We start from the raw sequence: 57,671 nt of genomic DNA, 5'->3' as shown, positions 1-57,671 counted from the left end.
GCGTCGAAAAAGGGCGGTACGGGGATTCCCGTGCCGCCCTCGTTCGTGTCGCTCAGAGCACGTTGATGACCTGACCGAACGCGTCCATCCACGATTCGTTCACCGTGGTGTAGCTGATGCCGTACACCTCACGCGTGTGGTGCAGCTTCTCCGCGATCTGACGCGGCGTGCCGACGCCGACCACCGGAATGTCCAGCAGCTGCTCGTCGGTCAGGTCGGGCCCGAACCGGCGCAGCTGCTCCGCCGCCGAGGCCGGGTGGTCGGTGATGATCGTGGCCTTGGACAGCAGGTTGAACTCCAGCTGGTCCAGGCGCGGGCCGGCGGCCCGGCGGACGAACTCCACCCGCTCCCGCATCTGCTCGGCGGTGGCCACCACCATCCGCCCGTGCCGGGCCTCGAACTGGGCCCCGACGAAGCTGACGATCTCCGCCTGTCGGGCGGCCAGCCGCAGCACCCGGTCCCCGTGCCCGCCGACCAGCAGCGGCGGCCGCGGCGACTGCGCCGGCTTGGGATGGTCGGGGTCGGTCAGCAGCTGGTCGAGCCGGGTGACGGTCTCGGCCAGCCGGTCCACCCGGTCGCCCGGGCGGCCGAACGGCAGGCCGGCGCGGGTGTGCTCCCACTCCACGTACCCGGTGCCCAGGCCGACCTCCAGCCGGCCGTCCACGAACTGGTCCAGCGTGGCGATGTCCCGGGCCAGCAGGGCGCTGTTGTGGAAGGCGGCGTTGAGCACGTAGGTGCCGACCCGGGGCCGCTGGGTGGCCTCGGCGGCCAGCACCACCGACGGGAACGGCGAGGTCAGGTTGAGGTGGTCGGGGGCCAGGATGACGTCGTAGCCCAGGTCCTCGGCCCGGCGGCACTTGTCCACCCATTCCGAGCGCGAACACCCCTCCGAGATCAGCACTACCCCGAATCGAAACGGCCGCTGTGCCGTCATTGCTCCGACCTCCCGGAATTGCCCATGAGTGATTCCACGAAATCGGCGGCGCGGCGCACGCCGCCGGCCGCGGCGATGGCGTCCCGCATGGCCTGCGCGGCCCGCCGGAACGCCGGGTCCCCGGCGACCCGGCTGACCTGGTCGACCAGCTCCGTGCCGTCGGCGGTCTCGCGGTCGACCACCACCCCCAGCCCGAGCTCGGCCGCGCGGGCCGCGTTCACGTTCTGCTCGGCGTGGTGCGGCACGCACACCAGCGGCACGCCGATGCTCAGCGCCTCCATGACGCTGCCCATGCCCGAGTGCGTGACGAAGACGTCGGCGTGCCGCAGCACCGCCGGGTGCTTGACCCATTGCCGCGCCTCGACATTGGGCGGCAGCGGGCCGAGCTCGTCGGGGTGCAGGGAGCCGCCCAGCGTCATCACGACGTGCCACGGCGTGTCGGCGAAAGCCTTGGCGCAGTTGGTGAAGAACTCGACCCGGCCCGGGCTGGGGGAGGTGCCCAGGGAGATCAGCACGAGCGGGGCGCCGGTGGCCGGCGGCCGCCAGCTGTCGTCGTCGCCCTGGTCGGCCAGCATCGGGCCGACGAAGCAGAACTGCGGCCCGAACGTCTCGCCCCGCACCTGGAACTCGCGGGGCAGGTAGACCACGTTCGGCCCGGCGTCGCCGCCGAAGCCGGTGATGTCCACATCGGACAGTCCGAGGCTCGCGAGCATCTCGTCCTGCTGCTGGGCGAACTTCTCCAGCGCCGCCATGTCGCCCATCGGGAGCTGGTTCTCGCCCCGCCCGGCGTCCTGCGCGTCGTTGAGCGAGAACGCCTCGTTGGACACGAACACCGCGCTGCTCTGCACGCAGGGGCGGCCCCAGTGCCGGGCCAGGATCCGGGCGGCCTCGGTGGCGGCCGAGTCGTGCACCAGCAGATCGGGCACGTCGTCGGCGAACCGGTCGAGCGCGGCCGGCAGCGGGGAGAGCGCCTCGTCGATGAAGGCGATGGCCTGGCCGGCGACGTTCTCCGGAATCCCCTCCTGCCAAGGGAAGGTCGAGTCGTAGCGCAGCAGTTCGGCCCCGGCCGCCCGGACCTGGTCGGCGAACCGGTCGGCGGCCGCGTAGGTCACGCGGCGCCCCCGCCGCACCAGCTCCTCGACGACGGGCAGGGTCGGCGCCAGGTGCGCGTACGCCGGGAAGCTGAAGAACGCGACGTGTCCAGTCATCCGTCCTCATCGGGTCGGTCCGTGCGGTGGCCTCGCCCGTGATGGTGGGTGAGGCGTCGGGCCCGGCCATGCCGGTTACCAGGGGGGAACTGGCAAAACCCTCACACTCGGCCGTGCTCGGGCCGGGACCGGGCGCCGGCCTGGCTACCGTCCGCGCCATGAAGGCACGCAAACTCGCGATCGACGGCGCCATCGAGTTCACGCCGACGGTCTTTCCCGACAAACGGGGTCTGTTCGCATCGCCGTTGCAGGAGCCGGCCTTCTCCGAGGCCGTGGGGGCGCCCTTCCAGCTGGCCCGGACGATCCACAGCACCTCGCACCGCGGCGTGATGCGGGGCATCCACTTCACCACCACCCCGCCCGGCTGCGCCAAGTACATCCACTGCGCCCGCGGCCGGGCGCTGGACTTCGTGGTCGACACCCGGGCCGGCTCGCCGACCTTCGGCCGGTGGGACGTCGTCGAGCTGGACGAGGTCTCGGTGCGCGCGGTGTACCTGGCCCCGGGCCTGGGCCACGCGTTCATCTCGATGGCCGACGACACCATCATGTCCTACCTGTGCTCGGCGATCTACGTGCCGGCCGAGGAGCTGTCGGTCAACCCGCTGGACCCGGCGGTCGGCCTGCCGGTGCCCGAGGACATCCAGCCGCTGCGCTCCGAGCGCGACACCGTGGCGCCGACCCTGGCCGAGGCGCTTGCCCAGGGTCTGCTGCCGGATTACGAGTACTGCCAACGGCATTTCCCCATGCCCTGACCGATGTTCTGGTGGTACCACCAGAACCGGCCGGCCGATCCGCTGTGGACACCGCGGCGCTGCCTACCGTGGCCGCGATCAGATCCCACCGCAAGAGGAGTCTCCCATGACGGATGGCGCCATGGCTCCAGGGTTGAGCGGATCGGCGAGCGATCCTGAGATGCACGTCCGAACCGTCGAGTCGGCGCAGTCGGTCGGGGGGCTCGCCGAGTTCGACCAGTGGTACGACGAGTGCGGCAAGCAGAACTACACCGACGTCGCCCGGGTGCCGCTGGAGGACCTGGCCGGCTGGCGGACCGACCCGGCCACCGGCAACATCGGCCACCACAGCGGCAAGTTCTTCACCGTGCAGGGCCTTCAGGTGCGGCTGCCCGGCGCGGCGGTGCCGGCCTGGACCCAGCCGATCATCAACCAGCCCGAGGTCGGCATCCTGGGCATCCTGGTCACGGAGTTCGACGGGGTGCTGCACTGCCTGATGCAGGCCAAGGTCGAGCCGGGCAACGCCAACGGGGTGCAGCTCTCGCCGACCGTGCAGGCCACCCGCAGCAACTACACCGGGGTGCACAAGGGCAAGACCGTGCCCTACATCGAGTACTTCCGGGACCGCGACCGTCCACATCGGATGATCGCCGACGTTCGGCAGTCCGAGCAGGGCGCGTGGTTCCACCGCAAGCGCAACCGCAACATGATCATCGAGGTGTTCGAGCCGGTCGAGGTGCTCGAGGGCTTCGTGTGGCTGACCATCGGCCAGGTGCACGAGCTGCTCCAGGTCGAGGACCTGATCAACATGGACGCCCGGACCGTGTTGGCCTGCCTGCCTTTCGCCGGCGCGCAGCCGACCGGGGCCGCCGCCGGCGCCGACGACTTCCGGGCCGCGCTGATCCGCTCCTGCGCGGGCGGCCGGGGCAGCCGGCACAGCATGGGCGACATCCTGGCCTGGATCACCGACGTGCGCACCCAGTACGACGACGTGCAGGCGGCCATGATCCCGCTGGACCAGGTCCGCAACTGGCGGCGCAACCAGGAGGCCATCTGGCACGAGACCGGCGCGTTCTTCCGGGTCATCGGGGTGGACGTGCGGGCCGGCGGCCGCGAGGTCGGGCAGTGGATGCAGCCGATGATCGAGCCGCTGGGCGTCGGGCTGGTCGCCGTGCTGGTCAAGCGGATCGACGGCGTGCTGCACGTCCTCATGCACGCCCGGGTCGAGGCCGGCTACCTGGACGTGATCGAGCTGGGCCCGACGGTGCAGTGCACCCCGGAGAACTACGACCACCTCACGCCGGCCGCCCGGCCGCCGTTCCTGGACGAGGTGCAGGCCGCCGGCCCGGACCAGATCCGTTACGACACGGTGCTGTCCGAGGAGGGGGGCCGGTTCTACCACGCCCGCAACCGGTACCTGGTCGTCGAGACCGACCGCGACGTGCCGGTCCAGCAGTACCCCGACTACCGGTGGATGACGCTGTCGCAGCTGGGAGAGCTGTTGCGGCACAGCCACTACGTCAACATCCAGGCCCGCAGCCTGATCGCCTGCCTGCACAGCCTGTTGAGCAAGCAGGCCGTCTTCGCCTGAGTCTCCCCACGACAAAGGTGCCGCCCCCATGCCGGGGCGGCACCTTTGTGTTGTGGCTCAGCGGTGTTGCTCGGCCAGCCGCAGCAGCGTGAGCACGGAGTCGTTGGGGCTGGGCGTGTCCAGCATCTCCTGCCGCAGCCGACCCGCGCCGTCGGCGAAGGCCGGCTCGGTCAGCAGCCGGTGCACGCCGTCCCGGATCTGCTCGGCGGTCGCGGTGGTGGAGTGGGTGTAGAGCCCGGCCTTGACGCTCTCCATCGCCTCCGCGAACGCGAACAGGTCGCTGTCCTTGTTGGGCAGCATGTACTGCGGCACGCCGTGCAGCGCCGAGGTCATCCGGGTGCCGGTGCCGACGTGGTGGATGACCGCCGAACACTCGGGCAGCACGGCGTTGAGCGGCACGAAGCCGACCAGCCTGGTGTTCGAGGGCACGCTCGACGGGTCGACCTCGTTCGGGTCCAGCGTGGCGATGATCTCCGCGTCGAGATCGCCAAGGGCGGCCATGATGTCCCGCACCGGCAGGTACAGCGAGTCGCCGCGGTAGGACAGGCCGGTGGTGAGCAGCACCCGGGGCCGCTCGGGCCGGCGCGCCGCCCAGGCCGGGGCGATCGACGGGCCGTGGAAGGGCGTGAACCGCACCGCTTCCCGGTGCGAGGCCAGGGGAAGTTGCAGGCTGGCCGGCACCAGGTCGGTGCTCCACTGCCCGGTGACCAGCTCCTCGTGGTACTCGCGCCCGTAGCGGCCGACGGCCTGGGCCAGCCAGTCCCGCAGCGGGTCGATGTCGGCCCGGTCCGGGCTTTCCCCTTGCAGCGTCAGGAAAGTGGTCCGCATGGTGTCGTAGACGTCAACCGCCCACACCAGCCGGGTGTGCGGGATGCCCAGCACGTGGCCGGCGATCGCGCCGGCGATGCTCAGCTGGTCCCAGACGATCAGGTCCGGCCGCCAGTCGCGGCAGTAGTCGACCAGGTCGGCGACGAAGCCCTCGCTGGAGTAGATGTCCCACGCCATCCGCATGGCGTCCCATTTGGACAGTGCCTCGTCCCAGTCGGTCTGGTGCGGCAGCGCCCGCGACCAGTTGGACATCTCGGTGTCGAACACGCCTTCGCGCTGCAGCCGGCGCACCGTGTCGGCCAGGTCGTGGTCCTGGCCGACGCCGACCGCGGTCAGCCCGGTCCGGCTGATCGCCGTCCCCATGCCGGGGTTGCTGGCGACCCGGACCTCGTGTCCCGCCGTGGTCATCGCCCACGCCAGCGGGACCTGCACGTACAGGTGGGAGTTCTCCGACAGCACGACGAACAGAACCCGCACGCCGTTCCTCCTTACACGAGAAAGAGGTCGGCCCGACACACCGGTCGGGCCGACCTCGGCGGGGTCGACCGGTCAGAGGGTGCGCAGGACCTCGCGCAGGGCGCTGATGACCTTGTCCTGGGTGCCCTCGTCCAGCGAGGCGTACATCGGCAGCGAGAAGATCTCGTCGGCCAGCTTCTCGGTGACCGGCAGCGAGCCCTTCTCGTAGCCCAGCTTGGCGAAGCCGGTCATGGTGTGGCACGGCCAGCGGTAGCTGACGTTGAGCTGGATGTCGTAGCCCAGCAGGCGCTCCAGGATCTGCTCGCGCTTGGGGTGGCGGACCACGTAGAGGTAGTAGACGTGGTCGTTGCCCTCGGTGATCTTCGGCAGCACCAGGTCGGTGTCGGCCAGCCCCTCGTAGTAGCGGTCGGCCACCGCGCGGCGGGCGGCCAGGTAGCCGTCGAAGCGGGTCAGCTTGCGGCGCAGGATCTCCGCGTGCACCGCGTCGAGCCGGCTGTTGTGGCCGGGGGTCTCGACGACGTAGTACTGCTTCTCCATGCCGTAGTAGCGGATCCGGCGCAGGCTGGCGGCGACCTCGTCGTCGTTGGTGATGGTCGCGCCGCCGTCGCCGTAGGCGCCCAGCACCTTGGTGGGATAGAAGGAGAACGCCGCCGCCTTGCCGGTGGTGCCGGCCAGCACGCCGTTCTGCCTGGCGCCGTGCGACTGGGCGCAGTCCTCGAAGATCGTCAGGTTGTGCTTGGCCGCCAACGCCTTCAGCGGCTCCAGGTTCACGCACTGGCCGTACAGGTGCACCGGCACGATGCAGGTGGTGCGCTCGGTGATGGCCGCCTCGACGAGGTCGGTGTTCATCAGGTAGTCGTCGGGGTTGATGTCGACGAACACCGGGATCGCGCCGATCTGGTCGATGGCGATCACGGTGGGGGCCGCGGTGTTGGACACCGTGATCACCTCGTCGCCCGGCTTGACGCCGATGGCGCGCAGGCCGAGCACGATGGCGTTGGTGCCGTTGTCGTTGCTGACGCAGTGCTTCACGCCGTGGTAGGCGGCGTACTCCTCCTCGAAGCCCTGCACGCTGGGGCCGAACACGAGCTGGCCGGAGCGGAAGACGGTGTCCACCGCGTCCAGGATGTCGTCACGCTCGTTCTCGTACTCCTGCTTGTAATCCCAGACGAGGGTGGTCATCGCCGTGCTACCTCCTGTTGGTTGATCAGTGCTTCCATGCGGTCGGCGGCCTCGACGGCTCCCGGCAGACGCACGTGCTCGCTCATCGCGCGCGCGTTCGCCGCGATCGAGGAGTCCGCCAGCACGGCAAGTGCCTCGTCCCGCACCGCTTCCGCCGTCAGATCCCGGTCCAGGATCTGGCGGCCCACCCCGAGCCCGACCACCTGGTGGCCGGCGATCTCGGTGTCGTCTTCTCCGGTCACCACGAGCAGCGGCACGCCCCAGTGCAGGCTCTGCATGATGCTGCCCACGCCGCCCTGGTTGATGAACAGGCTGGCGTGGCGCAGCACCGAGTGCTGGTCCAGCCAGCGGTGAACCTCCACAGTGGACGGAAGAGGCTCGAGCGCGCTCGGGTCGCCGTCCCGGCCGATGGTCATCACCACCCGCCACGGCAGGTCGCCGACCGCCTTGATCAGCAGCCGTAGCACCTCCGGCCGCTTGTTCGTGGTGGTGCCCAACGAGATCAGCACCACCGGCCGGTCGTCGACCGGCGTCCAGGTCCCGGTGAACTCGCTGTCCCGGAAACAGGGGCCGGCGAACACGACCGAGTCGTCGAACTCCTCGGCCCGGAACTGGAAGGCCTTCGGCACGAAGGCGACGCTGAGCGCGCCGTCGCCCGGCGCCGGCGCGTCGTGCTCGACGACCAGGTCGGCCGCGCCGGCCTGCTCGATCAGCTCGTCGATGCGACGGCCAAGCGACAGGAAGTCGGCCATGTCCGGCTCGGCCTCGTCCGGCCGCGCCGCCTCGGTCAGCCGGTCGATCGGAACCGTGTCGCTGCCGGCGAAACCGGCGTAGAGCGGCACCAGCGGCACGCCGAACCGGCGGGCGCAGATCCGGGCGGTGTCGGAGACCAGCACGTCGTAGCCGATCAGGTCCGGCGGGTCCTGCGCCAGCAGCGCCATCGCGGCCGGCAGCGGGGTGAAGCTCTCCTCGGTCAGGGCCAGCACGGAGTCCCGGGCGCTCAGCGGCATCGGGTACTGGTCAAGGCCGGACTTGTGGGCGACCACCGTCGCGCCGGTCTCGGCCACCAGGTCGGCGTACTGCTCGCCCACGAAGTAGGTGACCCGGTGACCGCGCCGCACGAGCTCGGCGACCAGCCCCAGCGTGGGCTTGACGTGCCCGTACAGCGTGAGCCCGAACAGGGCCAGGTGTTTGGGGTTCATCGGGGCTTCGATCCCTCGGCAGCTCGGGCGGTCTTGTCGTTTCGGTGGCCCGATGCTGGCAGCGCGCGAACCACGAGCCGAGAGCCGTCGGCCGGTGACTGAGGAAATCGCTAGATGTGCCCCTGGCCGGGGCGAACCGGGCCCGCGGTGACTGTAGGGAGGTTCCTACATCAGTCCTGTTACCCCAGTGGGGTTCGGCAACGCGCGTGGCAACCATGTCGTCCGCGTTTACCCACATGCCAGGGAGCGGAGCGCGCATGAAGATTGTCGGTAACGGGTTTCTTGCACGCCATCTCTCGATGGCGTTCGGCGACAGGTTCCCGGATGTCACCGCCATCGCGGTCGGCGTCTCCAGCACCGTGAACGGCACGGTCGAGGAGTTCGACCGGGAGGCCGCCGCGGTGTACGAGGTGCTGCGGGACTGCCGGGAGACCGGCCGGACCGCGCTGTACTTCTCGACCGCGTCGGCCGGCATGTACGGTGCCCCGGACTCGCCGGGAACCGAGGAAGGCCCGGTTTTTCCGCAGACCATCTACGGCCGGCACAAGCTGGCCATCGAGGCGGCCATCGCGGTGTCCGGAGTGGACTGGCTGGTGCTGCGGCTGAGCCACCTGGTCGGGGACTGGCAGCCGCCGCACCAGCTGCTGCCGTTCCTGGTGTCGATGGTGAAGTCGGGCGAGGTGACGGTGTTCCGCAACTCGCACCGGGACCTGGTCGACGTCCGGCACGCCGTGGAGGTCATCGACACGCTGTTGACCAACAACGTCCGGCGCACGATCGTCAACATGGCCTCCGGCGTGCCGGAGCCGATCGAGCGCATCGTGCGCGGCATCGAGTCGCGGCTGGGCGTCGAGCCCAACTGGAAGGTGGTGGACCGGCCGTCGGACACCACCGTCGTCTCGACCGAGAAGATGCGGCAGCTGGTGCCGGCCGCGAACAACTTCGGCTTCGGGCCGCGCTATCTGGACGATCTGCTCGACCGCTACGTCGGCCCCTCGGCCGACAAGCGCATCGACGGCCCGACCCCGGAGGTCGTGCGGACCCGGTCGTGACGAGGGCGGCGGGCAGGCCGTGGCCGGTGATCGTTTCGCACCGGGCCGGCCGCACGCCGCTCTCTCGCGTCCGGCCCCGGCCCGCGTCGCGCCGGGCTGTCTTCACCGCGTTGAACTGTCTCCACCGTGCCGGCCCGCGTCGTCCCGCCTTCCCGCGGCGGCCCGGTCCCGGCGCTCGTGATCGCCTTACCGGCCCGCTGACCAGGTGAACACCGTCATGGGGACATCGCATCCTAAAAGTGGGACATTGATGTACCATTATGGCATCCGCGCCACTCGCTGAAGGAGAACCCGAGATGGCACAACCCAGTCCACCGGCCAGTCCACCGGCCCCGCGCTGGCAGAACCTGCACGACCTGCTGGCGTTCATCCGGCCACACCGCCGCAAGCTGTTGCTGGGCTTCCTGTTCGGCTTCGGCACGACGGTCACCTCGCTGGTCACCCCGATGGCGACCAAGTGGGTGATCGACGGGCTCGGCGACAACAGCGCGCTGGGCATGGCGGTGGCCCTGCTCGCGGTGCTGCTGGTGCTGGGCGCGGTGTTCGCGGTGTTCCAGTGGATCCTGCTCGGCACCATGGCCGAGCAGGTCGTCTACGAGGCCCGCACCAAGATGGTCCGCCAGCTGTTCCGGTCCAAGGTCGGCGAGCTGACCAAGCGGCCGAGCGGCGAGCTGGTGGCCAGTGTCACCTCGGACACCACCCTGTTGCGCCAGGCCGCATCCACCAGCGTGGTCGACCTGATCAACGGCATCATCGCCCTGATCGGCGGCCTGGTGCTGATGGCCACCCTGGACTGGGTGCTGCTGCTGATCACGGCCGGCGTCATCGCCGTCGTCGCGGTGGCCATCGCGGTGCTGTCGCCGCGGATGGCCCAGGCGCAGCAACAGGCCCAGGACGCCATCGGCCGGCTCGGCGGCTCGCTGGACGGCGCGCTGCGGGCGATCCGCACCGTCAAGTCCAGCCGGGCCGAGAACCGCGAGAGCAAGCGGATCCTGGCCGAGGCCGGCGAATCCCGCGACGAGGCGGTGCGCGCGGTCCGGATCGAGGCCACCACGATCACCGTGGCCAACGCCGGCATGCGGTTCGCCATCATGGTCGTGCTCGCGCTGGGCGCGCTGCGGGTCGGTGCCGGCGACCTCACCGTGAGCGCCCTGGTCGCCTTCCTGCTTTACGCCTTCCAGATCTCGGAGCCGGTCACCGCGGTGACCACCACGGTCAGCCAGCTCCAGTCCGGCTTCGCGGCCGCGGCCCGGATCCGCCAGGTGACCTCGCTGCCGGCCGAGATGCCCGATGAGACCCCCGCCGTCGACGCCCCGGTGTCCGCCGGCGCCAACGGCAGCCACGTGCTGGCCTTCCAGAACGTCACCGCCCGCTACGCCCCCGGCGCCGATCCGGTGTTGACCGGCGTGAGCCTGGACATCGCCCGCACCGGACACACCGCCATCGTGGGGCCCTCGGGCGCGGGCAAGACCACGATGTTCTCGCTGATGCTGAAGTTCTTACACCCCGACGGCGGCGACCTGACGCTCGACGGCGTGCCGTTCAGCCAACTGTCCATCGAGGACGTTCGCAAGCGGATCGTCTACGTGGAGCAGGACGCGCCGCTGCTGCCCGGCACCATGCGGGAGAACCTGCGCTACACCCACCCCGACGCCGACGAGGACGCCTTGTGGGCGGCGCTGCGCACCGTGCGGATGGACGAGCGGGTGCGCGCCATGCCGGAAGGCCTGGACTCCAAGGTGTCCGGCACCGCCGTCTCCGGCGGCGAGCGCCAGCGCATCGCGCTGGCCCGGGCCCTGGTCACCGACCCGGAGATCCTGCTGCTGGACGAGGCCACCGCGCAGCTGGACGGCCTGACCGAGTCCGCGGTGCAGGAGGCCATCTCCCGCATCGCGGCCAAGGGGGCCGTGGTCACCATCGCCCACCGACTGTCCACAGTGATCGATGCGGACCAGATCGTGTTGATGGACAAGGGAAGGTGCCGCGCGCGGGGCACCCACGCCGAGCTGTTCGACGCCGACGAGCTCTACCGCGAGCTGGTGCTGGCGCTGCGCATCCAGACCATCACCCCGAGCGCGGCCGACCTGGCCGACGAGCAGCAGCCCGAGATTGCGAGGTAGGAACGTGCGTAGAACAGCACTTGTCGTGCTGTCGGTGGCGCTGGCGGCCGGCCTGGCAGTGCCGGCCGCCGCCGCCCCGACCCCGCCCGCGCCGCCGATCCCGCTGGGGCAGGTGGTTCCCGCGCCGGTCAGCGTGCGCCCGAACGCCGCCGTCGGCTACAACCTGTCGCCCACCTCGGTGATCTCCTACGGCGTGGGCGATTCCGCCACCCGGCAGATCGCGCAGTCGCTGGCCGGGCAGTTGCGTCCGTCCACCGGCTACCCGTTGCCCGTCGTGCCGGCGGCGCCGTTCGTGTCGCTGCCCGGCATCAGCCTGACCGTCGGCGGCGGCGACGCGTCGTGGGGCAGCGAGGGCTACCAGTTGGCCGTCGACAACAACGGCGTGCACATCAAGGCCAACAGCGCCAACGGTGTCCACGACGGCGTGCAGACCCTGCTCCAGCTGCTGCCGGCCAAGTACGCGGCCAAGTCCTGGCAGCGCGGGCCGTGGCCGGTGGCCGGCGGCGAGATCACCGACTATCCGCGCTACTCCTACCGCGGCGCCCTGCTCGACGTGGCCCGGCACTTCTTCACCGTGGCCGAGGTCGAGCGCTACATCGACGAGATCGCCCGCTACAAGATCAACTATCTTCAGCTGCACCTGACCGACAGCCAGGGCTGGCGCCTGCAGATCAACGGCTGGCCCCGGCTCACCTCGATCGGCGGCAGCAGCGGCGTGTCGGCCGGCGGCGTCCGGGCCGGCTACTACACCCAGGCCGACTACGAGCGGATCGTCCGCTACGCCTCGTCCCGCTACATCACCGTCATCCCCGAAATCGAGGGTCCCGCGCATTTCAACGCGGCCCTGGCCTCCTACGCCGAACTCAACTGCGACGGCGTGGCCGCCCCGCTCTTCCAGGGCGTCGGCGCCAGCCCGCACGAGTACGCCTGCGTGACCAAGGACATCACCTACACGTTCGTCGACGACGTCATCCGCCAGGTCGCCGCGCTCACCCCTGGCCCCTACCTCAGCATCGGCGGTGACGAGGCCGCCGGCATCCCCGCCGCCGACTACGCCACCTACCTCCACCGCGTGCAGGCCATCGTCGCCAAGTACGGCAAGAAGCTCGTCGGCTGGCAGGAGACCGCCGCCGCCGTCGATCCCGCCGACACCCTCATCAACGTCTGGATCCCCGACCCCGACGACGCCGGCCTCAAGGCCGCCCCCGCCCGCGGCGGCAAGCTCATCATGACCCCGGCCTGGACCTCGTACATGGACATGCAGTACTCCGTGGACCAGCCCGCCCCCGGCGTCGGCAACAACTGGGCCGGCTACATCGAGGTGCAGGACGCCTACAACTGGGACCCCGACACCACCCAGGACGGCGTCTCCGGCCCCGGCGTCGCCGGCGTCAACATCCCCCTGTTCACCGAGTACGTCGCCACCCCGGCCGAGATCGACTCCCTGGTCTTCCCCCGCCTTCCCGCCATCGCCGAACTCGGCTGGTCGCCGCCCGCCACCCACGACTGGACCTCGTTGCGCACCCGCCTCGCCGCCCAGGCCCCGTTCTGGGACCAGACCGGCGTCCACTTCTACCGCTCCCCCCAGATCCCCTGGCCGGCCCGGTAGCCCGACCGGCCATGAACCGACTGTGCCGCAGCCCGCCGGGGCTGCGGCACAGTCGGTTCGCGGTGCGGAGTCAGCCGTTGACCGCGGACCACCGGAGCACGCCGTTGCCGACGGACATGCCGCCGCCGAAGGCGGAGAGCAGGACGATGTCGCCGTCCCGCACGCGGCCGGAGCGGACGGCGGCGTCGAGGGCGACGGGGACCGAGGCGCTGCCGACGTTTCCGTACTGCTCGACGGTCTTGGCGGTGTGGGCGCCGGTCAGGCCACAGAGGACGACGAGCTCGTCGAGCAGGACGCTGTTGGCCTGGTGCGGCACGAAGACGTCCACGCGGTCGGTGTCGAGACCGACGGTGGCGAGCAGCTTGTGCAGGGTGGGCGGCACGCTGTCGAAGACGAAGTCGCGCACGCCACGGCCCTGCATGGTGAAGAAGTGGCCGCCGTCGGCGAGGGTCCGGGCGGTGGGCGGGACGCGGCTGCCGCCGGCGGGGACCTTGATCAGATCCTGGTGTTCGCCGCTGGTGGCCAGTTCGATGTTGAGAATGCCGTAGTCCTCGGCGACCTCACCGACGACGGCGGCCCCGGCGCCGTCGCCGAACAGGGCGCAGGTGCGGCGGTCGGTGAAGTCGAGGATGCGGGAGTAGATGTCGGCGGCGATGACCAGCGCCCGAGTGCCGGGGTGGGTGGCGACCAGGCTGCGGCCCAGCTCCAGGGCGTAGACGAAACCGGCGCACACGACGTTGACGTCGAGGCAGGCGGCGCTCTGGGCGCCGAGCAGCTGCTGGACGACGCTGGCGGTGGGGGGCTGCGGGAAGTCGCCGGTGGAGGTGGACACGATCAGGTAGTCGACCCGGTCGGCCGACAGGCCGGCGTGCTCCAGCGCGGCCCGGCCGGCGGCGGCGGCGAGGTCGGAGGTGGCCTCGTGCTCGGCGGCGAAGCGGCGGCTGCGGATCGCGGTCTTGCGCAGGATCCACTCGGGGGTGGCGTCCGGCGTCATGGCGGCGATGTCCTCGTTCGTCACCACCCGCTCGGGCAGGTACGAGCCGGTGCCCAGCAGTCCGATGGGGCGCGTGCTCATCGTGTTTCCTCCAGCGAGGTTCGGCCTGGCCGCGTGACGTGCCGGCAGGGATGTCCTCAGCTGTCGGCCGCCAGAGGGTAAGCGCGCTCCCGCGGCCGCAGACCGGGTCGAGCCCGGCTGACGGGGTGAATCACCAGAGTTGACGCTCAGTCCGGGTCGGCCAGCACGCCGCGTTCGAACGTGCGGATCACCAGCTCCACCGCGGTGTACCGGTGGGCGTCGTCCTCGCGCACGGCCTCGACGCCGGCGTAGACGAGCCAGCCCAGCACCCGGTTGATCCAGGTGGCCGGGGTGTCGGCGGCGAAGTAGCCCTCACGCTGGCCGCGCTCGATCAGCCGCAGCACCGGCCGGTCGGCCGACTCGACGCCGGCGATGACCTGGTTGCGCACCTGGGCCTCGCCGGTCAGGAACATCAGCACCGGGCTGAAGTCGAAGTACGCCCGGATCACCCGCCGCAGCGCCTGGTCTGGGGTGCCGGTGTCCAGCGCGGCCTCCTCGACGGCCCGGGTCATCGTCTCCACGGCCTGCTCGGCCAGCGCGGCGATCAGCTCGGAACGTTCGGGGAAGTAGCGGTGCAGGGTGCTGCGGCCGATGCCGGCGGCCTCGGCGATGTCGCTGAGCGACGCGCTGGGCCGCTGCCCGAGCACGGTGAACGCGGCGTCCATGATCGCCTTGCGGGTGCGGGCCCGGCTGGCCGACTCCTGCGTCGCATTACTGGACATGTGAACACTGTAGTAGACGGCATGATGTTCGGCGATGGGACATTGATGTACCATCATGGTACCTAGGCGTCGCCGCTCGTCGTAGGAGGTTCCCGCATGGCCGAAACCCGGCGCCGGCGGCGCAGCGTCCGCCCGGTGTTGCGGACAGGCGGACGACAGGCGGACGGACCGTTACGCGGCAAAGAACTTCGGCCGTGGCGGCGCGACAGCCCTGCTGTGCCAACGTATGTCCGTACGGACACGAAACACGTCGCGGACATCCCTTGCCGCGGCGCGGTCGGCAACGGGGCCGTCCGCCCTGAGGTAGAAGACGTGCGCGGCCGAACATGACCGGGGCTCGCCCCGGATCATGTTGCCCGCACGGCGATCGCGGCCGTCGGCGTCAAGCTCACGCGGCCGCCGAAGCTCCCCCGGCCCTCAGACGTTGCCCGAAAATCCCCTTGTCCGCAAGGAGTCCTGGTGGGACACCGCGTGACCGTGTCTGGTCGAACGGGTAGCGGAAGGGCCCTCATGGTCCCTGATGTTGACGAAGGCCGCTATCCAGTGGCTACATTCGACGTGGATCACGCTGTGGACTTACTGGGGAAAGCGACACGCGCTTGCGGGCGGTCGGGGCGTAGGGGCGCGTCCGTCTTCGCCGCCGGGAAGCGAAGTGCCTTGCGTCATAGCTGTGAAGGGCAGTGACGATGGAGCCTGAGCTCAAGCTGGTCAAGCCGCACGAGCCGAACTCATCGGGCCTGGCCGAGCGGACGGCCGAGCTGGCCGCGCTGGAGAGCGTGCTCACCACGTGCGCCCAGGGCCGGGGAAGCGCTGTCCTCGTCACGGGTCCGGTCGCCACCGGCAAGACCGAGCTGGTCAACCACTTCGTCGAGAACATGGTCGCCGACGACGCGGTCACGCTGACCGCGACGGCGGCGCCGCACGCGCTGCCCTTCGCCGTGTTGCGCCAACTTCTGGACAATGCGGCGATTCGGGACCGTGCCGTCGAAATCGTCGAACTCGTCAACGACGCGGTCGAGTGGGCGCTGACGCTGGACGGCGACGACGCCGAGATGAGCCGCCTGAGCACCCGGGTGATGGCCGCGGTGCGGACCGCGGTGGCCAAGCTGACCCGCGACACCCCGGTGATCGTCGTCGTCGACGACGTGCAGGACGCCGACGCCGCTTCGCTGCTGTGCCTGACCGATCTGGTCCGCGCCACCTACCAGGAGCGAGTGGTGTTCGTGTTCGCCGCCCAGCACCAGCTGGGCCCGAACACTGCTCTGTTCGGCGAGCTGCTGCGCCATCCGAGGTACCAACGGCTCTGGCTGCGGGCGCTGGCGTTGGCCGGCGTGCAGGAAGTGTTGTCCGGCAGCCTGTCCACGTCCGTGGCCCGCCGGCTGGCCGGCCCGGCCGCCGCCGTCTCCGGCGGCAATCCCTTGCTGCTGCGGGCCCTGCTGGTCGACTACGGCGTGGCCGCCGGCTCGGGCGGACGGCTGACGGTCGGCCGCTCGTACACCGACGCGGTGGCCAATTGCCTGCGCCGGTCGGACGAACTGGCCCTGCCGGTCGGCCGCGGCATCGCGGTGCTCGGCGAGCATGCCTCGGTCGGGCTGCTGGCCGATCTGCTCGACGAGGACGGCGACCGGGTCTCGGCGATCGTCGAGCTGCTGGGCGACGCCGGCGTGCTGGACGGGGTGGCCTTCCGCCACGAGTCGGTGGCCACGGCCCTGCTCACCGCCATGGACACCACCGAGTTCGAGGACCTGCACCACCGCGCCGCCCAGTTGCTGCTGGACGCCGGCGCGCAGGCGATCCCGGTGGCCGAGCACCTGGTCGCCGCCCGGCGCGGCGACTACCCGTGGAGCGTCGGCGTGCTCGTCGAGGCGGCCGAGCTGGCCTCGGCCGGCGACCGCGTCAGCTTCGCCACCCAGTGCCTGCAACTGGCCGTGGCCTGCTGCCCGGACGAGCGCCGTCGCGGCAAGATCGTCACGATGCTGGCCGGCATGGAGTGGCAGGTCAACCCGACCGCCGGCGTCCGCCACCTGGACCGGCTGGTCGCGGCCATGCGGGCCGGCGAGCTGGCCGAGCGCGACGCCACCGAGCTGGTGCACAACCTGTTGTGGCACGGGCGGACCGACGACGCCCTGCACATGATCGAGGTGATGGCGTCCGCGAACTCGACCAGCCTGCGCACGGCCATCGAGCGGCGGATCATCGCGCTGACCGTCTCCGCCTCGTTCCCCACGCTCAACCAGGAGGTCCGGACCGCGCTGCTGGCCGCGCCGGTGGTGTCGGGGGCGGTGGCCGAGCCGCGGCTGCAGGCCGCGTCGGCGCTGGCCACCGTGCTCACCCGCGGCGTGGACGACGAGACGCTGGCCGACGCCGAGCAGGTGTTGCAGAGCACGCGGCTGACCGCCACCACGGTGGTCCCGCTCAAGTCGGCGGTGCTCGCCCTGGTCTACGCCGACCGGCTGGACAAGGCGGTTCCGTGGTGCGACACGCTGCTCAAGGAGGCCCACGACCGCCGGGCCCCCGGCTGGCACACCCGGATGAGCGAGGTGCGCGCGCTGGTCGCCGTCCGCCAGGGCGACCTGCCGCTGGCCGTGCGGTGTGCCAAGGCCGCCTTCGCGGCGTACTCCGCGCCCTACGGCGGCGGTGTGGGCATCGGCTCCATGCTGGCCGTGCTGATCTGCTCCGCGGTCGCGATGGGCAACATGACCGAGGCGGCCGAGTACGTGGCCCGGCCGCTGGGGCAGGCGGTGCTCAAGACCCGGCACGGGCTGCACTACCTGCACGCGCGGGGCCACTTCCACCTGGAGTCCGGCCACGCCCGGGCCGCCCTTGCCGACTTCCTGGCCGCCGGCGACCTGATCCGGCAGTGGAACATGGACCGGCCCACGGTCGTGCCGTGGCGCAGCAGCGCGGCCTCGGCGTTACTCGAGTTAGGCCACACCACCCAGGCCAGAGCCTTGGTGGACAAGGAACTGGCCATCGCCGGCGCGGCCAGCTCGCGGGCCCGGGGCAAGGCGCTGCGGGTCAAGGCGGCGGTCAGCGAGCTGGAGCTGCGGCCCGCGCTGCTGCAACTGGCCGTCGACGACCTGGAGGCCGCCGGGGACCGGCTGTCCATGGCCCAGGCGCTGGCCGAGCTGAGCATCGCCCAGGGGGCGTCGGGGGAGCAGGACAAGGCGTGGACCACGGTCCGCCGGGCCTGGCTGATCGCCAAGAGCTGCCAGGCCGAGGCCCTGTGCCAGCAGCTGATGAAGCACTCCACCGTGGCCGGCCCGATGGCCGGATCCACGCCGCGGGCCGAGTCCGCCCAGGCGCTGAGCCGGGCCGAACGGCGGGTGGCCAAACTGGCCGCGATCGGCTACACCAACCGGGAGATCGCCGCCCGGCTCTACATCACCGTGAGCACCGTCGAACAGCACCTGACCAGGGTGTACCGCAAGCTCAACGTGAACCGGCGCAGCGAGCTGTCGGTCAGCCTCCAGTCCGATATCGCCACCAGCGCCTGAACCTGGGTGTAGCACTAGATTCGGTCTCACGCCCGCCGGCCTGACCGGATATCCGTGCCATCCTGCCCGCGCCGCCAGATGGGATCGACAACGGGAGGTTTGCCTTGTCCGCCAGGAACTTTCACGACCTGAACCGGGCGATAGGCCAGCTGCGCCGCTGCATCGACGCGCTGCACCGGACGCACGGCGGCGGCGCGGCCGTCGGCCGGCTGGCCAATTCCTTCGAGCGGCTGGAGATCGACGCCGCCGAACTGTCCACACTGGACCGCGCCCGGCCCAGGGAGCGCAACGTCGTCTACATCACCGACGAGCCCTACGATCCGGTGATCTGGCACGGCGCCGACGACGAGGGCGTCGGCGGCCACCGCCTCGGCCCCCACCACGCCGAGCTCTGAGCCCCCCCGCCACACCGCTCGCCCCCAGCCCCCCAGCCCCCAAGATCAAGGGACCGATCCTCTCGTTCAACGTCATGAAGGGCCCCATCATGACGTTCAACGCCAGTATGGGGCCCTTCATGACGCTCCGATCACCGCCGCAGCGGGGAGGTCCCGCTCAGGCAGCTGCGTCCCCGACCGCCGCGCTTGGCCGCCAGCAGGGCGGCGTCGGCGGCCATCAGCATGGGCTCCAGGTCGCTGCCCGCGTCCCGGGTGGCGACCCCGACCGAGGCGCTCAGCCCGGTCAGGGCGACCTGCCCGTCGCGGGCGCTGACCGTGTCCAGCCGAGTGCCGCTCAGCTCGGTGTTGATCCGCTGCGCCACGTCGAGGGCGGCGTCGGCGTCGGAACCGGGCAGCAGGGCCAGGAACTCGTCGCCGCCGTAGCGGGCCAGCAGGTCACGGCCGCGCGTCACCGACCGCAGCACGGTGGAGAACCGGCGCAGCGCCTCGTCGCCGGCCAGGTGACCGTGCACGTCGTTGATCCACTTCAGCTTGTCCACGTCGGCGATGAGCAGCGCCACCGGACCGCTCTCCTCGGCCAGCAGCCGGGTGGCGTGGTGATCCCAGGCGCCCCGGTTGTAGAGGCCGGTCAGCCAGTCCAGACCGTCGTGGATCAGCGGCCGGCCGCAGGTCGGACACACCGCCTGCGAGCACTCGCGGGCGGCGCGGCGGGCACGGAGCCGGCGGTCCAGGCCGAATAGCACGGTCCTTCACTTCCCAGCGACGAGGTGTACGGGCTTGCTGACAGACGGTAGCCAGCCGAGCGTGGAGCAGTCCACGTGCGGATTGCACACCCGGGCCGGCCCGATCAGGCCAAGCGCACATGGGCCGGGCCCGCCACGCTGAGTAGCATCCGACCTCCCCTGTGGAAGGACCGGAGATGGTTTCCGACGATTTCGCCCTCTCGCGTGTGCCGGCGTCGGCGCGATACCCCTGGCTGTCGGTGGCCACCCAGCGCTTCGGCCAGATCTCCGGCCTCAGCCAGTTCCTGCTCGGCGCCACCCTGGGCTTCGGGCTGCCGTTCTGGCAGGCCTTCCTGGCCTTCACGCTCGGCGCGGTGCTGCTGGAGCTGGTGGCCATCGCGGTCGGCGTCATCGGCCAACGTGAGGGTCTGTCGACCTCGGTGCTGGCCCGCTGGACCGGCTTCGGCCGCGGCGGCGCGGCGGTGGTCGGCCTGGTCATCGGCCTGTCGGCCACCGGCTGGTTCGGCGTGCAGTCGCAGCTGGCCGGCAGCAGCCTGGCCCGGCTGCTGGGCCTGCTCCCGGTCTGGGCCTGGTCGCTGCTGTTCGGCCTGCTGGTCACGCTGATCGTCAGCTACGGCTTCCGCTGGATGGCCTGGACCGCCTACCTGACCGTGCCGGCGTTCCTGATCCTGGCCGGCGTCTCCGTGATCACCGAGCTCGGCCGGCACGACCTGGGCACGCTGCTGACCGACGCGCCGCCGGGCCCGCAGCTGACGCTGGTGCAGGCGGTCACGCTGGTGGCCGGCCAGTTCATGGTCGGCGCGGTGATCACCCCGGACATGACCCGCTTCAACCGCTCGGCCGCCGACGTGGTCAAGCAGACCGTCCTGGGCATCACGCTGGGGGAGTGGGTGATCGGCTCGGTGGGCGTGCTGCTGGCCCACGCCGTGCGCAGCAGCGACGTGTCGGCCATCGTCACCTCGTCCACCGGCCTGATCGGCATGATCGTGATCGTGGCGGCCGCGCTCAAGGTCAACGACTGGAACCTGTACGTGTCCTCGTTGGGACTGGCCAACTTCCTGTCCACGGTGTTCGGGCGCACCGTCCACCGGGCCCGGCTGTCGGTGGTGCTGGGCGTGCTGGGCAGCGTGCTCGGCGCGGTCGGCATCCTGTCCGGCTACACCGGGTTCCTGTCCCTGCTGGCGGTGGCCTTCCCGCCGATCCCGGCGATCATGGTGGCCGAGTACTTCGTGGTCAAACGATGGCGCGGGCAGCTGGCCGCCGGCGCGCTGCCGGCGACCTCGCCGACCTGGGTGCCGGCCACGCTGGTCATCTGGCTGGTGGCCTCGCTGGCCGGCCGGTTCGTCACGATCGGCCTGCCCAGCGTCAACGCGCTGATCGCGGGCTTCCTGCTGTACGTGCTGGCCGGCCGGCTGGGCCTGTTGCGCGGCTACGGCACGCATCTCACGGAACCGTTGCCAGCACAACAAAGTGTGGTTCAGTAGGCTGGCCGGATGCGTGTCGGCATCGACGTCGGGGGCACCAACACCGACGCCGTCCTGATGGACGGGACCAAGGTCATCGCGGCGGTCAAGACCCTGACCACGGAGGACGTCACCTCCGGCATCGTGGCCGCGCTGAGAGAGCTCGAGACCCACGCCCGGCTGGCCGACGTGCGCGCGGTGATGATCGGCACCACCCATTTCATCAACGCCCTCGTCGAGGCCAACCGGCTGGCCCCCACCGCCGCGCTGCGCTTCGGGCTGCCGGCCACCGCCGCGCTGCCGCCGATGGTGGACTGGCCGGAGTCGCTGGTGAAGGCCGTGCGCGGGCGTTCCTACCTGTGCCACGGCGGTTTCGAGTACGACGGGCAGACCATCTCCGACCTCGACGAGGCCGAGATCCGGGCCGCCGTCGCCGACATGCGCGAGCACGGCGTGCGCGGCGTCGCCGTCTCCTCGGTGTTCTCGCCGGTCAGCGCCGACCACGAGCTGCGCGCGGCGGAGATCATCGCCGCCGAGGCGCCGGAGCTGGTGGTCAGCCTGTCGCACGAGATCGGCCGGCTCGGCATGCTGCAACGGGAGAACGCCACCATCATCAACGCCGCCCTGGGCGAGATGGCCGTGCAGATCGTCGACGGCCTGGCCGCCGCCGTGCGCGGGGCCGGCATCCAGGCCCCGCTCTATCTGAGCCAGAACGACGGCACGCTGATGGAGATCGAGTACGCCCGGCGCTACCCGGTCGCCACCTTCGCCTCCGGGCCGACCAACTCCATGCGGGGCGCGGCCTTCCTGTCCGGTCTGTCCGACTGCGTGGTGGTCGACGTCGGCGGCACCACCACCGATGTCGGTGTGCTGCAACGGGGATTCCCCCGGGAGGCGGCCACCGAGGTGATCGTGGCCGGCGTGCGCACCAACTTCCGGATGCCCGACGTGGTGTCGATCGGGCTCGGCGGCGGGTCTCTGGTTCGCGGGGACCAGGTCGGCCCGGACAGCGTCGGCTACCGGCTCACCCAGAAGGCGCTGGTGTTCGGCGGCGACGTGCTGACCGCCACCGACATCGGCGTCGCCGCCGGCGCGCTGGACATCGGGGACGCCGAACGCGTGCGGCACCTGACCGCCGACTTCGTGCGGGACGCGCTGGCCGCCATCGAGGCCAAGATCAGCGAGGTGATCGACCGGATGCGCACCTCGCACGAGCTGCCGCCCATCGTCGTGGTCGGCGGCGGCGGTTTCCTGGTGCCCGACGACCTGGCCGGCGTCGGGGCCGTGCACCGCACGGAGCACTTCGCGGTGGCCAACGCCATCGGGGCGGCCATCGCGCAGGTCGGCGGCGAGGTCGACCGCATCTACCCGTTGCAGCCCGGGCGTCGGGACGCCGTGCTGGACGAGGCCAAGCAGGAGGCGGTGGACCGCGCGGTCGCCGGCGGCGCCGACCCGAACCGGGTGGAGATCGTCGACGTGGACGAGGTGCCGATCGCCTACCTGCCCGGCAACGCCACCCGGATCCGGGTCAAGGCCGTCGGCGACCTGATGATGGCGGGGCCGGTGTGAGCCGCGAGCTGACCGCCGAGGACCTCCCCGACATCGCGCGCGGCGCGGCCCTGCTGGGCACCGGCGGTGGCGGCGACCCGTACCTGGGCCGGCTGTTGGTGGAGCAGGAGTACCGGCAGGGCCGCCGGGTCCAGCTGCTCGACCCGAGCGAGATCGCCGACGACGCCCTGGTGATTCCCAGCGCCGGCATGGGCGCGCCGACCGTGCGGGTGGAGAAACTCCCGCGGGGCAACGAACCCAGCCTCGCGCTGCGCACCCTGGAGGAGCACCTCGGGCGTTCGGCCGACGCGACCATGCCGATCGAGTGCGGCGGCTCCAACTCGATGGTGCCGCTGCTGGTCGGGGCCCAGCTCGGGCTGCCGGTGATCGACGCCGACGGCATGGGGCGGGCGTTCCCGGAGCTGCAGATGCAGACCTTCGGCGTGTACGGGGTTTCCGGCTCGCCGCTGGCCTTCAGCGGCGCGCACGACGAACGCGGCGTGATCGACACCGGGGCCGACAACAAGCGGCTGGAACGGCTGGCCCGCGGCGTGACCGTGCAGATGGGCGGCACCGCCAGCATCGCGCTGTTTCCCATGTCCGGCAAGGATGTCCGACGCACGGCCGTGCCCGGCACGATCACCCTGGCCCTGCGCATCGGCCGCTGCCTGCGGGAGTCGCGCGACCGGCACGTCGATCCGTTCGAGGCGCTGGTGGCGCTGTTCAAGGACACCATGTACGAGCACGCCCGGCCGGTGTTCCGCGGCCGGATCGTCGACGTCGAGCGGCGGACCACCGGCGGCTTCGCCCGGGGCAAGGCGCTGATCCAGGCCTTCGGCGGGGATTCCGTGCTGTCGCTTGCCTTCCAGAACGAGCACCTGGTGGCCACTGTGGACGGACGGGTGCGGGTGGTGGTGCCCGACCTGATCACCGTGCTGGACACCGAGACCGCCGAGCCGATCACCACCGAGGCGCTGCGCTACGGCCAGCGGGTCACCGTGTTCGCCGTCTCCGCGCCGCCGATCATGCGCACCCCCGAGGCGCTGGCCGTGTTCGGGCCGCGGCAGTTCGGGCTGGATCTCGACTTCACGCCGGTCGAGGAACTCGAGTGACGACAACCTCCCTGGGGCTGGACGACGTGGACGCGCTGCGCCGTGGCGCGGCCCTGCTCGGCTCCGGTGGCGGTGGCGACGCCCAGCTCAGCGGATTGTGGCTGGCCAAGGAACTCACCGACGGCCGGCGGCTGAGCATGATCGACGCCGACGAGCTGGCCGACGGCTGGGTGCTGACCCTGTGCGCCGCCGGCTCGACCGCCTCGGTGGCCGTGGAGAAGCTGCCGGCCGGCGACGAGCTGAGCCGCTGCGTGGCCATGGCCGAGAAGTACCTCGGCGTCACCATGGACGCGATCGCGCTGCTGGAGATCGGCGGCAGCAACGCGTTGTTCCCGTTCATCGCCGCCGCCCAGACCGGAAAGCCCGTGGTGGACGGGGACCTGATGGGCCGGGCCTTCTCCCGTCTGGACCAGACCGTTGCCGCGCGTGAGGATCTGCTCGGCGCGTGGGTGTGCGCAGAGGCCCATGGCGCGGCGATGGTGGTCGACGGCGTCGACGCCCACACCGCCGAGCGGGTGCTGCGCGGCGCGCTCACTGGCCTCGGCGGCTGGGCCGCGCTGGCCTATCCGGCCATCCGCGCCCCCCGGTTCCGGGAGATCATGTTGCCCGGCACCGTGACCGCGGCGCTGGAGCTCGGCCGCCAGCACCGGATCGGCTCCGAGGGCGGCGACGACGGCGCGGCGCTGGCCGACCGGCTCGGCGGCGTTTTCCTCGGCCAGGGCACGGTTCTCGAGGTCTACCGCTACACCGGCCGGGCTTTCGCCAGCGGCAGCGTCGCGGTGCGCATCGCCGACGGCCAGCACGTGCTGCGGGTCGAGATGCAGAACGAGTACACGATGGTGCTGCACGACGGCGAGGTGGTGGTCACCACGCCGGACGTGGTGTGCCTGCTGGACGCGCACACGTTGCAGCCCATCCAGACCAGCCAGGTGCGGCGCGGGCACGAGGTGGTCGCGCTGGCCCTGCCGGTGCCGGACCGGTTGTGGCAGAAGGACATCGTGCAGCGATTCGGGCCTCGGGCCTACGGCCTGGACGCCGATCCCAGGAGGGCGAGCTGGTGAAGGGCAGTCACGAACCGGTGTCGCTGCGCCAACTGGTGGCGCATCCGGCACTGGACGGCGCGCGAGTCGTCGGGGGCGCGGCCCTGGACGGTGTGGTGCGCAGGGTGACCGTGCGGCCCAGCGTCGACGCCGCCGGGCTCGGCGGCGGGGACCTGATCGTCGTGGCCGGGCTGGAGGACGCCACCGGCTGGCAGGTGGAGGCCGGCATCCGGCGCTGCGCCCTGGCCGAGGTCGCCGGCCTCGTGCTGCCGGCCGGGCGGCGGGATCCCTTGGCCACCAGCATCTTGCTGGCCGAACGCCTCGGCCTGCCGCTGGTGCTGCTGGCCGAGGCGGCCAGCCCGCACGACGTCGCGCTGCGCCTGGCCCAGCTGGTCAGCACCCCGGAAGTCGTGCGCTCCGAACACGTTCTCCGGTTCGTGCGGCGGATTCGGGGGCAGGTCGACAGCCTCAGCTCCGTCACCAAGACCGCGTCCGAGGTGCTGTCCGCGCCGGTGTCGGCGTTGAGCGCCGACGGTGAGCTCGTCACCGGCGGCCACTCGCCGTCGGCCTTCCGGCGTGATCTCACGCTGCCCCAGGTCGTCACCGAGGACGAGACCACCTACGTCATCCACCCGGTGATCGCCGGCTCCGCTCCACTGTGGATAGTCGCCGCGCTGCGGCAGCCGGCCGTGACGATGATCGAGATCGCCCAGGCCGTGCTGTCCGCCGCCGAGCCGTGGGTGCTGGCCTGGCTGGCCACCCAGCGGCTCGACGCCGAACGCGACGCCCGCGCCCGCACCACCCTGCTGGCCGATCTCCTGCGCCTGCGGGAGGATGCCGGCGCCGTCGTGCGGCACCGGGCCGCCATCCTCGGCTGGCGGCTCGACGGCTGGCACATCGGCATCTATCTGCGGCGCCTCAACGAATCCCCGGCCGACAACCTCGCCGACCGCGACGAGGTGCTGCGGGCCCTGGAGGACAGCGGCATCGGCGGTCCGCTCGTCGAGCAGTCCGACGGCTGGGTCGCCTGGCACACCGGCAAGTCCGAGCCGTCCCCGGCCGACGTCAACCTGCTGCTCGGATCCGTCCGGGATGCCTTGGGGCACTTGGGTTCCCGCATCGAGATCGCCGCCGGTGTCGGCCGGGCCGCCGCCGGTACCGGTGGTCTCGGCCGCACCGTCGAAGAGGCCCGCGAGGCCGCCCTGTCGGTCGATCCCACCGTCTCCGACCCCGGCCACGACGCCCTCGTCGCCCACATCGACGCCCTCGGCGTCGGCCGCCTGGTCCGGGCCTGGACCCGGTCCCGGTCGGCCCGGGCCCTGGCCAGCACCCTGCTCGCGCCCCTGGCCGACCAGGACCTGCTGCTCAACACCCTCGACGTCTACCTCGAACACGAGTCCTCGGTCGTCGCCACCGCCGCCGCCCTCGGCCTGCACCGCAACACCGTCTCCGACCGCATCACCCGCACCCAGCGCCTGCTCGGCGTCAACCTCCGCGACCCCGACGACCGGTTGGCTGTCGAACTCGCCTGCCGGACGCTGCGGCCCAAGGTCCGCGAACCCCGTCCGGAGTGAGCTACCCGGCCCGGGTCAACGCGTCCCGCAAGCCGGCCCGGGCGGTGATTCCCAGCTTGGGGAAGATGCGGTACAGGTGCGCCCCGACGGTCCGGTGCGAGACGAAAACCCGTTCGGCGATCTGCTTGTTGCTCAGGCCCGACGCGGCCAGCTGGGCGATCTCCAGCTCCTGCGCGGTGAGCAGGGCGCTGGAGGGAGAGACGACGGCTTGGCCGGCGGCGCGGAGTTCCTGGGTGGCGCGCAAGGCCCAGGGCTTGGCCCCGAGCTGGTCGAAGGTGGCCTCGGCGTCGCTGAGCGGGGCCCGTGACGCGACAACGGCCCTGGCCCGGCGGAGGCGTTCCCCGTAGGCGAGCTGAACGCGGGCGAACTCGAAACGCCAGCGGCCGGCGCCGGGCACCGCCAGGGCGGCGTCGAACAGGGAGAACGCGTGCTCGTTGTCTTCGGCGCACATGGCCGACGCGCCGCCGACGAGCATGGCCAGCCGGGGGGAGAGACGGGCGATGTGGTTGCGGTGCAAGGCGGCGACGTGCGCGGAGGCCTCGGCCCGGTGGCCGGACCGGACGGCGGCTTCGACGAGGTCGAGCGGATGGCGCACGGCCAGCGGCTGGTTCCGGGGGAGCTGCCCGGCCGGGGTGACGGCCGTGGCAGCTCGATAGGCGCCTTCGTAATCCCCACTGCCCAGAAGGGAAATCGCCCTGGCGTGCTGGGCGAACGCGACGGCGAGCCCGACGCCGCGCGGCGTGGCCCAGCCGACGATGTCGTCGAACAGCGCGTTGGACGTCTCCACGTCGCCGCGAACGCCGGCCAGCAGCATGTGGATGTGGTGGAAAAGCCAGGTGGAGAACTGGAATCCGGCGACCTCGCAGGCATCGAGGCCCTCGTCGGCTAGCCGGGCGGCCTCGTCCCACCGGCCGGTGAGGACGTTTTCCCGGCACAGGTGGGACAACGCGCCGATGTGGCGGCGGATCGGGCCGTGCTCACGGCTCTGCCGCACCACCCGCCACAGCGGTTCTCGCAGGTCACCGGCGCGGTCCAGCGGCGTCACGGCGTAGGCGATCGAGGTGACGCGGGACAGGTCGCCGTCGTGGTGGGCGGCTTCGACGACGGAGTCGGCCTCGCCCAGCGCGGTGTGGGCGGTCCGGGCCGGGTCGGGGTACGTCTTGAGCGTGAGGCCCAACACCCCGGGCAGCTCGGGTCGAACGCGGCCGGCCACGGTGAGATAGGCGTCCCACAGCTCCGGTTTCCCGCTGTACCAACAGAATTCCTGCAACGCGCCGAGGGCGGCGATCAGCGCCGGGTCCTCGGCGTCGTAGTCGTGGGTCCCGTCGGCGATGGCGTCCAGCAGCAGCCGGCAGGCGGTCTCCATCGTGCAGTCGGTGTTGATCATCAGGTAGACGGTTGTCACCGCCGCCCGCAGCGATTGCCGGCCATCGGGGTCGAGCCGCCGCGCGTCGGCCAGCAGCTTGGCCGCGGTGGCCAGATCCCCGGTCACCTGCGCGCCGGTGTGCGCGGCCTCGGCCAGCCGCCGGCTCTTGTCCACCGCCAGCGGGCTCAGCTCGGCCGCCCGGGTCAGCAACGCGATCGCCCCGTTGCCGTCGCCGCGAACCAGGGCCTGGCCGGCCGCCTGCTCCAACGCCGCCGCCACCTGCGCATCCAGCCGTACCGAGGCTTCGGCCAGGTGCCAGGCCCGGCGTTCCGGATCGGCGTCCAGGGCGTCGGCCAGCGCCCGGTGGGCCCGGCGGCGCTCCGCGGCGGTGGCCATGTCGATCACGGCCGCACGGATCAGCGGATGCCGGAACTCCACGCGCCGTCGGCATTCCTCGACGCGCACCAGTCCTTCGGCCTCGGCTTCCGCCAGGTTCCCAACGGCGGCCGACTCCACCACGCCGAGACGTCCGGTGGTGTCGAGCGCGGCCGTTAGCAACACCTGCCGGCCGGCTGCCGAGAGAGTGGCCACCCGCGCGCCGAACAGGGCCTGGAGCCGCCGGCTCAGCGGCAGCAACGCCGGCAGCGCCTCCTGCGCCGCGGCCTGTGGCGCGCTCAGCGCCGTCGGCAATTCCAGCAGTGCCAACGGGTTTCCCCGCGCCTCGGCCAGCAGACGCCGCCTCACCCGGGGCGCGAGCCGTGGAAACCGCCCCGCCAGCAACAGAGTGGCCGAGTCCTCGTCCAGCCGCTCCAGCTCGAACTCGGTCAGGCCACACCGCCTCAGCACGCTGTCGTGCCCGCTCCTGGCCGCCGCGAGCAGGCCGATCCGGCTACCCCGGATCCGCCGGGCGACAAAGCCCAGGACCGTCGCACTCGCCCGGTCGATCCACTGCACGTCGTCCACCACGAGCAGAACCCGTTGCCGCTGCGAGAGAAGCCTCAGCAGCGCCAGGGTAGCGGTCGAGATCACCAGCGGCGCCGGCGTCGCCCCCGCCCGGCAGCCCAGAGCCACCTCCAGCGCCCGTCGGTGCACGTCACCGAGCCCGTCGACCCCCTCCAGCGCCCCCACCAGGGCCTGGTTCAGCGCCCCGAACCCCAACCCCGCCTCGAACTCCGCCCCCGCCGCCCGCAACACCCTCGCCCCACCCGCCGCCGCCTCCTCGGCAGCCGCGTCCAACAGTGCCGACTTGCCGACCCCCGCCTCCCCGAACACGAGCAGGGCTCGACTGCCTACCCTGGCCGACTCGCCGGCCCTGGCGTCCCCGAACACGAGCAGGGCTCGACTGTCCGCCCCGGCCGACTCGCCGGCCCTGGCGTCCCCGAAGACGCGCAGGGTCCGGCTGTCGTCCGCGTCGACCGTGGCCATCTGGGCGTCCCCGAAGACGCGGTGGGTTCGGCTGGTGTCCGCGAAGAACTCGCGGATGTGGCTCAGTTCCGCGGTCCGGCCGACCAGTGGCCTCGTCGCCCGGCCCCCGGCCGCCCGTTGTTCCAGCATCGTCCCCCCGATCACGGTCGGCGCTCCCCGTAGGAGAGATGCCCAACCGAACCTTCATGTTGCGTGACCTGCATCACATGGCTTGTTGGCCGGTCACGCCCTCTATAGTCGGACGCCGGCTCGTCGCCGGGATAAGGCATTCGGCCGTGGCCGAAAGGGTGGACGGCGAGCCGGGTCGAGGTGTATCACTGGTTCGGGGGGTGTGCTTCCGGTGCGAGAGCCCGATGGGTTTCGCGCGGCCGTGCGATTGGTTGGGCGGGCTGCCGAACTGGCGCGCGTCCGCGATTTCTTCGCCGTTGACGCCGACAATGACCGTGCACTCCTGCTGTCCGGAGAAGCCGGAGTCGGCAAATCGGCGCTGGCCGACGCGGTCGCCAATACCCTCGCCGCCGACGGGGTTCTGGTGGTGCGGGCCGAGGGCGGCGAGTTCGAGTCCGAGGTGAGCTTCGCCACGCTCAACCAGGCGTTCTTGCCCCTTCTCGACGCCATGAACGGCCTGCCGGACGCCTATCGGATCGCCCTGGAGGCGGCCCTGGGATTCAGCGCAGAAACGGCTCCCGAGCCGCTGGTGATCGGCAATGCCGTGCTGGAGTTGCTGAATACGGCCGCGATCGAACGGCCGATCGTGCTCATTGTCGACGATCTTCCGTTGATCGACGACGCCAGCGCGGGTGTGCTGGATTTTGTCGCGCGCCGGCTGCGGGGAAGCCGGGCCGGACTGCTGGCCGTCGCCCGTTCCGGCCCGCGTAAACGGCTCGACGGAATCCCCGAGCTCGAATTGGCGGAGCTCGACGAGGAAGCGTCGAACCAGCTGTTGGCGGCGCGGTCGCCAAGATTGGCGCGCGTTGTGCGACGCCGACTGCTGGCCGAGGCCCGTGGCAATCCACTCGCCCTGCTCGAACTGCCGGCGGTGCTGACCGAACCCCAGGCCACGGGTCTGGCGGCGCTCCCGCCCCTGTTGCCGCTGACTCCCCGCCTGCTGGCCGCTTTCGGTGCCAGGATGGGGAAGTTGAGCCCGTCCGACCGCCGGCTGCTGTTGCTCGCCGCGCTCGACGGAACCGGCGACCTGGCCATTGATGACCTCGCCGCCGCCGAGCGCGAGGGCTTGGTGCGCATCGACACGACCGTGGAGTTCGCTCACCCGTTGATTCGCTCCGCCGTGGTCGCGGTGTCGACGAGCAGCGAACGCCGCGAGGCGCATCGCGTGTTGGCCGGCGGACCCCGCCGGTCGCCGGAACGGCTGGCGTGGCATCTCGCCGAGGCCACCGTGCACCCGGACGAGCAGGTCGCCGCGCGGCTGGCCGATCTGGCCGACGCGATCATGCGCGACGGCGACGCCGCCGGCGCCGCCGAGACGCTGACCCGGGCGGCCGAGCTGAGTCCGGGGGCGCGGGAGCGAGGTCGCCGGCTGGCTCTGGCGGCGTACCTCTGCGCCGAGGGCACCGGTGCCCTCGACACCGCCGCCGCCCTGCTGGAGGAGGCGCGCCTCGCCGACCCCGACATCGGCCGCTGCCTGCACGCGGCCATCGCCGCCTGCTACGTCCTGCTCGGCAGCGGCGGCGGCATGGACGTGGTCGCCCATGTTCTGGTGCACGCCATCGAGAACGTCGAGGACCCGGCCGACAGCGCGCTCGACGACGCCCTGCACGCCCTCAACATCGTGTGCTGGTACGGCGGAAACCTCCAGACCTGGCAAGCCTTTCACCTGGCGGTGGACCGCCTCGGACCGGCTGCCTCGCCGGTGCTGGCCCTGATCGCCAAGACGTTCCCCGATCCCGCCCGCACCGGGCGGAAAGCGCTTGCCGACGTCGACGCGATCGTGGATTCCGCCTACGAGGAACAGGATCTGACCCGCGTCGTGCGGATCGCCACCGCCGTGCGCTATCTGGACCGCGTCGGCGACCTGCGCGACCCCCTGTGGCGAGTCGTGCGTCAAGGACGCGACGGCGGGCCCACCCGACGCCACCTCACCGCGCTCATGCATCTGGCCGTCGATGACGTTCTCGCCGGCCGCTGGGACGAGGCCGCCCGGCTGGCCGTCGAGGGCCTCGACATCTGCGGACGGACCGGATATCGATTCATCGCCTGGCAGTTCCAGTACAGCCAGCTGCTGCTGGCCGGCGGCCGTGGCGACCTGAGCACCGCCACCTCGTTGTACGAGAAGATGATCCGCTGGGCCACGCCCCGAGGCGTGGAGGCCGCCGCCGTTTCCGCCCGTCAGGCCTACACTCTGGCGTTGCTCGGCGACGGCGACTACGAGGCCGCCTACCGCTCCGCGATCGCCGTCACCCCCGCCGGCGAACTCCGTTCCCATACGCCCCAAGCCTTGTGGGGCGCTTTCGATCTCGTCGAGGCCGCCGTCCGGACCAACCGTCACGCCGAGGCCGCCGCCCACGTACGGGCCCTCACTGACGCCGGTGTGGCCGACCTTTCACCCCGCTTGGCCATGCTTGTCGCCGGCGCCGCCGGCCTCACCGCCCCCGACGACACTCAGGCGCTGCACCACTTCGAACGGGCCCTCACCCTCCCCGGCGCCTCTCGCTGGCGCTTCGAGTTCGCCCGCATCCAACTCGCCTACGGCGAACGCCTGCGCCTGGCCCGCGCCACCACCCAGGCCCGGGCCCAGCTCGACGCCGCCATGCTCACCTTCCGCGACCTCGGCGCCCTCCCTTGGGCCTCGCGCGCCGCCCAGGTCCTCCGCGCCGCCGGCCGCCCCGATCCCGCCACCCTGCTGCGCGGCGAGCTCACCGTTCAGGAACACGAGGTCGCCCAGCTGGCTGCCGCCGGCCTCACCAACAAACAGATCGCCGCCCGCCTGCTCCTGTCGCCCCGCACCGTCAGCACGCACCTGTACCACGTCTTCCCCAAGCTCGGCATCACCTCCCGCGCCGGTCTCCGAGACGCCCTCACCTCCCTCGACCACGGCGAAAACCCCTGATCCCCCGGCAAGCCGGCCCTGGCCGCGAGGGTTGCGCCGATGTCTCCTAGTCCCCGCTTCTCTGCCGCATTCCCCCCTTTCACTATTTAAGTAGTGGAACGTGCTAGCCTGGCCGGGCGCTGAAGGGAGACGCGGATGGTCGAGGGGCAGCCCCCGGTGCGAACCGAGGGCCTGGGCAAGAAGTACCGGCGGGGATGGGCGCTGCGTGACTGCACGCTGACCATCCCGCCGAACCGGCTGGTGGCCCTGGTCGGGCCGAACGGGGCGGGCAAGAGCACGCTGATGGGGCTGGTCACGGGGCTGACCCGGGCCACGGCCGGCGAGATCGCGGTCTTCGGCGACGCGCCGGGCGGCCGGGGACTGCACCCGGCAGTGGCCTTCCTGGCCCAGCAGAAGCCGCTCTACGCCCAGTTCACGGTGGCCGACACGCTGCGGCTGGGCCGGCGCACCAACCCGACCTGGGACCAGGCCTACGCGGAAGGGCTGATCGAGCGGGCGCAGGTGCCGATGTCGGCGAAGGTGGGCACGCTGTCCGGCGGCCAGCGCACGCGGGTGGCGCTGGCGCTGGCGCTGGGCAAGCGGCCACGGCTGCTGCTGCTCGACGAGCCGCTGGCCGACCTGGATCCGCTGGCCCGCGAGACGGTGCTGCGCAGCCTGGTCGAGGAGAGCCGGGAGCAGGGCATCACGGTGGTGCTGTCCTCGCACGTGCTCACCGAGATGGAGGGGGTGTGCGACCACCTGGTGCTGCTGTCGGCGGGCCGGGTGCGGCTCTCCGGCGACGTCGATGCCTTGCTGGACAGGCATGTCCTGCTGGTCGGCCCGCCCGACGGCCGGCCGCCGGTGCCGCCGGACTCGGTGATCGACATCGACCGCACGCCCGGGGCCCAGCAGGTGCTGGCGCCCTCGGCGCTGGCCGACGGCGCGCCGGGCTGGCAGCCGTACCGGCCGACGCTGGGACATCTCACCCTCGGCTACATGCGCAACGAGATCCAGGAGGTGGCCGCGTGATCTGGGTCGTCTGGCGCCAGCAGCGCGCCCAACTGATCAGCTTGCTGGCCCTGCTCGTGGTGGGCGGGGCAGCGGTGGCGGCCCTCGGCTTCTCGATGCTGTCCTATGTGGACTCGCACGGCCTCCAGGTCTGCCTGGCCGGCGGTCTGGAGACGAACAGCCTGTGCCGGCAGGGTGTCAACGACTTCCAGAACATCTGGTTCGACCGGATGAAGGCCGGGCAGCTGGTCATCACCGTGCTGCCGGTGCTGGTCGGCATGTTCTGCGGCGCGCCGCTGTTCGCCCGGGAACTGGAGCAGGGCACGCACGTGCTGGCCTTCACCCAGTCGGTGAGCCGGATCCGGTGGATGGCCAGCAAGTTCGCGGTGACCGTGCCGCCCGCGCTGGTCGTGGTGCTCGGGCTGCAACTGCTGGTCGAATGGTGGGTGAGCGCCGCCGGCGCGATGGGCCCGCTGGCCACCGGCCCGTTCTTCTACCTCACCTTCGACGGCGGCAGCACCGCGCCGGTCGCCTACACGGTGTTCGCCCTCGCGCTGGGCGCGTTCGTCGGCGCGGCCTTCCGGCGCACGCTGGTGGGGATGACGGTGACGCTGGCGGTGTTCACCGCGGCGCGCATCGCGATGTTCACCGTGCGGCGGTATCTGCTGCCGGCCCAGCGAGTCGTCTCGGACGACCCGACGGAGTCGGCCGGCGGCCGGTACTCGCTCGTCGTCCATTACGGCTTTCTCGACGCCAAGGGCGCGCAGGTGCCGTACCAGTCCAACTACAACACCAACTGCGGATCGACCGACGCCACCTCGACGAGCGTCGACTACGCCACCTGCTACCGCCAGCACGGCCTGGCCAAGTCGTTCGCCGACATCATCCCGGCCGACGCCTCCGGCGCCCTGCACCTGGTCGACTCCGCGATCTTCGTCGGGCTCGCCGCGCTGCTCGTGCTGGCCACCGGCTGGGCCGTGCGCCGGCAGGCGTGACCGCCGAGGTGGGCGAGTCCGGGCAGGTGAGCAATTATGCTGACGGTGTGATCGAGTTCCGGATCGACCGACGCTCCGGGGTGGCCACCTACCTGCAGATCGTCCACCAGGCCAAGCAGGCGATGCGACTGGGGCTGCTCGGCCCCGGCGACCGCCTGCCCACGGCCCGCGAGGTGGTGGCGGCCACCGCGGTCAATCCGAACACGGTCCTGAAGGCCTACCGGGAGCTGGAGCACGAAGGACTCGTCGAGGCCCGCCGCGGCCTGGGCACCTTCGTGACCCGGTCGCTGACCGTCGACGCCATGCACCGGCACGGCCCGCTGCGGGTCCAGCTGGCCGACTGGATGGTCCAGGCCGCCGACACCGGCCTCGCGGTCGACGACGTGGACGCCCTCTACAACGACGTCCGCGCCGAGCAATACCCGATCGGAGAAGAAAAGCCATGAGCGCCACCGACTCGTCCGCCTCGGACGGGACGGCCCCGGACCAGGTGGCCCACGACCAAGACCGGATGGCTGAGGACTGGATGGCGCAGGACACGGCGGCCCACGAGGATGCGGCCCAGGAAGATGCGGCCCACGAGGATGCGGCCCGGGAGCCGGTTGCACTGCGGGCCGAGGGGCTGTCCAAGCGCTACGGGCGGACCCGGGCGCTGGCGGACTGCTCGTTCGCGCTGCCCGAGGGCCGGGTGATCGCGCTGGTCGGCCCGAACGGGGCGGGCAAGAGCACCCTGCTGTCGCTGGCGGCGGGGCTGATCAAGCCCACCAGCGGCTCGATCAGCGTGCACGGCACGCCGGTGCGGGGCCGCATGCATCCGGACATGTCGTTGCTGGCCCAGCACCGGCCGCTCTACCCGGACTTCACCGTCCGGGAGATCATGCGGACCGGGGCGGCGATGAACGAGCGGTGGTCGCAGTCGCGCGTCGACGAGGTGCTCGACGCGCTGGCCGGCGTGGACCGCGACGCCAAGGTGCGCACCCTGTCCGCCGGCGCCCGCACCCAGGTGGCCATCGCGCTGGCCCTGGGCCGGCTGCCCAAGGTGCTGCTGCTGGACGAGCCGCTGTCCGATCTCGACCCGCTGGCCCGGGACGAGACGCTGCGCATCGTCATGACCGAGGTCGCCGAGCGCGGCACCACCGTGCTCATGTCCTCGCACCTGCTCAGCGACCTCAGCGAGGTTTGCGACCACCTGATGCTGGTCGACGAGGGCCGGGTCCAGCTGGTCGGTGACGTCGAGGACGTGCTCGCCGACCACCAGGTCTTCGTCGGTCCCCCGGCCGAGGAGTCGGCCGTGCCCGGCGCCGTCGTCTCCGCCTCCCGCACCGAACGCCAGGCCACCCTCCTGGTCCGCGGCGCCGACACCGTGCCCGACGGCTGGGCCGCCGAGCAGCCCGACCTGGAATCCCTGGTCATGGGCTATCTTCGCGCCTCCCGGGACCGCCGCGTGGCCGCCAGTCGGAACTGATCCCTCGCCCCGGTAGGACTTCATCGGCGATAGGGTCTCACCCGACAACGACCCGCCTAGGAGGGGCGATGGCCTTCCCGACGCTCGACGGCGTCCACCACCTGAAGTTCCCGGTCAGCGACCTGGCGGCGTCCGTCGAATGGTTCGGCACGGCGCTGGGGGCGCGGCGGCAGGAGGGGCTGGACCACTACGACCTCGACGGGCGGCTGTTCGGGGTCATCCTGGCCGTGCCCGGGCTGGACGTGCCGGTCGAGCTGCGCCTGAGCCCGGAGATGGCGCGGGCCATGGCCGGCTACGACCCCGTCACCTTCAGCGTCGCCGACGATGCCGCGCTGGCGCGGTGGATCGCCCACCTGGACTCGGTCGGCATCGAGCATTCGCCGCCGCTCAGGGGATTCGCCGGCCAGCTGATCACACTGTCCACACCGGACGGTGTGGTGATCCGGCTCTACACCGCCCTGCCCGCGGACCCGTCCACCATCGACATGAACCCCGAGCACACCGACCTCGGCCGCCTCTGAGGTCCGGCATCAGGGTGCGGCGTCGCCACCGGTCGCTCGAGGCGGCGGCCTACGCCCTGGCCGACGGTTCCGATATCCCCGCGTCCGGCGTGCCGGCGTAGTCGGGCAGGTCGATGCCGTTGAGCGCGCGCTCGACCAGCGCCATGAACGCCTCCATGTCGGGCTCCGCACTCGGCAGGGCATCCGGGCCGGGCTGGGCGTCTGGGGCCGGCTGGGGGACGGCGAGGCTTTCCGCGTGCAGGCGGCCGATCTCCTGGTTGGCTTCGACGAAGGAGCGCATCCGCGACTCGTAGGCGGCGAAGCCGGCGTCGGGGGCCCAGTCGGCGGCGGCGAGTTCGCCGGCCAGGAGGTAGGCGCCGACCAGGGCCAAGCCGGTGCCCTGGCCGGACATCGGCGACGAGCTGTACGCGGCGTCGCCGATCAGTGCGACCCGGCCGTTCGACCAGCGGTCCATCACGACCTGGGCGACCTGGTCGAGGTAGAAGTCGGGGGTGTCGTCGAGGTGCGCGAGGATGCGCGGCGTCAACCAGCCCATGTCGGCCGTCTGCGCACGCAGCAGGCGTTTCTGACCGTCGATGTCGCGGTGGTCGACGGTGAAGTCGGCGGCGGGGAAGGTGAACATGGCCATTGCCCGGGCGGCGTCCCGGATGGGCCGCAGGGCGGCGGAGCGCGCGGAGACCCGGTCCTGGTAGTCGATCAGCCAGCGGTCCAGCCCGAACTCGTTGGGCACGCTGAAGAAGGCCAGCACGAGCCCGAGGTGGCGGATGAACCGCTCGCGCGGACCGAAGACCATCGCCCGCAGCGCCGAGTGCAGGCCGTCGGCCCCGATCACCAGGTCGAAGCGTCGCCGGTCGCCGCCGGCGAAGGTGACGTCGACGCCGTCGGCGTCCTGGACGAGCTCGGCGATGCGGTCGCCGAAGAGGTACTCGACACCGTCGCGGGTGTTGTCGTAGAGCACCTGGGACAGATCACCGCGCAGGATCTCGATGTCGGCGATGAAGCCGTCGCCGCCGTCGTCCTCGGCGCGGAAGGTCTCCAGCACGTTCCCGTCGACGTCCACTGTGTACGCGCCGGCGGTGTCGGTGCAGGCCGCGCGCACCGCCTCGTCCAGGCCCATCCGGCGGATGACCTCCTTGGTCACGCCGCGGGCGTCCACCGCCTGCCCGCCGGGACGCAGCTCGGGGGCCCGCTCCACGACGGTCACCTCGGCTCCCCGCCGGCGTAGCCAGTGGGCCAGCGCCGGCCCCGCGATGCTTGCCCCCGCGATCAACACTCTGGCGTCGCTCACCGCACCTCCTGCTGGCCCCACCCGGATCGGCGGCCGAATCGTACCGTCATCCAGGGCTTCGACCGGCGGTTTCGCGGTGTCGTCAGAGATCGAGCGCCGTGACCACCGCGCCGGGGTCGGGGCCCAGGATGGAGGCGAGCCGGGGCGCGAGGTCTCGGCACGCGCCGAGCAACGGTGTCAGCACCCGCGCGAGGCCGCCGGTCCCGAAATGCGCCGACGGCCCGGCGACGGTGATCGACCCGAGGACGGTCGGCTGCTCGCACGCCGAATACGCCAGCAGCGGCGCGGAGACCCCGCTGACGCCGGGATGGTTCTCGCCGTGCGAAACCTCGTGGCCACGGTCGCGGATCGCCCGCAGCTGGTCCGCCGTGATGCCCGCGAGGTCCATGGCCGCCAGCTCGCTCTCGGGCAGGAAGGCCAGGATGATCCGGCCGCTGGCCCCGGCGACCAGCGGTGACCGCTCGCCGAGCACGCCGGCCGGGTCGAGGACCGGGCCCGACGGTGGCGCGACGCCGAGGACAAGGACGCGGGCGGCGCCGGAGCGGAGGTGGAGGACCACCGACTCGCCGGTGGTGTGGGCGAGGCGCGTGATCACGGGATAGATGGCGCGGAGCAGCGCCGGGCGCGGCCCGATGAGGGTGGCGAGGGCGACGGAGCGGCTGGCGAGGCGGTAGCCGGTGCGGCCGAGGTGTTCGAGGTAGCCGGCCCGTTCGAGCTCCGTGAGGATGCGGAAGGCCTGGGATTCCGACAGGCCGACGCGGGTGGCGACGGCGCGCAGGGGCGCGGGCTGGCGCATGCCGGCGAGGGCCTCCAGGACCTGGAGGCCGCGAAGGGCCGTGGTCACCGGGCCATGCTTGCAGATTACGCAAGTTAGCTGGTGGGGGCGGCCGGAGGTGCGGGCCAATGAGGGCATGACCGAAGCGTCCGAACCCGAGGGAGTCACCGGGCGGCTCGTGACCTGGATCCACGAGCTGGCCTGGGACGACGTGCCCGAAGAAGTCCGCACCCATGTCGAGCTGGACCGGGGCATCGACGAGCTGCCGCCGACCGACCGGTTCCAGACCCATGTCACGCTGACGTTCACCGACGGGTCGACCGAGTCCGAGTCGGTGAAGGCCCCGCACGGCAACCCGCTCGACCCCGTCACCAACGAGGAGATCGTCGCCAAGTTCCACACTCTGGCCGACCGCGTCACGACCCCGGAACGGGCCACCGCGATCGTCGACGCCGTTCTCGGGCTCGCCGACGCGGCTGCCATCACCCCGTTGGTGACGCTGCTGGCCGAGCCGGTGGGAAGGGCGATCGGCTGATGAGCACCCCTGCCCGCGCCCGGCTGCGCGAACTCCTTGACAGCAAACGACTTGTCCTCGCCCCCGGTGTCTTCGACGGCCTCAGCGCCCAGCTGGCCAAGCGCACCGGCCAGACCGCCGCCTACCTGACCGGGGCCGGCGTCGCGGCGGCTGGATTCGGCCTGCCCGACATCGGATTGGTGACCCAGACCGAGATGGTGGAGCGAGCGCGGGTGGTGGTGCGCTCGCTGGGCGACGTGCCGCTGCTGGCCGACGCCGACACCGGATATGGCGCGCCCATCAACGTGATCCGCACGGTCCGTGAGTACGAGGACGCCGGCGTCGCGGCGATTCAGTTGGAGGACCAGGCTTTCCCGAAGCGGTGCGGGCATCTGCCGGACAAGGAACTGGTCAGCGCCGACGATTTCGTGCGCACGCTGCACGCGGCGCTGGACGCCCGCACGGACGAAGGGATGCTGGTGATCGCCCGTACCGATGCCCGTGGCCCGCTGGGCCTGGACGAGGCGATCGCCCGCGCCAACCGGTACGCGGCCGAGGGCGCCGACATCCTGTTCGTGGAAGCCCCGCGGAGTTCCCAGGAGATCGAGCGGATCGCCCAGGAGGTCAAGGCGCCGCTGCTGCTCAACCTCGTGATCGGCGGCCTCACCCCGGAGCAGTCGGCGCAACGCTTGCAGGAACTGGGTTTCGCGGTCGCGATCCACCCCTCGGCCGTGCTCGCGCCGGCCGCGTTCGGGGCGTTGACCGCGCTGTGCCAGCTGCGGGGCATCGGCGTCGAGCAGTTCCTGCCGACCACACCGGAGGAGTTCTTCACGCTCGTCGGCATGCGGGAGTGGTTCGAGCTCGGCCAAGCCCACCAAGGGAAAGGGGCCTGAGATGGGCATGACGATGATCGAGCGGATCCTGGCCCGGCGGGCCGGCGCCGCCGAGGTGCGGGCGGGCGACACCGTCACCGTCGACGTGGACATGACGGTGCTGATCGACCTCCAGTTCGCCACGATGTGGTTGCCACCGCTGAGGATCGCCGACCCGGACCGGGTGGCGATCGTGATGGACCACGCCGTGCCCGCGCCGACCGTCAAGGACGCCGCCGGCGGCCCGCACGCGCGGAAGTTCGCCGCGCAGTTCGGGATCGAGCGGTTCTACGACGTCGGCCGGCACGGCATCTGCCACCAGGTGATCGCCGAGAACGGCCTGGCCCGGCCGGGCGAGATCCTGGCCTGCACCGACAGCCACACCTGCGCCGGCGGCGCGTACAACACCGCCGCGCGAGGGCTCGGGCCGGCCGAGGTCTACTCCATCCTGTGCACCGGGCGGACGTGGTTCCAGGCCTCGCCGACCATCCGCTACGAACTCCAAGGCGCGCTGCCCAACGGCGTCAGCGGCAAGGACGTCTTTCTGCACATTGCCAACGCTTTCGGTGACGCCACCGCCATGAACCTGGAGTACGGCGGCCCCGGTCTGGCCTCAATTCCCTTGCCCGACCGGCGAACCATCGCCACCCAGGGCGCCGAGCTCTCCGCCGACTTCTCCACGTTCGCCCACGACGACGTGCTGGCCGAGCACTTCGAGACCCTGGGCGTGACCGGCTTCGAACCGGCGCACGCCGATCCCGACGCCGCCTATGTCGAGGTCCGCGAGATCGACCTGTCGGCCCTGGTGCCGTACGTCGCGCGCCCGGGAACCGTGTCCCGCAACGGGATCCCGGTCAGCGAGGTCGAGCCGCGCACGATCGACCAGGCCTTCATCGGCTCCTGCGCCAACGGCCAGCTCGACGACCTGCGGATCGCCGCCGATGTGTTGCGCGGCAAGCAGGTCTCGCCCGGCGTGCGGCTGATCGTGACGCCGGCCAGCCAGCGGGTGTACCGGGACGCCATGCGCCTGGGCTACCTCCAGGACATCGCCGACGCCGGCGGTGTGGTCACCAACGCCACCTGCGGGGCCTGTTTCGGTTACCACATGGGCGTTGTGGGGCCGGGCGAGGTGTGTCTGACCTCAAGCACCCGCAACTTCACCGGCCGGATGGGGTCTCCGGAAGCCGAGATCTACCTGGCCTCGCCGGCCACCGTCGCCGCCTCCGCCGTCGCCGGCCACATCGTGGGGGCCGACCGGTGAGCGCGCTCACGGTCTCCGGCCGGGTGTGGGTGTTCGGCGACGGCCTGACCACCGACGACATGTACCCGCCCGACGCGATGAAACTCGACCTTCCCGAGGCCGCCAAGCAGGTCTTCTACCACGTGCGGCCCGGGTGGACCGATCTCGTGCGGCCCGGCGACTTCGTGGTCGCCGGCCGCAACTTCGGGCTCGGCTCCTCGCGTCCGGTGGCCGCCCTGCTCAACCAGCTCGGCGTGGCCGCGCTGATCGCCGAGGAGTTCAACTCCCTGTTCTTCCGCAACGCCGTCAACGCCGGGCTGCCGGCGATGACCGTGCCGGCGGCGACTTCGGTCTTCCACGAGGGCGACACCGCCGCCATCGACCTGTCCACCGGCATGTGGCGCAACGAGACCACCGGCGTCGGCGGCGCCGTGCCCGTGCTGCCCGAGCTGGTGTTGGAGATCATCGCCAGCGGGGGAGTGCTGCCGCGGCTGGCCGAGCAGGGCTACCTGCCGGCCGAGCTGGCGACCGTGCTGCGCTCCCCGGGCGTGGCCGCCGCCGGCCAGGGCGGTATTTGAGGTGCTCGGCTGGGTGGGCCGCCGATACCATCGGCCGCTCACCCCGTCTCGAGTGGGAGAGGCCCGATGCCACGCCGATACGTCACGACCGCCATTCCGTACGTGAACTCCAAGCCACACCTGGGCTTCGCGATGGAACTGGTGCAGACGGACGTGATGGCGCGGCACTGGCGGCACCGGGGCGACGAGGTCCGCTTCCTCACCGGCACCGACGACAACTCGTTGAAGAACGCCATCGCCGCGGCGGCGGAAGGCGTGCCGACGCGGGAGTTCGTCGACCGCAACGCCGCCGCGTTCGAAGGCCTGCGTGAGCCGTTGCAGATCAGCTTCGACGACTTCATCCGCACCAGCGCCGACCCCAGGCACGAGGCCGGCGTCGACCGCCTCTGGCGGGCCGCCGACGCGCGGGGTGACTTGTACCGCAAGGACTTCCAGGGTCTGTACTGCGTCGGCTGCGAGCAGTTCTACACCGAGGACGAGCTCGTCGACGGCAACTGCCTGGAGCACTTCACGCCGCCGACCCCGGTCAGCGAGGAGAACTGGTTCTTCAAGCTGTCCCGGTACGAGGACCAGCTGCGGGAGCTGATCGAGTCCGGCCGGCTGCGGATCGAGCCGGAGAGCCGCCGCAACGAGGTGCTCGGCTTCATCAGGACCGGCCTCCAGGACTTCTCGATCTCCCGGTCGACCGAGCGCGCGCGGGGCTGGGGCATCGAGGTGCCCGGCGATCCCGGCCAGGTCGTCTACGTGTGGTGGGACGCGCTCGGCAACTACATCACCGCGCTCGACTACGGCGCCGACGGCGAGAGCTACCGGCACTGGTGGGTCGAGTCCGACGAGCGCACCCACGTCATCGGCAAGGGCATCATCCGCTTCCACGCCGTGTACTGGCCGGCCATGCTGCTCAGCGCCGGACAGCCGCTGCCGACGACGATCTTCGTGCATGACTACCTGACCGTCGAGGGCCGCAAGCTCGGCAAGAGCCTCGGCAACGCCATCGACCCGGTCGCCATCGTCGAGGACTACGGCGTCGACGCGCTGCGCTGGTGGCTGGTGCGCGACGTGCCCCGGGTCGGCGACGCCGACTTCACCACCGAGCGGCTGCTCGCCCGCTACCACGAGGACCTGGCCAACGGCCTCGGCAACCTGGCCAACCGCACCGTCAGCATGGTCCACAAGTACCGCGGCGGCGCCGTTCCGCCGCTGCCGCCGCTGCCCGACATCCCTTTGACCGCCGCCATTTCCGCCGTGCCGGCCGCCGTCGACGCCGCCATGGCCCGCTTCGACTTCCGCACCGCCACCGCGGCGATCTGGAAGATCGTCGAGGAGGCCAACCGCCACGTCGGCGAGGTCCAGCCGTGGACGCTGGCCAAGGCCGAGAAGGCCGGCGACCGGGAGGCCGGCCAACGCCTCAGCGACGTGCTGGCGCTGCTGATCCACGCCTCCCGTGTCGTCGCCGACGAGCTCACCCCGTTCCTGCCCGCCGCCGCCCGCCGCGTCGCCGCCCAACTCGGCGACGGCCGGCCCCGGCTCGGTGAGCCGACGCCCTTGTTCCCACGCCTGGAGGCCAAGGAGAACTGAGTCAGCGCCTGCGGCTCCGACGCCGCCGGCCCTCCAGGTTAGTCGACCGCTGCGGTGCGGGGAGCGCTCAGGATGAACTTCGAGCGGTCCGGTTTCTGGCACATGTCCCAGAAGTCCTCGGCGCGGAACGGGCTGGGGAGAATGATCCGGCCCGCCTGGTTGCGGTAGTAGGTGTTGGCCCGCCGCTCGCGGGTCCACACCAGCTTGCTCATCTCCCGTTCGATGGTGTCGTTGTGCTCGTCATGGGCGGCCTGCGTCACCTCGATCGCACCGCCGCCGTTCTCGACCAGCAACTGGAGGCACTCGAACACGTAGTGGTCGACGGTCTCGGTCATGAAGTTGTGCCCGCCGCCTCCGGTCGCGACGCCGGTGTTGGGCCCGTCGTGGACGAACAGGTTCGGAAAGCCCGGCACCGTCCCGCCGAGGTAGGTGCGGGGGTTCTGGTCGGCCCACACCCTGCTCAGGCGGACGCCGCCACGGCCCACGATGTCGATCGGCGACAGCCAGTCCAGCGTCATGCCGCTCGCCCAGATGATCACGTCGAGCTCGGTCACGGCCCCGTCGGCGGTGACGATGCCGTCCGGCACGACCCGGGCCATCGGTTCGGTGACGAGGTCGACGTGCGGCTGCGCCAGGGCCCAGTAGAACCCGCCGGGGGCGAACTCGCCGGGGTCGCGGATCGGGCGCTTGCCACCGAACGTGAAGTTCGGGGTCAGCTTCCGGGCCAGCTCCGAATCGCGGCCGAAGCAGTCGTGGATGTAGTTCAGGGCTTCCTGCCGGAAGGCCTCGTTCGACGGTGAGATGGACGTCGGATGAGCCGCCATCCATTCCTCGTCGACGAGGTTCATGCGGTAGGAGGTCTCGGACATCAGGTAGAGCTGGGAGAACCGGCTCCAGTGCAGGTAGTAGGGCAGGTGGCGGCGCAGCCAGCGCTCGCTGTCGCTGACGGTTCCGTCGCCGAGCCGATTGGGCACCACCCAGTGCGGCTGCCGCTGGAAAACCGTCAGATGCTCGACTTCGCCCGCGATCGACCCCACCACCTGGATGCCGGCCGCGCCGACCCCGACGACCGCGACCCGCTTGCCCCGCAGATCCACGTCTCGCCACAGGGAAGTGTGGATGGACTCCCCTCGGAAGGACTCGCGGCCGTCGACGTCCGGGTACTTGGGCCGGTTGAGATGGCCGGCGGCGGTGATCACGGCGGCGGCCCGCACCGTCCTGGTGGTGTGCTCCTCGGTGTCCAGAATGGTCAGTTCCCAGACCTGGTCCGCTTCCAGCCACTCCAGGCGGATGACCTCGGAGTTGAATCGCAGATGGCCGGCGAGGTCGTACTTCTTCGCCAGTTCGGTCAGGTAGCTGCGGTACTCGTCGCCGACCGGGAAGAACTTGCTCCAGTCCGGCCGCAACTCGTAGGACAGGGAGTAGTAGATCGACGGGGTGTCCACGGCGACGCCGGGGTAGGTCTGCGACCACCACAGGCCGCCGACTCCCGACGCCTTGTCGTAGACCTCGAAGTCGAACCCGCGGTCGGACGCCTTGATCGCGGCGTCGATCCCGGTCATCCCGGCCCCGATGATCGCCAGGTTCAGCGTGCGCGGCGGCGTCGTCGTGGGCGGGACCGCTCGCTGGTCGGGCACAAAACCGGCCTGCTCCATGCCCATGCGCACGTACCGGTCGGACAACTCCTGCCCGGTGGCGACCCGGGCCATGCGCGTGAACAGTTCCGGTGACGGGTGAAGGTAGTCGGGCTGGTCATCGGTGCTCAGCGTGGCGCAGAGGAGGTCGATCAGTTCGGCGCGGACCTCGGGAGACGCCGTTGGCTCGGCCGGCGATTCGGGTCCTGGCCCGTACATCGACAGGCGTCCGACCCGGTCGCCGTATCGATCGAGCAGTGTCGTGTCACCGGTGACGTGCACTGCGGAGAGCAGGAGGTTGACCGTCTCCGCCGCATCGAGGCGCCGGCGCAGCACGTCGCCGTGCACCACCGACTTCTCGACGTTGTGGGTGAAGCGTGAACGGATTGAGTCGGACATCTGTGTTCCTTTGTTCGATTACTGACCGGCGGACCACACCTGCAGCACCTCGGCGGCAGCCGCGCGTCCCTGGGCACGGCCGGCGGACGCGACCTTGTGTTGGCGGGCGGGGTCGAGGAGATTCGGGCCGATGGCCGCCGTGCTCGCCGCGTCCGGCGCCAGCAGGCTCACGGCTGAGGTCGCGCGCAGCGTGTCGGCCTCGGCGTCGGCGCCCGGGAGCATCCCCATCCCGGCGGGGCTCGGCGCGAGGATCACGACCGCGTCGTGCCCGGCGGCCAGTGCCGAGTTCGTGCTTGACGCCATCCCACCGTCGATCCAGGTCCGGCCGCCGAATCGTTCGACGGGCCAGATGCCTGGCACAGCGCCCGAGGCCGCCGCCGCGTCGACGAGCGCAGTCCCGCCCGCGGCGTCGAACAGGTGGACTTCGCCGGTGTCCGCGTCGGTCGCGGTGATCTGGAGGGCCGCGCTCGGCCAGTCCGTGGTGCGCAGGCGTCGCTCCACCACTGCCCGACGCCGTGCCCACGGGACGGGCTCGGGATGCTGGCGCGCGATCCGGCCCATGTGCCGACCCAGCAGTGAGGGGTCGGCCCCGGCCTCGACGATCGCTTGCCGGTAGGCAGCAGCCACGGCCGGATCCATCGCGGCGGGAATCTCGGTGTCCGTCCCCGCGAAGGCAGCGAGGTCGTCCGGGTCCGAAGCCATCGTCAACGCGACCCCCGCGAACGCGCCCGCCGACGTTCCGATGATCATGTCGGCACTGCTCAGATCGACCTCGGATTCGAGCAGCCCGGCGAGCACGCCCAGCTCCCAGGCGAGGCCGAGGACGCCACCGCCGCCGAGGACGACGGCTCGGCTGTTGTCAGGCATGTGTCACTCCCATTCGTCTCGCGCACGGCCAGGGCTGCGGTGCTGGCTCCGATCCGGCGGCTTCGTCACATCGGGCAGCCGGCGTGAGGAGTCCTCGCGCTATTTCTGCCGTTCATTTCTGCTGTGTGCAGGGGAGGTGACCGGTGATGCGGATGCGGCCCTGTGCCACACTGCAGCAGTGGAGCTCCGTCATCTGCGCTATTTTCTCTCGGTCGCCGAGACCTTGAACTTCTCGCGCGCCGCGGAGACGCTGCACATGGCGTCGTCGCCATTGAGTCGGGCAATCCGACAGCTTGAGGTCGAGCTCGGCGGCCCGCTGTTCGACCGGTCCACCCGTAGCGTCACGCTCACCTCCCTGGGTGAGGCACTCGTGCCGCGTGCACAGCACATGCTGACCGAACACGACGGTCTCGTCCGGGACATGCGACGGCGGGCGAGCGGGCGGCGGGAGATCCTCCTCGGAATGCGGTCGATTCCCCCCGCAATGGCCCGCACGATTGTGGACGACGTCGTGCGCATTGCCGAACCGGATGCCATCGTGCGTCTCCAGCCGTTGCTGTCCCTGTCCCAGCTGGAGGAGATCCTTCGCGGGCGCATGACGTTCGGCCTGGTCAATCGGCGCATCCAGGATCCGCGCCTTCGATATCTGCTGGCGCTGCGCGAGACCGCGGCGATCGCCCTGCCGGCCCGCGAGCCGTATCTCTCGCTGACGCATGTCCGGCCCGAGCACCTCGCCGGCCTGCAACTGCTCGTCGTGCAGGGATACACCGAGTACTCCGACGAACCCGGGCGGTCCTACGAGGACGCCGCGGCCGGGCGGATCGTGGTCGACAACCAGATCCCGGGTGGCATCGCGGCCCTGATCGCCAACGGCGACGCCTGTTGCTTCACCTACGCCAATCCGGATGCGCCCTGGCACCGCAACCTGACACGCGACGGCGTCGTGATCCGACTCCTGCCACCCGGAACGCCCGGCGCGGACACCTACCTGGCCTGGCGGGCGGATCGTGAGACCGACGACGATCTCGGGCCGACGATCGAGGTCGCGCGCCATCGGTTCGCTACACCGCTTGAGCTGTGACGGGATGACGACCGTCGAGGTCCAATTCGACGTGGGAGTCGTATCGCCGTCCAGCGTCGGGAAAGACGAGTCCATCGCCAGTTCCTTCTATGCGTAGTCGGCGAGAACGTTTCGCTTACTCCTGTGCTGGCCTCGTGGGTTGGCATCTCCGGTCGGAGTGAAGCTGACCTGATGGTATGTCCGGCATTGGGCTGCGGTCCACGACCTGTTTTCGCGAGGACTGTTGCTCGCGCGGTCCCAATTGCATTCCGCAGACTTCGGGCGCGCCCGGACCTCAGGGCTGGACGGTGATGACCGGCGCCGCAGCGGGAATACGCCTCATGTTCGCGCGCGCCGACGTTCAGGGCAATGGACGTTCTTGCTGTTTTCCTCGGGAAGGCCAGGAGATCGGCGAGGTCAGTGCTGTCGCCGCGGCAGCGGCGAATCGGCGCCGTGCAGGATCGCGATGACCTGGTCCGCGTAGTCGGCGGGGGTGGAGTCGTCGGGGCAGTCGTGGGCGTGGTTGGACGCCATGGAGATGATCATGGTGGTGAGGTGCGCGGCGGCCGAGTTCCACAGTGCGCCCCGGTCGCTGCGTTCGGCGATGGCGTCTTCCAGCAGCAGGCGCTGTCGGTGGAGGAAGTCCCACAGACGTGCTCGCGGTCCCGGCGCGTGGCTCAGTTGCGTTCGCAGCCGGCGTAGTTGGACCCGGGTGGCGGCGTCGAGGTCCAGCGCGCTGTGCACGACCGAGCCCAGCGAGACCGCGACGTCCTCGTCGTCGGGTCGGGTCCGGAACAGATCGGCCAGCCTGGTGACGTTGCGCTCGATCGGATCGAGCAGGATCGCGTCCTTGTTCTCGAAGTACCGGTAGACGGTGGAAATCCCGACCTCGGCGTGCTCGGCCACCTGCTCCACCGTGGCCGCGTCGTATCCGTGACGCTCGACGAGAGTGAGCATCGCGTCGTAGATCGCTTCGCGGACCTTCTGCGCCTTCTTCTCCCGGAGCCCCACGCGCCCACCGTAGCAGGATTGGGAATCATTCCCGATTGGCAACATCTACTGCCGGAGCGCGGCTCCGCCGTCGATCGTCCACACCTGGCCGTTGACCCAGGCGGTGTCGTCGGACAGCAGGAACGCCACGGCGGCGGCCAGGTCGGCGGGCTGGCCGAGCCGGGGCGACCGCGTCCTGGCCAGCATGCCGTCGAGGAACTCGGCGCTCATCGAGTTGATCATCGCCTCGCTGAGCACCGCGCCGGGCGACACGGCGTTGCAGCGCACGCCGGCCTTTCCCCAGCGGGACGCGACGTGGCGGGTCAGCGTGTTGATCGCCGCCTTCGACGCCGCGTACGCCGGCCGGGTGGGTTCGCCGCCGAAGGCCGCACCGGAGGACACGTTGACGATCGCGCCACCGCCCTGTGCCAGGAACAGTGGGATGACCGCGCGGGACGAGCGGACGAAGCCGAGGAGGTTCACGTCCAACGTGCGTCGCCACACGTCGAAGTCCATCTCCAGCAGATCGAGGTCCCGCCCGATGGTGTTGGGAGAGGTGTCGGCGCCCACGTTGACCAGCCCGTGCACTGCTCCCCACTGCGTCACCGCGAGATCCACCAGCGCCTGCACCGATTCCTCCTCGGCCAGGTCGAAGCCGGCGCTCAGCGCGACACCGCCCGCCTCGGCGATGCGCTCAGCGGTCGCTTTGGCGCCGGGCTCGTTGATGTCGCCGACCACGACCCGCATCCCCTCGGCTGCCAGCCGCTCGGCCGTTCCCGCGCCGATCCCGGTGGCTCCGCCGCACACCACAACGGTCTTGCCGGCCAGTCCTCGCATCCCGCTCTCCCTGCTCGAGGTGACTGCGGCCGAACCTACCAGATTTTGGCAGGTCTTCTCATGTGAGTGCCATTGTCATTTGAGTTGGCCTCTCAGTTCCGTCACCGTCGGCTGTGGAAGCGGGCCGACCGGCAGGCGGTCGCGGCCCCGCCGTAGAGCCGTAGCTCGTCAACGCGACCCGGGTGCCCGTCTCGGCGGCGACGTTCCGCCTGCCGGCCCTGCGTCAGGCGATGTGGGACACTCTGGCCCGTGACCCGCAAGCTTTGCCTCGCCCAGGAACCCGGCGCCGACGCGCTGCTCTCCAGCGACTACCTGGCGCTCCTGTTCGGCATGCTGCTTGATCAGCAGGTGCTCGTATGTATGACTAGAACATGGAACCGTTCGAACGTGTGAGCAGGGCTCACTGGGGCAACCTGGAGAACCTGAACATCGCTGGTATCGTTAGGCTTTCCTTCGAGCTCGACGTCAAGAAGGACGCCTCGGAGATCGACACCAGCCCCTACGCCATGACTGGCAGGGACATCAAGGGCAAGGACGAGCAGACCAAGGACTGTCGCTCGTATGTGGAGTCCCGCAAGGGTAACTACGTTCACACCTACGTCGAGCCGTCGACCTCGGCCTGGAAGCGCAAGCATGTGGTGATGCCGGACGGCACCATGGGCTACCGCGTCCTGCGCCCTGTCTTCGAAGGCGCGCTCAAGGATCTCAAGCGAGGCGTGGCGCCGAACGGGAAGAGGCTCGACGGGCTGGTCGTGTACGACATCGACCGTCTCACCCGTGACAACCGGCATCTCGAAGACGCCATCGAAGTCGTCCAACTCTTCGGGCGTCCGATCATCGACATCACCGGCACACTCGACCTGCTCACCGACAACGGTCGCACTGTTGCCCGCATGATCGTTGCGGCCAAGGGAAGTGACTCTGCAGCCACCTCTCGTCGCGTCCGACGTAAGCATCATGCCCTGGAACAGGCCGGAATTCCCACGGGTGGACGTCGTCCGTTCGGCTGGAAGGCTGACAAGCGAACCCTGGATCCCTTTGAGGCCAGGGTGATTCAGGAGGCAGCGAAGAGGCTGGCGCAGCGTGTACCGATCAGTGTCATCGTCGTTGAGTGGAACGACAAGGGAATACTCACAACGCTCGGCAACAGGTGGACCACCCAGACGGTGAAGACGGTGTTCCGCAACCCGCGATTGGCTGGGTTTCGATCTAAGTGTATCCGTCAGTTCGTTCCGGAGACGGGCAAACAGTCCTGGCGGATCGAGATAGTGCGTCGTCCCGACGGGTCGCCGGTCCGTGGTTTGTTCGACGCCGTCCTCACTGTGGATGAGTGGAACGACGTGATCGCGGTGATCGGCGACAACGTGATCGCCGGTCGTGGCAAGAACTCGCGGACCTACCTCTTGACCGGCACGCTCCGATGTGGGCGTCAGGGCTGTCGCGGAAAGATGCGGGCACTCAAGGCGCACGAGTCTCGAGTGAAGGATCCGAAACGTTTCTACTACACCTGTGAGGCCAAGTCGCAGGGTGGCTGCGGCGGAGGTGTGAGCATCGTCGGGCGTGAGGTCGACGAGTGGGTCAGTGCCGCGGTGATTCGCAAGTACGAGATCGAGGCGGAGCGCCGCAACGCGGTGGTGGCGCCAGAACCATGGCCGCACAAGAAGGATCTGGAAGAAGTCCAGGCTGATCTGGCCGGGCTGTACGCGGCCCGTAAGGCGCGGAGTATCTCGGCCGACCGGTTCTTCACGATGCTGCCAGAGTTGGAGGCGCAGGAGACTCAGCTGTTGGGGGACCGGGAGCGCTGGACTGCTCGCACCGCGCGCGCAAACCCAGCGTCAGCAACGCTTCGAACCGATTGGCACGGGCTGTCCCTGACACAGCAGCGCGCGTATGTCCAAGAGGTCTTGTCTGCAGTCGTCGTCCTTCCCGCCAACGGCCGCCGAGGATTCCATGCCGACCGGCTCGTCCTCGCGTGGCGCGTGGCGTGATCACGACGACTACTACTGTGCCGAGAGGCGGCCGAGTGCTGCCGGCAGGACCGATCGTGCGGGCGGTCACTGCGATCGTGGGTGTCGTCGTCGGCCTGACATTCTTGTTCGGTTTCGGCAATGTTCTCGGCCTCGCTGTCCAACTCGGGGTCCCGATCTGGATCGCGCCCCTGGTCGCACCAGCGCTCGACCTGTCCGTTCTCGGACTCCTACTGGGCCTTCGCCACCTCGTCCTGACCGGTGCCACCTCCGAGCAGCTACGACCGGCCAGGCGGCTTCTGGTTTTCGCCAGCCTCGCCACGCTCGCCCTGAACGTGGCCGGTCCGCTCACGGCCGGCGCCTACGGCAAGGCGGCCTTCGACGCGGTCGGCCCGCTGCTCCTCATCGGCTGGGCCGAAGTCGGACCCGCATTCCTCCAGGCACTGGTGTCCGACCCAGCCGCACCACAATCCGACCCTGTCAGCACCGATACGCCACCGAAGAACGCTCTGCTGGAGCGGGCGCGACAAGAGGACGCCCAGCACTGGGCCGAACATCGACGCCCCATCTCCGCCGAGACACTCCGCAAGCGACTCGGCGTCGGCGCAGAACGCTCCCGTGCCCTCGTGTCCCTCATGCGGGCCGACCGCGCCGCGTCGACACCGATCGATCTGAGTCCGGATCCGGACTCGAGGGAGGACCGCCGTGGTTCTGATCAATCCGGGTAGCGGTCCGCTGCCCACCGCCACCGAGGAGACCGCCGCCACCAACATCGAGCGCTTCAACGCCGACGTCTGCCACAGCTGGCACTACGCCCTCGTCGAGTCCCGCCGCCGTCCCGACGAGGACTACGGCAACGGCCGCTACGCCTGGGAACTCGCGTTCGCCCGTCCGGACGGCGACCACCACACCTGCGTCTCCCTCGACTACGCCGACAACTCCAACTCCTTGGTGTTCCCCGAACCTCGCCTCTACGTCGACAACAGCTAATGGACCTGGCGCTTCGCCGTGAACCAGGCCGCCGCGCACGTCGACAGAGACCCGAGCGATTAGGCAGCAGTTCGGCTCATGCGGAATGTGCGTTCGAATCCCTGGGTTGGCCAGTACCACCACAAGCGGGTACGGGCTGATCCCCTTGAGCTGCTCGGCACCGACCATGATCTTCTTGCGCACCGGCGCAAACGGAGACGGTGCACCTTCCGTGCTCCCCGGTTGTGGGACGCGAACGGCGGTGTTGAAGGTCTTGACCTCGACCACGATCTCATGGCCGGCCAGGCGGATGAGGTAGTCCGGGCGTTTGCGCGTGCGCAGGTTGGGATGCCGGGCGAGGATCTCGCCGCCGCGCTGGGCGAGGTAGCGCTCGAACAGGAGCTCGCCGGGATCGTCGGTCACGGTCATCATGATGGGCTCATGCTGTCGGATCGCGGTGCCGACTTCCCGAGCTGTCCATACAGTCGGCATGAGGCCGGCTCCATCGTGTCGCGGCCGTTCCGAGCAACATGGCGAAACGCTGCATCGGAATCACCCCTGGTGCTGTTACGTCAGCAAGGACACAGTCCCCACGTTGCGACAACTGGACGTATCCCGATGACTCCTTTATGGACTAAAGGGAGCATCCAGGCCCCTGGTGCTACCGAGAGTGTGCCGATCCAACGCGCGCTACGCCAATCAGTCCATTGCGGATCCTTACTTAGTCTTTAACTCTGTGCGCACGGCGCAGCGAACAGTCGGGGACGCGGCCGGACCATCTGCCACTACCGGGGGGATCTGTGTCTCCACTCAGCCCTGGCTGGCCGCGCGCGGCCAGCCGACCTAGACCTGCCCTGCGACTGATCAGCGCCGTGTTGGCGTTCCTGCTGACGATCACCATGGTCGAGATCGCCGTGTCGCCGGCGGTCGCGAGCGCGGCGTCGAACGCCCAAGACCCGCGCCGGGTGCCGCTCGTGCCCAGCGCCTCACCACAACCCGAGCAGGGCACGCCACCGAAGCCCGGCGCGGACTTCACTGTGCAGTCGAGCCTCGCCGGCGTGAGCGGCAGCCACTTTGACCCGCAGCGGTCCAAGGTGATCTCGCGGTCGATGTTCAGCGAGGAGTACCTCAACCCGGACGGCACACATTCGGTCCGGCAGTCGACCGCGCCGCTCAACGCCAAGGACACCAGCGGTCAGTGGCAGCCGGTGGACACCAATCTCCAGATTGACGGAGGTTCCAAGCGGGCGTCAGCCAAGCGTCAGCCGCTGAACCCGTCGCTGGCGCAGCGTGCGGACGACCCCGCCGTGGTGTCCGTGCAGATCGACGACAAAAAGGCGTCGCTGGCACTGGACAACGCCGCGCCTGCAACCGCGAAGGTCACCGGCGACAAGGCCAGCTACGAGAACGTCGCGCCGGACACCAACCTCGACTACGAGGTGACCGCGGGAGCGTTGAAGGAGACGATCCTGCTCAAGCGGCCGTCGGTGACGTCGTCATGGCGCTTCAAGCTCAACACCCAAGGCCTGACCCCGCAGCTGAGCTCGGATTCGGTGCAGCTCAAGGATTCCAGCGGGAACGTCGTGTTGGTGCTGCCGCCGATCCAAACCTGGGACTCGGCCGGCGCGGACACGACGGCGCCCGCGCAGACCGGCGGCACCTACGCCCTGGACCACGCCGCCGACGGGTGGTGGCTGACGGTCTCGGTTGACCCGGTGTGGCTGCACGACGCCAAGCGCGTCTACCCGGTGCACGTCGACCCGACGTTCACCTACGGCGTCAACGAGTCGCACGTGTACCGGACCGACGGCTACACGTGCGACAACTGCGGGCTGCAGATCGGCAACAGCCTGAACAAGGGCGACTCCTACAGCCGCAGCGTCTTCCACTTCGATTACTCGTCGCTGTGGGGCAAGACCGTTGTCGGGGCGAAGATGGATCTCGCCAGGGACACTGCGACCACCGGTTCGCTGCTGACCTGGAACGCGAACCTGTACCACGCGACCGCCTTCGATTTCAACGGTGTCGGCGAGTACCTGGCCAGCGCGCCTGTTGGGGATGTCGGCACGCTGGTCGGCGACGCGTTCACCACCTACCTGCGGGACCGGGTCAACGCCCGCGACCTGACGCCATTCTTCATGCTGGTCGGCGCGGAGAATCCCGGCACCTGGACGTACAAGTACCTGACCGCGACGCTGACCGTGGACACCGGCAGCGCGCCGCCCGCCGCGGCCATGGTCGCGCCCGCTGACGGCTCGGTGATCACGTCGTTGACTCCGACGCTGCAGGTCGGCCCGGTGTCCGACGCCGACGGCGACCCGGTCAAGTACTGCTTCAAGGTCGCGACCGGCGCAGACGCCAAGTCCGGCGTCGTGGTGGAGTCGGGGTGCTTGACCTCGCCGCAGTGGAGTGTCCCGCCGGGTGTTCTGCGCGACGGCGTCGCCTACACCTGGCAGGCCACCACCTACAGCGGCATCACCACGACCACGCCACCGTGGATCGGGCACCTCAAGGTCGACCAACGCATCGGCAACCACGGCCCCGCTCCCACCGACGATGCCGGGCCGCTGACGGTGAACCTGGCCAACGGCAACGTGTCCACCTCCGAGGCGACCCCGACGTTCACCACCGTGGGCGGCAACGCCGGCCTGACCTTCACCTACAACTCGCAGCAGGCCGACGACAAAGGCCTGCGTGCCTCGTATTTCAACGACCTCAGCCACAACGGCAACATCAGCTCCTCGCAGCAGCCTGTGCTGGTGCGCACCGAGCCGCAGGTGAACGTCGACTACGGCACCGACTCCCCGTTCGCGCCGGCCCTGTCGTCCAGCTACTACGTGGTGCGCTGGGAGGGCTACTTCCAGGCGCCGACAACGGGCACCTACCAGTTCGCCGGAGTGCACGACGACGCCGCCCAGGTCTGGATCAACGGCGCCAAGGTGTACACCAGCACCGGCGTCAGCGACCTGAACTGGACCCAGGCCACCGGCGTCGCCCTCACCCAAGGTCAGCGGGTGCCGATCAAGGTCGAACTCCAGCAGATCACCGGGCCCGCGCGGATGCGCCTGTTCACCCGGACCACCGACGGCGCCACCGTTCCCGCGCAGATCGTGCCGGCGGACTGGCTCTACAGCGGCGACTTACCGCCGTTGTCCAAGGGGTGGACGCTGTCGGCCGACTTGGACGGCGACGGCTCCAGCTACACCACCGCGCAAGTGACCGACCAGAACGTCGTGCTCACCGACGCCACTGGCGCCAAGCACACCTGGACCAAGAAGTCTGCCGGCGGCTACACACCGCCGCAGGACGAGGACGGCGTGCTCGCGCTGGACAATACCGGCCGAGTCACCCTGGCCGACGGCGGCGACGTGTTCGTCTTCCGCGCCGACGGCAAGCTGGACACCCAGACCGCCGCTATTGACTCGCGCAAACCCGCCGCGCTGCAGAACATCTACAACGGCGACCCGTCCCGACTGACGCAGATCAAGGACCCGGTCAGCGGCCGGGCGCACGTGCTGCACTACAACCGGTCCGGCGACGACTGCTACGGCGGCGCCACCCCGCCGGCCGGCGCTGACACGGCCGCCCCGGCGCAGATGCTATGCCGTATCAGCTACTGGGACGGCACCGAGAGCAGGCTCTGGTACTCCCAAGGCCGGCTGGCCCGGATCGAAGACCCGGGTTCGGAGGTCACCGACTTCGGCTACGACGCGGTTGGTCTGTTGACCTCGCAGCGCACCCCGCTGGTGAACGACTGGATCGCCGCCGACCCGGCCAATCGAGCCGGCCTAACCGACATCCGCTCCGACATCAGCTACGACTCGGCTTCCGGCAAGCCCAAGGCCACCAAGATCACCGAGCCCGCCCCGCGGTCCGGTCAGCCTCGGGGCGCGACATCCTACCGCTACGACCCGGCCAACCGCACGACCTACACCGACGTCGCCGGCCTGTCCCCCGCGACCGGGTTCGCGACCAGGGTCACCTACGACGACGCCGACCGTGCACTATCCGCAACGGACAGCGCTGGCCGCGCAACCTCGCAGGAATGGAGCCCCAAAGACCTGTCACTGTCCACAACGGACGCAGCCGGCCGTAGGTCGACCACGGTCTACGACTACGCCGACCGCCCGACCGACTCCTACGGCCCCGCCCCGGCCTCCTGCTTCACCGGCCAGATTCCCAACGGCACGTGCGCCATGTCCCACGGCCACAACACCTATGACGACGGTATTGCCGGGCTTTCGGCCGCCTACTTCGACAACCAGGACCTGTCCGGCGCGCCGAAGGTCTACGCCACCGGTGTCGGCGAGCCGAGCGGAAAGCTGGTCGCCAACTACAGCGCGACCACGCCGCCCGTCGCCGGCCTGCCGTCGGCCAGCTTCTCGGCGCGGTTCACCGGCGAGATCCAGTTCCCCGACACCGGCACGTACACCATCAAGGCCTGGGTAGACGACGGCGTCCGGGTGTTCATCGACGACCAGCTGGTGATCGACGGCTGGTCGGACGGCGGATCACGCGCCTACTCCGGCACGTACGCCAACGCCACCGCGGGCGCGGTCAAGCGGATCCGGGTCGACTACTACAACAAGGTCGACGTCGGCCTGATCAACCTCAACTGGATCCGGCCGGGCCAGGCCGAGGAGAATGTGCCCGGCCAGTACCTGCGCCCGCGCTACGGCCTCAAGACGTCGACCACCGCGTCGGAGTCTGACGGAGTGCTGGACAAGACGGCCACCACCGCGTTCACTGGCACCGGCGTCGACCCGGTCTACGGTCTGGCCGCCTCCGGGCAGGCCGGTCAGAACGGGGTGAAGGTCAGCGGCTCCGTGTCGTACGAGACGCCGGGCAGCGGATACCTCCGCAAGACCGCCAAGACGATGGCGACCGGCGCGAAGACCGGCTACGCCTACTACGGCGACACCGAGACGCGGGCCAACCCCTGCGTCGCCGGCAGCGCCGCGGTCAACCAGGGCGGGCTGCCCAAGCTGGTCACCTCGGCCACACCGGCGGCCGGACCGGCGCGGGTGGACGAGCAGGTGTACGACGCGTCCGGCCGGGTCGTCGCCGAGAACAACGGCGGCGACTGGACGTGCACCAGTTACGACAGCCGCGACCGGCCCGCGCAGGAGAAGGTCCCGGCCAGCAAGGACGCGGCCGCCCGCACCGTCACCCACGACTACGCGGTCGGCGGCGATCCGCTGACCACCTCCGTCGCCGACGACAAGGGCGTTGTCACCACCACGACTGACCTGCTCGGCAGGACCGTGGCCTACACCGACGTCTACGGCGTGCGCACCATCACGGCCTACGACGTGATCGGCCACGTCTCCTCGTCGACGACCACCCCACCCAATGCCGCCGACGCGCCTCGCACGGTGTCGTTCACCTACGACGACGCCGGGCGGGTGCGGACGCAGCAGCTCGGCGACCAGACGCTCGCCACGGTCACCTACGACAGCGCCGGCGAACTCGCCTCGGTGAACTACGGCAACGGATCCTCGCTGGCGTCGGTGACCAGGGACAACGGCGCTCGGATGTCGTCGTTGGACTGGAAGACCAGTGATGGCAGGGACATCGTGTCGCAGGTCGGGCGGTCGGCGGCGGGCACGATCGTCGACGAGTCGCTCGGCGGCGTCGACGCCCGTCCCAACGCGCCGAATTACCTCTACGACGGGCTGGGCCGGCTGACCGAGGCCTATGTCGCAGGTCACCACTACACCTACGACTTCACCTCGACGGCCGCGGCGAGTTGCCCGACCGGCACGCAGACCAACGCCGGCCTGAACGGCAACCGGATGCGGCTGCTCGACCAGACGTCAAGCGGCACAGCGGAAACCCGCTACTGCTACGACGGCGCAGACCGGCTGCTGGCGACCCAGGGCGCGACCGCGCTGTCCGGTTTCGGCTACGACGCCGACGGCAACACCACTGGGTGGACGGCCGCGGACGGTTCCACGACGACGTTGCAGTGGGACGGCTCGGACCGCAACATCGGTGCCGCCACAACAGGCGCCACGCCGGCGACCGCCGCCTACACCCGCGACGCGACCAACCGGATCGTCAAGCGCGATCCCCGTGACTGCGACAACAACACCGTCGTGCGCTACGGCTTCACCGGCGACGGTGACAGCCCGGATCTGACGCTGGACAAGGACAATCGGCTCACCTCGCTAA

44 protein-coding genes (1 of these 44 only partly in view) are annotated in these 57,671 nt (G+C 70.5%); 29 read left to right on the top strand and 15 right to left on the bottom strand.

All coding sequences use genetic code 11. From position 1 onward, the window contains the following. Positions 1-52: 52 nt before the first annotated feature. A complete protein-coding gene (locus ACIG5F_RS13240; RefSeq protein WP_396517879.1) occupies positions 53-934 on the bottom strand; it encodes an LLM class F420-dependent oxidoreductase in 882 nt (293 codons plus the stop codon). Next, positions 931-2,142 carry a macrolide family glycosyltransferase gene (locus tag ACIG5F_RS13235; RefSeq protein WP_396517878.1) on the bottom strand — a complete coding sequence of 404 codons (1,212 nt, stop codon included), beginning with the start codon at positions 2,140-2,142 and terminating at the stop codon, positions 931-933. Before ACIG5F_RS13235 ends, ACIG5F_RS13240 begins: the two co-directional genes overlap by 4 nt. A gap of 158 nt (positions 2,143-2,300) precedes the next feature. Here ACIG5F_RS13235 and ACIG5F_RS13230 point away from each other — a divergent pair, with 158 nt between their 5' ends. Next, positions 2,301-2,894: a dTDP-4-dehydrorhamnose 3,5-epimerase family protein gene (locus ACIG5F_RS13230; RefSeq protein WP_396517877.1), complete on the top strand. Its 594-nt coding sequence runs from the start codon at positions 2,301-2,303 to the stop codon at positions 2,892-2,894. Between the two features lie 160 nt (positions 2,895-3,054). Next, positions 3,055-4,464 (top strand): NDP-hexose 2,3-dehydratase family protein, encoded by a 1,410-nt coding sequence (locus ACIG5F_RS13225; RefSeq protein ID WP_396517876.1) that lies wholly within the window; start codon positions 3,055-3,057, stop codon positions 4,462-4,464. A 57-nt stretch (positions 4,465-4,521) separates the two neighbouring features. On the opposite strand, the gene ACIG5F_RS13220 is transcribed toward ACIG5F_RS13225, so the two are convergent. The 3 genes from ACIG5F_RS13220 to ACIG5F_RS13210 form a co-directional block, all read right to left on the bottom strand. Further along, positions 4,522-5,769 (bottom strand): activator-dependent family glycosyltransferase, encoded by a 1,248-nt coding sequence (locus ACIG5F_RS13220; protein WP_396517875.1) that lies wholly within the window; start codon positions 5,767-5,769, stop codon positions 4,522-4,524. A gap of 72 nt (positions 5,770-5,841) precedes the next feature. Continuing rightward, a complete protein-coding gene (locus ACIG5F_RS13215) occupies positions 5,842-6,951 on the bottom strand; it encodes a DegT/DnrJ/EryC1/StrS family aminotransferase (protein ID WP_396517873.1) in 1,110 nt (369 codons plus the stop codon). Next, on the bottom strand, positions 6,948-8,153 hold the full coding sequence (locus ACIG5F_RS13210) for a macrolide family glycosyltransferase (protein ID WP_396517872.1): 1,206 nt from the start codon (positions 8,151-8,153) through the stop codon (positions 6,948-6,950). Before ACIG5F_RS13210 ends, ACIG5F_RS13215 begins: the two co-directional genes overlap by 4 nt. 299 nt (positions 8,154-8,452) lie before the next feature. Between ACIG5F_RS13210 and ACIG5F_RS13205 the strand changes: the two genes are divergently transcribed. The 3 genes from ACIG5F_RS13205 (at position 8,453) to ACIG5F_RS13195 (ending at position 12,934) form a co-directional block, all read left to right on the top strand. Next, the gene (locus tag ACIG5F_RS13205) at positions 8,453-9,205 is read left to right on the top strand and encodes an NAD-dependent epimerase/dehydratase family protein (RefSeq protein WP_396517871.1); all 753 of its coding nucleotides are present in this window, start codon (positions 8,453-8,455) and stop codon (positions 9,203-9,205) included. Positions 9,206-9,501: 296 nt separating this feature from the next. Then, complete coding sequence (locus ACIG5F_RS13200) at positions 9,502-11,325, top strand: ABC transporter ATP-binding protein (RefSeq protein WP_396517870.1); 1,824 nt, start codon at positions 9,502-9,504, stop codon at positions 11,323-11,325. Between the two features lie 4 nt (positions 11,326-11,329). Beyond that, on the top strand, positions 11,330-12,934 hold the full coding sequence (locus ACIG5F_RS13195; protein WP_396517869.1) for a beta-N-acetylhexosaminidase: 1,605 nt from the start codon (positions 11,330-11,332) through the stop codon (positions 12,932-12,934). A gap of 70 nt (positions 12,935-13,004) precedes the next feature. On the opposite strand, the gene ACIG5F_RS13190 is transcribed toward ACIG5F_RS13195, so the two are convergent. Continuing rightward, positions 13,005-14,009 (bottom strand): 3-oxoacyl-ACP synthase III family protein, encoded by a 1,005-nt coding sequence (locus ACIG5F_RS13190; protein ID WP_396517868.1) that lies wholly within the window; start codon positions 14,007-14,009, stop codon positions 13,005-13,007. A gap of 146 nt (positions 14,010-14,155) precedes the next feature. After that, positions 14,156-14,731 (bottom strand): TetR/AcrR family transcriptional regulator, encoded by a 576-nt coding sequence (locus ACIG5F_RS13185; protein WP_396517867.1) that lies wholly within the window; start codon positions 14,729-14,731, stop codon positions 14,156-14,158. Between the two features lie 686 nt (positions 14,732-15,417). Between ACIG5F_RS13185 and ACIG5F_RS13180 the strand changes: the two genes are divergently transcribed. Next, on the top strand, positions 15,418-18,228 hold the full coding sequence (locus tag ACIG5F_RS13180; RefSeq protein WP_396517866.1) for an AAA family ATPase: 2,811 nt from the start codon (positions 15,418-15,420) through the stop codon (positions 18,226-18,228). Between the two features lie 104 nt (positions 18,229-18,332). Then, positions 18,333-18,623 carry a hypothetical protein gene (locus ACIG5F_RS13175; protein ID WP_396517865.1) on the top strand — a complete coding sequence of 97 codons (291 nt, stop codon included), beginning with the start codon at positions 18,333-18,335 and terminating at the stop codon, positions 18,621-18,623. 131 nt (positions 18,624-18,754) lie between these two features. Here ACIG5F_RS13175 and ACIG5F_RS13170 read toward each other — a convergent pair whose 3' ends face one another. Then, complete coding sequence (locus ACIG5F_RS13170) at positions 18,755-19,366, bottom strand: GGDEF domain-containing protein (RefSeq protein ID WP_396517864.1); 612 nt, start codon at positions 19,364-19,366, stop codon at positions 18,755-18,757. A 176-nt stretch (positions 19,367-19,542) separates the two neighbouring features. On the opposite strand from ACIG5F_RS13170, the gene ACIG5F_RS13165 reads away from it, so the two are divergent. Genes ACIG5F_RS13165 through ACIG5F_RS13145 form a run of 5 tightly spaced genes read left to right on the top strand, consistent with a single transcriptional unit; the run spans position 19,543 to position 26,103 of the window. Continuing rightward, the gene (locus ACIG5F_RS13165) at positions 19,543-20,850 is read left to right on the top strand and encodes a purine-cytosine permease family protein (RefSeq protein WP_396517863.1); all 1,308 of its coding nucleotides are present in this window, start codon (positions 19,543-19,545) and stop codon (positions 20,848-20,850) included. 9 nt (positions 20,851-20,859) lie between these two features. Then, the gene (locus tag ACIG5F_RS13160) at positions 20,860-22,398 is read left to right on the top strand and encodes a hydantoinase/oxoprolinase N-terminal domain-containing protein (RefSeq protein WP_396517862.1); all 1,539 of its coding nucleotides are present in this window, start codon (positions 20,860-20,862) and stop codon (positions 22,396-22,398) included. Next, complete coding sequence (locus tag ACIG5F_RS13155; protein ID WP_396517861.1) at positions 22,395-23,489, top strand: DUF917 domain-containing protein; 1,095 nt, start codon at positions 22,395-22,397, stop codon at positions 23,487-23,489. Before ACIG5F_RS13160 ends, ACIG5F_RS13155 begins: the two co-directional genes overlap by 4 nt. After that, the gene (locus tag ACIG5F_RS13150; RefSeq protein ID WP_396517860.1) at positions 23,486-24,550 is read left to right on the top strand and encodes a DUF917 domain-containing protein; all 1,065 of its coding nucleotides are present in this window, start codon (positions 23,486-23,488) and stop codon (positions 24,548-24,550) included. Before ACIG5F_RS13155 ends, ACIG5F_RS13150 begins: the two co-directional genes overlap by 4 nt. After that, positions 24,547-26,103 (top strand): helix-turn-helix domain-containing protein, encoded by a 1,557-nt coding sequence (locus tag ACIG5F_RS13145; RefSeq protein WP_396517859.1) that lies wholly within the window; start codon positions 24,547-24,549, stop codon positions 26,101-26,103. The genes ACIG5F_RS13150 and ACIG5F_RS13145 overlap by 4 nt, the downstream gene beginning before the upstream one ends. Position 26,104: 1 nt before the next feature. On the opposite strand, the gene ACIG5F_RS13140 is transcribed toward ACIG5F_RS13145, so the two are convergent. Continuing rightward, on the bottom strand, positions 26,105-29,038 hold the full coding sequence (locus ACIG5F_RS13140) for an AAA family ATPase (RefSeq protein ID WP_396517858.1): 2,934 nt from the start codon (positions 29,036-29,038) through the stop codon (positions 26,105-26,107). A 196-nt stretch (positions 29,039-29,234) separates the two neighbouring features. Here ACIG5F_RS13140 and ACIG5F_RS13135 point away from each other — a divergent pair, with 196 nt between their 5' ends. The 6 genes from ACIG5F_RS13135 (at position 29,235) to ACIG5F_RS13110 (ending at position 35,929) form a co-directional block, all read left to right on the top strand. Next, positions 29,235-31,961 (top strand): AAA family ATPase, encoded by a 2,727-nt coding sequence (locus ACIG5F_RS13135; protein WP_396517857.1) that lies wholly within the window; start codon positions 29,235-29,237, stop codon positions 31,959-31,961. Between the two features lie 135 nt (positions 31,962-32,096). After that, positions 32,097-32,969, top strand: a complete 873-nt coding sequence (locus tag ACIG5F_RS13130; RefSeq protein WP_396517856.1) for an ABC transporter ATP-binding protein — start codon at positions 32,097-32,099, stop codon at positions 32,967-32,969. Beyond that, on the top strand, positions 32,966-33,943 hold the full coding sequence (locus ACIG5F_RS13125) for a hypothetical protein (RefSeq protein ID WP_396517855.1): 978 nt from the start codon (positions 32,966-32,968) through the stop codon (positions 33,941-33,943). The genes ACIG5F_RS13130 and ACIG5F_RS13125 overlap by 4 nt, the downstream gene beginning before the upstream one ends. A gap of 47 nt (positions 33,944-33,990) precedes the next feature. Further along, on the top strand, positions 33,991-34,389 hold the full coding sequence (locus tag ACIG5F_RS13120) for a GntR family transcriptional regulator (RefSeq protein ID WP_396517854.1): 399 nt from the start codon (positions 33,991-33,993) through the stop codon (positions 34,387-34,389). Then, entirely contained in the window at positions 34,386-35,408 is a 1,023-nt protein-coding gene (locus ACIG5F_RS13115; protein ID WP_396517853.1) for an ABC transporter ATP-binding protein, read from the top strand. The genes ACIG5F_RS13120 and ACIG5F_RS13115 overlap by 4 nt, the downstream gene beginning before the upstream one ends. Before the next feature lie 68 nt (positions 35,409-35,476). Then, positions 35,477-35,929, top strand: coding sequence for a VOC family protein (locus ACIG5F_RS13110; protein WP_396517852.1), 453 nt, complete (start codon positions 35,477-35,479; stop codon positions 35,927-35,929). A gap of 49 nt (positions 35,930-35,978) precedes the next feature. Here the strand turns inward: ACIG5F_RS13110 and ACIG5F_RS13105 are convergent, their stop codons facing one another. Together ACIG5F_RS13105 and ACIG5F_RS13100 are read right to left on the bottom strand one after the other, a co-directional pair. Then, complete coding sequence (locus tag ACIG5F_RS13105) at positions 35,979-37,217, bottom strand: FAD-dependent monooxygenase (RefSeq protein WP_396517851.1); 1,239 nt, start codon at positions 37,215-37,217, stop codon at positions 35,979-35,981. A gap of 82 nt (positions 37,218-37,299) precedes the next feature. Next, positions 37,300-38,061, bottom strand: a complete 762-nt coding sequence (locus ACIG5F_RS13100) for an IclR family transcriptional regulator (RefSeq protein WP_396517850.1) — start codon at positions 38,059-38,061, stop codon at positions 37,300-37,302. A 67-nt stretch (positions 38,062-38,128) separates the two neighbouring features. Here ACIG5F_RS13100 and ACIG5F_RS13095 point away from each other — a divergent pair, with 67 nt between their 5' ends. The 5 genes from ACIG5F_RS13095 (at position 38,129) to ACIG5F_RS13075 (ending at position 42,774) form a co-directional block, all read left to right on the top strand. Further along, positions 38,129-38,527, top strand: a complete 399-nt coding sequence (locus tag ACIG5F_RS13095) for a hypothetical protein (RefSeq protein ID WP_396517849.1) — start codon at positions 38,129-38,131, stop codon at positions 38,525-38,527. Then, positions 38,527-39,399, top strand: coding sequence for an oxaloacetate decarboxylase (locus ACIG5F_RS13090; protein WP_396517848.1), 873 nt, complete (start codon positions 38,527-38,529; stop codon positions 39,397-39,399). Before ACIG5F_RS13095 ends, ACIG5F_RS13090 begins: the two co-directional genes overlap by 1 nt. A gap of 1 nt (position 39,400) precedes the next feature. Next, positions 39,401-40,639: an aconitase/3-isopropylmalate dehydratase large subunit family protein gene (locus tag ACIG5F_RS13085; RefSeq protein ID WP_396517847.1), complete on the top strand. Its 1,239-nt coding sequence runs from the start codon at positions 39,401-39,403 to the stop codon at positions 40,637-40,639. Further along, the gene (locus ACIG5F_RS13080) at positions 40,636-41,196 is read left to right on the top strand and encodes a 3-isopropylmalate dehydratase (RefSeq protein WP_396517846.1); all 561 of its coding nucleotides are present in this window, start codon (positions 40,636-40,638) and stop codon (positions 41,194-41,196) included. Before ACIG5F_RS13085 ends, ACIG5F_RS13080 begins: the two co-directional genes overlap by 4 nt. Positions 41,197-41,262: 66 nt before the next feature. Continuing rightward, positions 41,263-42,774: a methionine--tRNA ligase gene (locus ACIG5F_RS13075; RefSeq protein WP_396517845.1), complete on the top strand. Its 1,512-nt coding sequence runs from the start codon at positions 41,263-41,265 to the stop codon at positions 42,772-42,774. Between the two features lie 38 nt (positions 42,775-42,812). Here ACIG5F_RS13075 and ACIG5F_RS13070 read toward each other — a convergent pair whose 3' ends face one another. Together ACIG5F_RS13070 and ACIG5F_RS13065 are read right to left on the bottom strand one after the other, a co-directional pair. Continuing rightward, positions 42,813-44,807, bottom strand: coding sequence for a flavin-containing monooxygenase (locus ACIG5F_RS13070; protein WP_396517844.1), 1,995 nt, complete (start codon positions 44,805-44,807; stop codon positions 42,813-42,815). A gap of 18 nt (positions 44,808-44,825) precedes the next feature. Beyond that, positions 44,826-45,674: a patatin-like phospholipase family protein gene (locus ACIG5F_RS13065; RefSeq protein ID WP_396517843.1), complete on the bottom strand. Its 849-nt coding sequence runs from the start codon at positions 45,672-45,674 to the stop codon at positions 44,826-44,828. Between the two features lie 136 nt (positions 45,675-45,810). Here ACIG5F_RS13065 and ACIG5F_RS13060 point away from each other — a divergent pair, with 136 nt between their 5' ends. Further along, positions 45,811-46,755, top strand: coding sequence for a LysR family transcriptional regulator (locus tag ACIG5F_RS13060; RefSeq protein WP_396517841.1), 945 nt, complete (start codon positions 45,811-45,813; stop codon positions 46,753-46,755). Positions 46,756-47,151: 396 nt separating this feature from the next. Here ACIG5F_RS13060 and ACIG5F_RS13055 read toward each other — a convergent pair whose 3' ends face one another. Together ACIG5F_RS13055 and ACIG5F_RS13050 are read right to left on the bottom strand one after the other, a co-directional pair. After that, the gene (locus tag ACIG5F_RS13055; protein WP_396517840.1) at positions 47,152-47,745 is read right to left on the bottom strand and encodes a TetR/AcrR family transcriptional regulator; all 594 of its coding nucleotides are present in this window, start codon (positions 47,743-47,745) and stop codon (positions 47,152-47,154) included. 45 nt (positions 47,746-47,790) lie between these two features. Continuing rightward, on the bottom strand, positions 47,791-48,561 hold the full coding sequence (locus tag ACIG5F_RS13050; RefSeq protein ID WP_396517839.1) for an SDR family NAD(P)-dependent oxidoreductase: 771 nt from the start codon (positions 48,559-48,561) through the stop codon (positions 47,791-47,793). Positions 48,562-48,810: 249 nt separating this feature from the next. Here ACIG5F_RS13050 and ACIG5F_RS13045 point away from each other — a divergent pair, with 249 nt between their 5' ends. The 5 genes from ACIG5F_RS13045 to ACIG5F_RS13025 form a co-directional block, all read left to right on the top strand. After that, on the top strand, positions 48,811-48,954 hold the full coding sequence (locus tag ACIG5F_RS13045; RefSeq protein WP_396517838.1) for a hypothetical protein: 144 nt from the start codon (positions 48,811-48,813) through the stop codon (positions 48,952-48,954). Continuing rightward, complete coding sequence (locus tag ACIG5F_RS13040) at positions 48,933-50,549, top strand: recombinase family protein (RefSeq protein WP_396517837.1); 1,617 nt, start codon at positions 48,933-48,935, stop codon at positions 50,547-50,549. The genes ACIG5F_RS13045 and ACIG5F_RS13040 overlap by 22 nt, the downstream gene beginning before the upstream one ends. 56 nt (positions 50,550-50,605) lie before the next feature. Then, a complete protein-coding gene (locus tag ACIG5F_RS13035; protein ID WP_396517836.1) occupies positions 50,606-51,256 on the top strand; it encodes a hypothetical protein in 651 nt (216 codons plus the stop codon). Further along, positions 51,234-51,518 (top strand): hypothetical protein, encoded by a 285-nt coding sequence (locus ACIG5F_RS13030; protein ID WP_396517835.1) that lies wholly within the window; start codon positions 51,234-51,236, stop codon positions 51,516-51,518. The genes ACIG5F_RS13035 and ACIG5F_RS13030 overlap by 23 nt, the downstream gene beginning before the upstream one ends. Before the next feature lie 851 nt (positions 51,519-52,369). Next, positions 52,370-57,671 carry the 5' portion of a PA14 domain-containing protein gene (locus ACIG5F_RS13025; RefSeq protein ID WP_396517834.1) on the top strand. Its footprint extends 866 nt past the window's final position, so only the first 5,302 of its 6,168 coding nucleotides appear in the window; its start codon is at positions 52,370-52,372; its stop codon lies beyond the right edge, outside the window.

This window comes from Kutzneria sp. NPDC052558, from assembly GCF_044547355.1.
In the GTDB taxonomy this organism is placed as follows: Bacteria; Actinomycetota; Actinomycetes; order Mycobacteriales; family Pseudonocardiaceae; genus Kutzneria.
The sequence above is the reverse complement of the archived record's forward strand: the minus strand, read 5'-3'. Positions and strand labels throughout refer to the sequence as shown.

Bases quoted from the DNA above. Each gene is read 5' to 3' on its own strand.
- ACIG5F_RS13240 (WP_396517879.1), bottom strand. From the start codon at position 934: ATGACGGCACAGCGGCCGTTTCGATTCGGGGTAGTGCTGATCTCGGAG.
- ACIG5F_RS13235 (WP_396517878.1), bottom strand. From the start codon at position 2,142: ATGACTGGACACGTCGCGTTCTTCAGCTTCCCGGCGTACGCGCACCTG.
- ACIG5F_RS13230 (WP_396517877.1), top strand. From the start codon at position 2,301: ATGAAGGCACGCAAACTCGCGATCGACGGCGCCATCGAGTTCACGCCG.
- ACIG5F_RS13225 (WP_396517876.1), top strand. From the start codon at position 3,055: ATGCACGTCCGAACCGTCGAGTCGGCGCAGTCGGTCGGGGGGCTCGCC.
- ACIG5F_RS13215 (WP_396517873.1), bottom strand. From the start codon at position 6,951: ATGACCACCCTCGTCTGGGATTACAAGCAGGAGTACGAGAACGAGCGT.
- ACIG5F_RS13210 (WP_396517872.1), bottom strand. From the start codon at position 8,153: ATGAACCCCAAACACCTGGCCCTGTTCGGGCTCACGCTGTACGGGCAC.
- ACIG5F_RS13205 (WP_396517871.1), top strand. From the start codon at position 8,453: ATGGCGTTCGGCGACAGGTTCCCGGATGTCACCGCCATCGCGGTCGGC.
- ACIG5F_RS13200 (WP_396517870.1), top strand. From the start codon at position 9,502: ATGGCACAACCCAGTCCACCGGCCAGTCCACCGGCCCCGCGCTGGCAG.
- ACIG5F_RS13190 (WP_396517868.1), bottom strand. From the start codon at position 14,009: ATGAGCACGCGCCCCATCGGACTGCTGGGCACCGGCTCGTACCTGCCC.
- ACIG5F_RS13185 (WP_396517867.1), bottom strand. From the start codon at position 14,731: ATGTCCAGTAATGCGACGCAGGAGTCGGCCAGCCGGGCCCGCACCCGC.
- ACIG5F_RS13180 (WP_396517866.1), top strand. From the start codon at position 15,418: ATGGAGCCTGAGCTCAAGCTGGTCAAGCCGCACGAGCCGAACTCATCG.
- ACIG5F_RS13165 (WP_396517863.1), top strand. From the start codon at position 19,543: ATGGTTTCCGACGATTTCGCCCTCTCGCGTGTGCCGGCGTCGGCGCGA.
- ACIG5F_RS13160 (WP_396517862.1), top strand. From the start codon at position 20,860: ATGCGTGTCGGCATCGACGTCGGGGGCACCAACACCGACGCCGTCCTG.
- ACIG5F_RS13130 (WP_396517856.1), top strand. From the start codon at position 32,097: ATGGTCGAGGGGCAGCCCCCGGTGCGAACCGAGGGCCTGGGCAAGAAG.
- ACIG5F_RS13115 (WP_396517853.1), top strand. From the start codon at position 34,386: ATGAGCGCCACCGACTCGTCCGCCTCGGACGGGACGGCCCCGGACCAG.
- ACIG5F_RS13110 (WP_396517852.1), top strand. From the start codon at position 35,477: ATGGCCTTCCCGACGCTCGACGGCGTCCACCACCTGAAGTTCCCGGTC.
- ACIG5F_RS13095 (WP_396517849.1), top strand. From the start codon at position 38,129: ATGACCGAAGCGTCCGAACCCGAGGGAGTCACCGGGCGGCTCGTGACC.
- ACIG5F_RS13090 (WP_396517848.1), top strand. From the start codon at position 38,527: ATGAGCACCCCTGCCCGCGCCCGGCTGCGCGAACTCCTTGACAGCAAA.
- ACIG5F_RS13085 (WP_396517847.1), top strand. From the start codon at position 39,401: ATGGGCATGACGATGATCGAGCGGATCCTGGCCCGGCGGGCCGGCGCC.
- ACIG5F_RS13075 (WP_396517845.1), top strand. From the start codon at position 41,263: ATGCCACGCCGATACGTCACGACCGCCATTCCGTACGTGAACTCCAAG.
- ACIG5F_RS13070 (WP_396517844.1), bottom strand. From the start codon at position 44,807: ATGTCCGACTCAATCCGTTCACGCTTCACCCACAACGTCGAGAAGTCG.
- ACIG5F_RS13065 (WP_396517843.1), bottom strand. From the start codon at position 45,674: ATGCCTGACAACAGCCGAGCCGTCGTCCTCGGCGGCGGTGGCGTCCTC.
- ACIG5F_RS13050 (WP_396517839.1), bottom strand. From the start codon at position 48,561: ATGCGAGGACTGGCCGGCAAGACCGTTGTGGTGTGCGGCGGAGCCACC.
- ACIG5F_RS13040 (WP_396517837.1), top strand. From the start codon at position 48,933: ATGGAACCGTTCGAACGTGTGAGCAGGGCTCACTGGGGCAACCTGGAG.